At 62.6% G+C, this 55,348-nt stretch carries 57 protein-coding genes and 1 tRNA gene (1 of these 58 cut by a window edge); 21 read left to right on the top strand and 37 right to left on the bottom strand.

Annotation, left to right across the window (positions count from 1 at the left end; all coding sequences use genetic code 11):
• The 3 genes from prpC to QQJ96_RS06015 all read right to left on the bottom strand — a co-directional run.
• Positions 1 to 481, bottom strand: partial view of a bifunctional 2-methylcitrate synthase/citrate synthase gene (prpC, locus tag QQJ96_RS06025; RefSeq protein ID WP_284331063.1) — the 5' end (the start) only. It extends 671 nt beyond the left edge of the window; only the first 481 of its 1,152 coding nucleotides appear in the window; it begins with the start codon at positions 479 to 481; the stop codon falls past the left edge of the window.
• A 65-nt stretch (positions 482 to 546) separates the two neighbouring features.
• A complete protein-coding gene (prpB, locus tag QQJ96_RS06020; RefSeq protein WP_284331062.1) occupies positions 547 to 1,434 on the bottom strand; it encodes a methylisocitrate lyase in 888 nt (295 codons plus the stop codon).
• A complete protein-coding gene (locus tag QQJ96_RS06015) occupies positions 1,431 to 2,567 on the bottom strand; it encodes a DUF2332 domain-containing protein (protein ID WP_284331061.1) in 1,137 nt (378 codons plus the stop codon). The genes prpB and QQJ96_RS06015 overlap by 4 nt, the downstream gene beginning before the upstream one ends.
• A gap of 85 nt (positions 2,568 to 2,652) precedes the next feature.
• Between QQJ96_RS06015 and QQJ96_RS06010 the strand changes: the two genes are divergently transcribed.
• Positions 2,653 to 3,870 (top strand): citrate synthase, encoded by a 1,218-nt coding sequence (locus QQJ96_RS06010; protein WP_284331060.1) that lies wholly within the window; start codon positions 2,653 to 2,655, stop codon positions 3,868 to 3,870.
• Here the strand turns inward: QQJ96_RS06010 and QQJ96_RS06005 are convergent.
• On the bottom strand, positions 3,867 to 4,706 hold the full coding sequence (locus QQJ96_RS06005) for a class I SAM-dependent methyltransferase (RefSeq protein ID WP_345782690.1): 840 nt from the start codon (positions 4,704 to 4,706) through the stop codon (positions 3,867 to 3,869). The genes QQJ96_RS06010 and QQJ96_RS06005 overlap by 4 nt on opposite strands.
• Before the next feature lie 81 nt (positions 4,707 to 4,787).
• Here QQJ96_RS06005 and QQJ96_RS06000 point away from each other — a divergent pair, with 81 nt between their 5' ends.
• Positions 4,788 to 5,216: a helix-turn-helix domain-containing protein gene (locus QQJ96_RS06000; RefSeq protein WP_345782689.1), complete on the top strand. Its 429-nt coding sequence runs from the start codon at positions 4,788 to 4,790 to the stop codon at positions 5,214 to 5,216.
• 11 nt (positions 5,217 to 5,227) lie between these two features.
• Here the strand turns inward: QQJ96_RS06000 and QQJ96_RS05995 are convergent, their stop codons facing one another.
• From QQJ96_RS05995 to QQJ96_RS05960, 8 genes are all read right to left on the bottom strand, one after another.
• Positions 5,228 to 5,686, bottom strand: a complete 459-nt coding sequence (locus QQJ96_RS05995) for a GNAT family N-acetyltransferase (protein WP_284331058.1) — start codon at positions 5,684 to 5,686, stop codon at positions 5,228 to 5,230.
• Between the two features lie 327 nt (positions 5,687 to 6,013).
• A tRNA-Ser gene (locus QQJ96_RS05990) sits at positions 6,014 to 6,106 on the bottom strand.
• Positions 6,107 to 6,187: 81 nt separating this feature from the next.
• Positions 6,188 to 6,394, bottom strand: coding sequence for a carbon storage regulator CsrA (gene csrA, locus QQJ96_RS05985; protein WP_126686977.1), 207 nt, complete (start codon positions 6,392 to 6,394; stop codon positions 6,188 to 6,190).
• Between the two features lie 269 nt (positions 6,395 to 6,663).
• Entirely contained in the window at positions 6,664 to 9,300 is a 2,637-nt protein-coding gene (gene alaS / locus QQJ96_RS05980; RefSeq protein WP_284331057.1) for an alanine--tRNA ligase, read from the bottom strand.
• Positions 9,301 to 9,375: 75 nt separating this feature from the next.
• Positions 9,376 to 9,873, bottom strand: coding sequence for a regulatory protein RecX (locus QQJ96_RS05975; protein ID WP_284331056.1), 498 nt, complete (start codon positions 9,871 to 9,873; stop codon positions 9,376 to 9,378).
• A gap of 43 nt (positions 9,874 to 9,916) precedes the next feature.
• Positions 9,917 to 10,531, bottom strand: coding sequence for a short chain dehydrogenase (locus tag QQJ96_RS05970; RefSeq protein WP_345782693.1), 615 nt, complete (start codon positions 10,529 to 10,531; stop codon positions 9,917 to 9,919).
• Between the two features lie 17 nt (positions 10,532 to 10,548).
• Positions 10,549 to 11,583, bottom strand: coding sequence for a recombinase RecA (gene recA, locus QQJ96_RS05965; RefSeq protein WP_284331054.1), 1,035 nt, complete (start codon positions 11,581 to 11,583; stop codon positions 10,549 to 10,551).
• 127 nt (positions 11,584 to 11,710) lie between these two features.
• Positions 11,711 to 12,217, bottom strand: a complete 507-nt coding sequence (locus QQJ96_RS05960; RefSeq protein ID WP_455424384.1) for a CinA family protein — start codon at positions 12,215 to 12,217, stop codon at positions 11,711 to 11,713.
• 248 nt (positions 12,218 to 12,465) lie between these two features.
• Here QQJ96_RS05960 and mutS point away from each other — a divergent pair, with 248 nt between their 5' ends.
• Positions 12,466 to 15,063, top strand: a complete 2,598-nt coding sequence (gene mutS, locus QQJ96_RS05955; RefSeq protein ID WP_284331052.1) for a DNA mismatch repair protein MutS — start codon at positions 12,466 to 12,468, stop codon at positions 15,061 to 15,063.
• A gap of 90 nt (positions 15,064 to 15,153) precedes the next feature.
• Here the strand turns inward: mutS and QQJ96_RS05950 are convergent, their stop codons facing one another.
• Positions 15,154 to 15,792, bottom strand: a complete 639-nt coding sequence (locus QQJ96_RS05950; RefSeq protein WP_284331051.1) for a glutathione S-transferase family protein — start codon at positions 15,790 to 15,792, stop codon at positions 15,154 to 15,156.
• Between the two features lie 143 nt (positions 15,793 to 15,935).
• On the opposite strand from QQJ96_RS05950, the gene QQJ96_RS05945 reads away from it, so the two are divergent.
• Together QQJ96_RS05945 and katG are read left to right on the top strand one after the other, a co-directional pair.
• Positions 15,936 to 16,529 carry a TetR/AcrR family transcriptional regulator gene (locus QQJ96_RS05945; protein WP_284331050.1) on the top strand — a complete coding sequence of 198 codons (594 nt, stop codon included), beginning with the start codon at positions 15,936 to 15,938 and terminating at the stop codon, positions 16,527 to 16,529.
• Between the two features lie 175 nt (positions 16,530 to 16,704).
• Positions 16,705 to 18,930, top strand: a complete 2,226-nt coding sequence (gene katG, locus QQJ96_RS05940) for a catalase/peroxidase HPI (RefSeq protein WP_284331049.1) — start codon at positions 16,705 to 16,707, stop codon at positions 18,928 to 18,930.
• A gap of 82 nt (positions 18,931 to 19,012) precedes the next feature.
• On the opposite strand, the gene QQJ96_RS05935 is transcribed toward katG, so the two are convergent.
• On the bottom strand, positions 19,013 to 19,561 hold the full coding sequence (locus QQJ96_RS05935; protein WP_284331048.1) for a response regulator: 549 nt from the start codon (positions 19,559 to 19,561) through the stop codon (positions 19,013 to 19,015).
• A 101-nt stretch (positions 19,562 to 19,662) separates the two neighbouring features.
• Positions 19,663 to 20,067, bottom strand: coding sequence for an RNA-binding S4 domain-containing protein (locus QQJ96_RS05930; RefSeq protein ID WP_284331047.1), 405 nt, complete (start codon positions 20,065 to 20,067; stop codon positions 19,663 to 19,665).
• 107 nt (positions 20,068 to 20,174) lie between these two features.
• Between QQJ96_RS05930 and QQJ96_RS05925 the strand changes: the two genes are divergently transcribed.
• Positions 20,175 to 20,786, top strand: coding sequence for a trimeric intracellular cation channel family protein (locus QQJ96_RS05925; protein WP_284331046.1), 612 nt, complete (start codon positions 20,175 to 20,177; stop codon positions 20,784 to 20,786).
• A 67-nt stretch (positions 20,787 to 20,853) separates the two neighbouring features.
• Here the strand turns inward: QQJ96_RS05925 and htpG are convergent, their stop codons facing one another.
• Together htpG and htpX are read right to left on the bottom strand one after the other, a co-directional pair.
• Positions 20,854 to 22,722: a molecular chaperone HtpG gene (gene htpG / locus QQJ96_RS05920; RefSeq protein WP_284331045.1), complete on the bottom strand. Its 1,869-nt coding sequence runs from the start codon at positions 22,720 to 22,722 to the stop codon at positions 20,854 to 20,856.
• A 138-nt stretch (positions 22,723 to 22,860) separates the two neighbouring features.
• Positions 22,861 to 23,748, bottom strand: coding sequence for a protease HtpX (gene htpX, locus QQJ96_RS05915; RefSeq protein ID WP_284331044.1), 888 nt, complete (start codon positions 23,746 to 23,748; stop codon positions 22,861 to 22,863).
• Between the two features lie 139 nt (positions 23,749 to 23,887).
• On the opposite strand from htpX, the gene gluQRS reads away from it, so the two are divergent.
• Complete coding sequence (gene gluQRS, locus QQJ96_RS05910) at positions 23,888 to 24,754, top strand: tRNA glutamyl-Q(34) synthetase GluQRS (protein WP_284331043.1); 867 nt, start codon at positions 23,888 to 23,890, stop codon at positions 24,752 to 24,754.
• Between the two features lie 223 nt (positions 24,755 to 24,977).
• Positions 24,978 to 25,718 (top strand): acetoacetyl-CoA reductase, encoded by a 741-nt coding sequence (gene phbB, locus QQJ96_RS05905; protein ID WP_284331042.1) that lies wholly within the window; start codon positions 24,978 to 24,980, stop codon positions 25,716 to 25,718.
• Between the two features lie 78 nt (positions 25,719 to 25,796).
• On the opposite strand, the gene QQJ96_RS05900 is transcribed toward phbB, so the two are convergent.
• Positions 25,797 to 26,579 carry a tRNA threonylcarbamoyladenosine dehydratase gene (locus QQJ96_RS05900; RefSeq protein ID WP_284331041.1) on the bottom strand — a complete coding sequence of 261 codons (783 nt, stop codon included), beginning with the start codon at positions 26,577 to 26,579 and terminating at the stop codon, positions 25,797 to 25,799.
• 146 nt (positions 26,580 to 26,725) lie between these two features.
• Here QQJ96_RS05900 and QQJ96_RS05895 point away from each other — a divergent pair, with 146 nt between their 5' ends.
• A complete protein-coding gene (locus tag QQJ96_RS05895) occupies positions 26,726 to 27,115 on the top strand; it encodes a cytochrome C (RefSeq protein WP_284331040.1) in 390 nt (129 codons plus the stop codon).
• Between the two features lie 42 nt (positions 27,116 to 27,157).
• On the opposite strand, the gene QQJ96_RS05890 is transcribed toward QQJ96_RS05895, so the two are convergent.
• From QQJ96_RS05890 to QQJ96_RS05855, 8 genes are all read right to left on the bottom strand, one after another.
• The gene (locus QQJ96_RS05890; protein ID WP_284331039.1) at positions 27,158 to 28,738 is read right to left on the bottom strand and encodes a glycosyltransferase family 39 protein; all 1,581 of its coding nucleotides are present in this window, start codon (positions 28,736 to 28,738) and stop codon (positions 27,158 to 27,160) included.
• A gap of 193 nt (positions 28,739 to 28,931) precedes the next feature.
• Positions 28,932 to 29,234, bottom strand: coding sequence for an Mpo1-like protein (locus QQJ96_RS05885; protein ID WP_284331038.1), 303 nt, complete (start codon positions 29,232 to 29,234; stop codon positions 28,932 to 28,934).
• Positions 29,235 to 29,254: 20 nt separating this feature from the next.
• Entirely contained in the window at positions 29,255 to 30,130 is an 876-nt protein-coding gene (locus QQJ96_RS05880) for a pirin family protein (protein WP_284331037.1), read from the bottom strand.
• A gap of 11 nt (positions 30,131 to 30,141) precedes the next feature.
• On the bottom strand, positions 30,142 to 31,200 hold the full coding sequence (locus tag QQJ96_RS05875; RefSeq protein ID WP_284331036.1) for an NADH:flavin oxidoreductase/NADH oxidase: 1,059 nt from the start codon (positions 31,198 to 31,200) through the stop codon (positions 30,142 to 30,144).
• A 55-nt stretch (positions 31,201 to 31,255) separates the two neighbouring features.
• Positions 31,256 to 32,146 carry an alpha/beta hydrolase family protein gene (locus QQJ96_RS05870; RefSeq protein ID WP_284331035.1) on the bottom strand — a complete coding sequence of 297 codons (891 nt, stop codon included), beginning with the start codon at positions 32,144 to 32,146 and terminating at the stop codon, positions 31,256 to 31,258.
• Positions 32,147 to 32,218: 72 nt separating this feature from the next.
• The gene (locus QQJ96_RS05865; protein WP_284331034.1) at positions 32,219 to 32,428 is read right to left on the bottom strand and encodes a cold-shock protein; all 210 of its coding nucleotides are present in this window, start codon (positions 32,426 to 32,428) and stop codon (positions 32,219 to 32,221) included.
• A gap of 239 nt (positions 32,429 to 32,667) precedes the next feature.
• Positions 32,668 to 32,880 (bottom strand): cold-shock protein, encoded by a 213-nt coding sequence (locus QQJ96_RS05860; protein WP_126686951.1) that lies wholly within the window; start codon positions 32,878 to 32,880, stop codon positions 32,668 to 32,670.
• A 281-nt stretch (positions 32,881 to 33,161) separates the two neighbouring features.
• Positions 33,162 to 33,371: a cold-shock protein gene (locus QQJ96_RS05855; protein WP_126671911.1), complete on the bottom strand. Its 210-nt coding sequence runs from the start codon at positions 33,369 to 33,371 to the stop codon at positions 33,162 to 33,164.
• A 277-nt stretch (positions 33,372 to 33,648) separates the two neighbouring features.
• Here QQJ96_RS05855 and QQJ96_RS05850 point away from each other — a divergent pair, with 277 nt between their 5' ends.
• Positions 33,649 to 34,038: a hypothetical protein gene (locus QQJ96_RS05850; RefSeq protein ID WP_284331033.1), complete on the top strand. Its 390-nt coding sequence runs from the start codon at positions 33,649 to 33,651 to the stop codon at positions 34,036 to 34,038.
• Here QQJ96_RS05850 and QQJ96_RS05845 read toward each other — a convergent pair.
• Positions 34,030 to 35,301: a winged helix-turn-helix domain-containing protein gene (locus QQJ96_RS05845; protein ID WP_284331032.1), complete on the bottom strand. Its 1,272-nt coding sequence runs from the start codon at positions 35,299 to 35,301 to the stop codon at positions 34,030 to 34,032. The genes QQJ96_RS05850 and QQJ96_RS05845 overlap by 9 nt on opposite strands.
• A 150-nt stretch (positions 35,302 to 35,451) precedes the next feature.
• On the opposite strand from QQJ96_RS05845, the gene QQJ96_RS05840 reads away from it, so the two are divergent.
• Positions 35,452 to 35,865: a hypothetical protein gene (locus QQJ96_RS05840; protein ID WP_284331031.1), complete on the top strand. Its 414-nt coding sequence runs from the start codon at positions 35,452 to 35,454 to the stop codon at positions 35,863 to 35,865.
• Positions 35,866 to 35,978: 113 nt separating this feature from the next.
• Positions 35,979 to 37,064 carry a phospholipase A gene (locus QQJ96_RS05835; protein ID WP_284331030.1) on the top strand — a complete coding sequence of 362 codons (1,086 nt, stop codon included), beginning with the start codon at positions 35,979 to 35,981 and terminating at the stop codon, positions 37,062 to 37,064.
• Positions 37,065 to 37,117: 53 nt separating this feature from the next.
• Here QQJ96_RS05835 and QQJ96_RS05830 read toward each other — a convergent pair whose 3' ends face one another.
• Positions 37,118 to 38,302 (bottom strand): FAD-dependent oxidoreductase, encoded by a 1,185-nt coding sequence (locus QQJ96_RS05830; protein ID WP_284331029.1) that lies wholly within the window; start codon positions 38,300 to 38,302, stop codon positions 37,118 to 37,120.
• 47 nt (positions 38,303 to 38,349) lie between these two features.
• Positions 38,350 to 38,832: an FKBP-type peptidyl-prolyl cis-trans isomerase gene (locus tag QQJ96_RS05825; protein WP_284331028.1), complete on the bottom strand. Its 483-nt coding sequence runs from the start codon at positions 38,830 to 38,832 to the stop codon at positions 38,350 to 38,352.
• Positions 38,833 to 38,959: 127 nt separating this feature from the next.
• Here QQJ96_RS05825 and QQJ96_RS05820 point away from each other — a divergent pair, with 127 nt between their 5' ends.
• Both QQJ96_RS05820 and dacB read left to right on the top strand, forming a co-directional pair.
• Positions 38,960 to 40,297: an MATE family efflux transporter gene (locus QQJ96_RS05820; RefSeq protein WP_284331027.1), complete on the top strand. Its 1,338-nt coding sequence runs from the start codon at positions 38,960 to 38,962 to the stop codon at positions 40,295 to 40,297.
• Positions 40,298 to 40,336: 39 nt separating this feature from the next.
• Entirely contained in the window at positions 40,337 to 41,884 is a 1,548-nt protein-coding gene (gene dacB, locus QQJ96_RS05815; RefSeq protein ID WP_284331026.1) for a D-alanyl-D-alanine carboxypeptidase/D-alanyl-D-alanine endopeptidase, read from the top strand.
• Between the two features lie 48 nt (positions 41,885 to 41,932).
• Here the strand turns inward: dacB and QQJ96_RS05810 are convergent, their stop codons facing one another.
• Positions 41,933 to 42,409, bottom strand: a complete 477-nt coding sequence (locus tag QQJ96_RS05810; RefSeq protein WP_284331025.1) for a glutathione peroxidase — start codon at positions 42,407 to 42,409, stop codon at positions 41,933 to 41,935.
• A gap of 96 nt (positions 42,410 to 42,505) precedes the next feature.
• On the opposite strand from QQJ96_RS05810, the gene QQJ96_RS05805 reads away from it, so the two are divergent.
• The 3 genes from QQJ96_RS05805 (at position 42,506) to QQJ96_RS05795 (ending at position 45,065) form a co-directional block, all read left to right on the top strand.
• Positions 42,506 to 43,516: a methionine ABC transporter ATP-binding protein gene (locus tag QQJ96_RS05805; protein WP_284331024.1), complete on the top strand. Its 1,011-nt coding sequence runs from the start codon at positions 42,506 to 42,508 to the stop codon at positions 43,514 to 43,516.
• Entirely contained in the window at positions 43,513 to 44,205 is a 693-nt protein-coding gene (locus tag QQJ96_RS05800; RefSeq protein ID WP_284331023.1) for a methionine ABC transporter permease, read from the top strand. The genes QQJ96_RS05805 and QQJ96_RS05800 overlap by 4 nt, the downstream gene beginning before the upstream one ends.
• Positions 44,206 to 44,270: 65 nt before the next feature.
• Positions 44,271 to 45,065 (top strand): MetQ/NlpA family ABC transporter substrate-binding protein, encoded by a 795-nt coding sequence (locus QQJ96_RS05795; RefSeq protein WP_284331022.1) that lies wholly within the window; start codon positions 44,271 to 44,273, stop codon positions 45,063 to 45,065.
• Positions 45,066 to 45,176: 111 nt separating this feature from the next.
• On the opposite strand, the gene pncB is transcribed toward QQJ96_RS05795, so the two are convergent.
• Complete coding sequence (gene pncB / locus QQJ96_RS05790; protein WP_284331021.1) at positions 45,177 to 46,364, bottom strand: nicotinate phosphoribosyltransferase; 1,188 nt, start codon at positions 46,362 to 46,364, stop codon at positions 45,177 to 45,179.
• A 388-nt stretch (positions 46,365 to 46,752) separates the two neighbouring features.
• Here pncB and QQJ96_RS05785 point away from each other — a divergent pair, with 388 nt between their 5' ends.
• A complete protein-coding gene (locus tag QQJ96_RS05785; RefSeq protein ID WP_284331020.1) occupies positions 46,753 to 47,571 on the top strand; it encodes a cytochrome c in 819 nt (272 codons plus the stop codon).
• Between the two features lie 19 nt (positions 47,572 to 47,590).
• A complete protein-coding gene (locus tag QQJ96_RS05780; RefSeq protein ID WP_284331019.1) occupies positions 47,591 to 48,412 on the top strand; it encodes a DUF72 domain-containing protein in 822 nt (273 codons plus the stop codon).
• A gap of 70 nt (positions 48,413 to 48,482) precedes the next feature.
• Here the strand turns inward: QQJ96_RS05780 and QQJ96_RS05775 are convergent, their stop codons facing one another.
• The 4 genes from QQJ96_RS05775 to QQJ96_RS05760 form a co-directional block, all read right to left on the bottom strand.
• Positions 48,483 to 49,550, bottom strand: a complete 1,068-nt coding sequence (locus QQJ96_RS05775; protein WP_284331018.1) for an aminopeptidase — start codon at positions 49,548 to 49,550, stop codon at positions 48,483 to 48,485.
• 27 nt (positions 49,551 to 49,577) lie between these two features.
• Positions 49,578 to 49,937, bottom strand: coding sequence for a hypothetical protein (locus tag QQJ96_RS05770; protein WP_284331017.1), 360 nt, complete (start codon positions 49,935 to 49,937; stop codon positions 49,578 to 49,580).
• A gap of 163 nt (positions 49,938 to 50,100) precedes the next feature.
• Positions 50,101 to 50,676: a hypothetical protein gene (locus QQJ96_RS05765; RefSeq protein WP_284331016.1), complete on the bottom strand. Its 576-nt coding sequence runs from the start codon at positions 50,674 to 50,676 to the stop codon at positions 50,101 to 50,103.
• Positions 50,677 to 50,754: 78 nt separating this feature from the next.
• Entirely contained in the window at positions 50,755 to 51,366 is a 612-nt protein-coding gene (locus QQJ96_RS05760; protein ID WP_284331100.1) for a rhomboid family intramembrane serine protease, read from the bottom strand.
• Between the two features lie 108 nt (positions 51,367 to 51,474).
• Here QQJ96_RS05760 and QQJ96_RS05755 point away from each other — a divergent pair, with 108 nt between their 5' ends.
• Positions 51,475 to 52,359: a PhzF family phenazine biosynthesis protein gene (locus tag QQJ96_RS05755; RefSeq protein ID WP_284331015.1), complete on the top strand. Its 885-nt coding sequence runs from the start codon at positions 51,475 to 51,477 to the stop codon at positions 52,357 to 52,359.
• Between the two features lie 18 nt (positions 52,360 to 52,377).
• Here QQJ96_RS05755 and QQJ96_RS05750 read toward each other — a convergent pair whose 3' ends face one another.
• Both QQJ96_RS05750 and QQJ96_RS05745 read right to left on the bottom strand, forming a co-directional pair.
• Complete coding sequence (locus QQJ96_RS05750) at positions 52,378 to 53,262, bottom strand: NAD(P)-dependent oxidoreductase (protein ID WP_284331014.1); 885 nt, start codon at positions 53,260 to 53,262, stop codon at positions 52,378 to 52,380.
• A gap of 203 nt (positions 53,263 to 53,465) precedes the next feature.
• The gene (locus QQJ96_RS05745) at positions 53,466 to 54,644 is read right to left on the bottom strand and encodes a BaiN/RdsA family NAD(P)/FAD-dependent oxidoreductase (RefSeq protein ID WP_284331013.1); all 1,179 of its coding nucleotides are present in this window, start codon (positions 54,642 to 54,644) and stop codon (positions 53,466 to 53,468) included.
• A gap of 84 nt (positions 54,645 to 54,728) precedes the next feature.
• Between QQJ96_RS05745 and QQJ96_RS05740 the strand changes: the two genes are divergently transcribed.
• Positions 54,729 to 55,211, top strand: a complete 483-nt coding sequence (locus QQJ96_RS05740; RefSeq protein ID WP_126686929.1) for a YajQ family cyclic di-GMP-binding protein — start codon at positions 54,729 to 54,731, stop codon at positions 55,209 to 55,211.
• The last annotated feature ends 137 nt before the right edge of the window (positions 55,212 to 55,348 follow it).

Below are 55,348 nucleotides of genomic sequence, written 5' to 3'. Positions count from 1 at the left end.
CCTCGGTTTCCGTTTCGATGCGCTTACCGTTGTGGCTGAAGTGGTACCAGTACAGCAGCATGGAACCGAAGCTCGCCATCAGGCGGTCGGCGATGTCGCATGCACCGGTGAGGTTGTGGTCTTCTTTTTCCGGCAACACGGTGCCCAGCACCGAGCAGCCGGTGCGCATCACGTCCATCGGATGCGTCGCCGCGGGCAGCAGTTCCAGCGCGCTCTTCACCGGCGCCGGCAAGCCGCGCAGGCGCTTCAGCTTGGCCTTGTAGGCATTCAACTCGGCCCAGTTCGGCAATACGCCGTGCACCAGCAGGTAGGCCACTTCTTCGAAGCAGCCCTTGGCCGCCAGGTCGTGGATGTCATAGCCGCGGTAGTGCAGGTCGTTGCCGCTACGGCCGACCGTGCACAGTGCGGTGTTGCCCGCCGCCACGCCCGACAGGGCAACGGATTTCTTCGGCTTGGGGGCGGTTGCGGATGGCTCGCTCATTGATAGTGCTCCAGGCTGCAAAACATCGATCGCAGCCGTGGGGAAACGGCCGCGGGGAACGTGAGTTATTTCTTGCCGGTAAACAGCGCATCGAGCTTGCGCTCGAAATCGTGATAGCCGATGCGGTCGTAGAGCTCTTCGCGCGTTTGCATCATGTCGATGACGTTGCGCTGATGACCGTCATGGCGAATGGCCTGATAAACCGTTTCGGCCGCCTTGTTCATGGCGCGGAACGCCGACAGCGGATACAAAACGATGCCCACGCCTGCGCTGCGCAATTCCTCGACACTGAACAACGGCGTGCTGCCGAATTCGGTGATGTTGGCGAGCACCGGTACCTTCACCGCCTCGGCAAAACGGCGATAGGTGGGAAGATCATAGGCAGCTTCGGCGAAGATGCCGTCCGCACCGGCTTCGACGCAGGCCAGTGCGCGTCCGATGGCCGCATCCACGCCTTCCACCGCAATGGCGTCGGTGCGGGCGATCAGAAAGAATTGGGAATCGGTCTTGGCATCCGCCGCCGCTTTCACGCGATCGGCCATTTCGCCCGCCGACACGATTTCCTTGCCCGGACGATGACCGCAGCGCTTGGCGCCCACCTGGTCTTCGATGTGGCAGGCGGCCGCGCCGAACTTGATCAGGCTTTTCACCGTGCGCGCGATATTGAACGCACTGGGGCCAAAGCCCGTGTCGATATCCACCATCAGCGGAAGGTCGCAGACATCGGTAATGCGACGCACATCGGTAAGCACGTCATCAAGCGTATTGATGCCCAGATCCGGCATACCTAGCGACCCGGCCGCCACGCCGCCACCGGACAGATAGATCGCGCGATAGCCAGCCCGCTTGGCGAGCAAGGCATGGTTGGCGTTGATGGCGCCAATCACCTGCAGGGGCTTTTCGGCGGCGAGCGCGGCGCGGAAGCGGCTGCCGGCGGAATCGAGCTGGGTCATCTTGGTTCTCCGAAACGGTTAATTGTAAGTGATGTAGGGAGGCGGCCATGTCGCGGCGCAGTAAGCGACAGCATTTCCTGCGCGCTGGCGTGCCAGAAGATTTCGCTGCCATGCGCCTGGGCATCGGCCAGATTGAGATTCTGCGGTCCCGGCCACAAGCTGAGCAGCAAGCGCGGATGACGCTGAAAATCGTCGATTTCCAGGCGCAGCCAGGCCAGCGGCGCGGCGGCAGTCGCAGTCTCCCCCGCTGCCTGCAGCAACGACTCCACCCGCCGCTGCGCGGCAGGTGCGAGATAGGTCCAGAAGATGGTGTGATAGATGACCGTGGCGGCGCCCACCGGTAACGGGGTGGCGAGCATGCGCTCCAACCATGCCACCGCATCCGCCTGCTCCACCTGCAACGGATCGCGCGCAGCCACCTCCATCGCAAGCTCCAGTTGTCGCAGGCGAGCGACCTGGTCTGCCCAGACATAGGCGCGCAAGCGTTGGCGTTGATCGGGATCGGCAAGATCCACTGGCGCCTGGTCGCAGGCCATTCGCTCGACCACCTCGACCGTGGCAAGCGGCGGCGTGGCGCCATGCCAGACGGGAGCCAACTCCAGCGGGCTGGCGGCATCGCCCAGCCACTGTCCGCCAAGCCGATAACGGTAACGATCCCAGTGCGCGTTCAAACCGGCGCTGGCGCCGAGTTCGAACAGGCGCAGGGACAGACCGGTATGCGCGGCGATGCTGGTGAATCCGCCGCACAACACGGCTGAGCGCCCTACTTCATTGGTTTGCGGTGGCGAAGCAAGGTAATCGGCCAAAGTTCGCGGGTACGCCCGCAACGCAGCCACAGCTGCCTGCCGAAGTGCGTCGTCGCTGTGTTCGCCGTCGCCGCCCGGATAATAGCGGGCCAGTTCCGGCGCAGCTCCGTTCAAGACCAAGGCGTGCAACGCGCCGGCGACGCGCAAGGGCAAGGCATCGGCGACCGGGTCGCCCTGCCACGAGGCAACTGAGTGCAAGGCCGGTTCCACTTCCCGCATGGCATGCCCTACCCCGCGCAAGACTCGCGCGGTGAGCGGCGAACCATGTTCATCGCAGTAATGCGCCTGCCTGGCAAAGGCTTCGCATACCGTCTCGAAAGTGGCCATGAAAGCGCCAGGCAATCCGGGGACGCCACTGTGTCACGGCAAAACATATTGATCAATCTTGACTGGAAGGATCAATATATTATCCATGGACACCGACTACCTGCCCGCCTACGACGCCGCCGGTCGGCTTGGCGTAACCGTTGCCACGCTGTATGCCTATGTCAGTCGTGGCCACATCGACTCCCGCCTCGGTCCCGACGGCCGCACTCGCGAATACAGCGCCAGCGACATCCAGAAGATGATTGATCGCAAGCGGGCAGGACGTGGCGCCGCCCAGGGCGCCGCGCACAGCCTGGCCTGGGGGCTGCCGGTGATGGAAACGCGTATTTCGCTGATCCGTCCACGTGGGCATTACTATCGCGGCAAATCCGCGCTTGCCCTGGCAAGCAGTGGCGCAACCCTGGAGGAAACGGCACGCCTGCTGTGGGATTGCGGCCAGCACGATCCGTTTGCCGCCAATTCGCCGCGGCGGTGGCCGCAAGCCGTTACGCTGCTGCTGCGCCAGACCGAAATACCGCCACTGGAACGAACGATCTCCGTTTTGCCTTTGCTTGCGCTCGCGGCGACTCACGCACATAGCACCGATCCGCAACATCGACGCCAGGATGCTGCCCTGCTGCTGCGTGAAAGCGCGGCACTGCTATGCGCCACGCAACCGAGTGCCGATCCCATCCATCAGGTCATGGCCGCAAGTTGGCGCAAGCACGATACAGGCTTGCCCGAACTGGTTCGCTACGCGCTGGTGTTGTGCGCGGATCACGAACTGAATGCCTCCTCGTTCGCCACGCGCGTCGCCGCTTCCACCGGCGCCAGCCTGCACGCGGCCGCATGCGCAGGACTGGTAACCCTTTCGGGCCCTCACCATGGCGGAGCCGTCGCCCGGGCCCACGCCTTCATCCAGGACTTGCTGCGTGAGCGCGAGCCGGAAGAGCGCGTGCGCGAGCGTCTGCGCCGCGGCGAAACGCTGCCCGGCTTCGGACATCCGCTTTACAACGAGGGCGATCCGCGCGCCAGAGTTTTGCTGCAGGCATTGCTAGCCGCACGACCGCGTCCCGCCAAGCTGCCCGCGGTCGTGCGCTTGATCGAAACCGTGCAGTTGCAATGCGGTCGGCGTCCCAACCTGGATCTGGCGCTGGCGACCATTGCATCGGCCTATGAGCTGAGCGCCGACGTCGCCCTCGCCATGTTCGCAGCCGGACGCATGGCCGGCTGGCTAGCGCATGCGCTGGAGCAGCAGGAAGACGGCAGCCTGATCCGGCCTCGCGCCAGCTATGTGGGGCGCACGCCTCAACGTGAGAGCTAATACCGCTTAGCGTTGACCAGCCAGCAGGCTGCCGTGTAGCGGACTTCTGGCCCGTGTACGTAAGGATCGAAGGCGGCACGAACCGTCGCGATGACTTGGCCGCGCGTCACCTCATCCACCTCTTGCAGCACCGAGCCAACCGGACCCAGGCGCGTGAAATAACCAACCAGCGCGTGTTCCGGCAGCACGCATTCGACGTCAAGCGATTGGATATCGACATCCACCCAACCGCTTTGCTGCAGGATGTCGGAAATGCGCTGTCGGTCGGCGAAGGAAAACTGACCTGGCGCATCCTGCCGCCGTGGCGGAAGTTTAGGCAGCAAGGGAGCCGCGGCACGCTCGGCCGTGGTCATGAAAGGATTTTCCGCTGCACTACGCCAGGCGATGAAACGTAGCCGTGCTCCTTGGCGCGCCGCGCTGCGCAGGTTGGTGAAAGCGGTGGCCGGCTGGTCGAAAAACATCACGCCAAAGCGCGAGACGATCAGATCGAAGCTTGCCGGATCAAAGACGTGGCGTTGCGCATCAGCACATTGGAAACTTGCAAACGTGCCTTCCCGATTGGCACGCGCTCGCGCCACCTCGAGCATCGGCGCTGATATATCCACGCCCATGCAGTATCCCTTAGTGCCAAGCCGGCGTGCCAGCGCCAGCGTTGTGCTGCCGGTGCCACAGCCTACGTCGAGCACGCGTTGTCCCAATTCGGGCCGAACTGCCCTGACGAGCTGTTCCTCGAACGGCTGAAACATGCCATCCAACAAAGCCTGTGCCTCGATCCAGGCGCGTCCGCTGCGGCCATTCCAAAGCGTTGCCTGTTCGTTATCAAGGGACGAAGTCATGCTCATGGTCGTGTTTCCGGGTTGGCTGGTGCAAAACGGGAGCTAAACTTTGCCACTTCAAGTTCACTTGAGGTCAAGCGGATGCAATACCTGGACATTGCCGAAGTGGTGCAGCGCTCGGGCGTTCCCGCTTCCACGCTACGCTTCTATGAGGAGAAAGGCCTGATTAGCTCGGTAGGCCGACACGGCTTGCGCCGTTTGTTTGATGCCGGGGTGCTCGAACGCCTGGCGTTGATCGCATTGGGACGGGCCGCAGGCTTCTCGCTCGATGAGGTGGCCAAGGTATTCACCCCGCGAGGACGGCCGCGCATCGATCGACAAATGCTGGCGGACAAAGCTACTGAACTGGACAACACCATCCGTCGACTCGTCGCCATGCGCGACGGGCTACGCCATGCCGCCGCCTGCCCTGCGGCAAGCCATATGGAATGCCCTACTTTCCGGCGCCTGTTGGGCGCTGCGGCCAGCGGCGCGATCGGCAAGCGCGGCAAGAAGACTTTAGCGCGTTGATCCATCGACGCTTAATCGTCGGCAACGTCCATGGCCATCAAGCGATAGTCCGAATCCCTGAAGCCGGCTCGTTGATACGCGTGGATCGCAGGCATGTTCCCCTTGTGAACGTACAGCCTCAGCTCCAATGCATGCTGCTCGCTTGCGCATTGGCGCACGGCTAGCAGAAGATGCCTCATTAGCCCCCGACCACGATGGTCCGGTTCAAGATACATGCTCTGGATCCACCAGTAATAACCGGCGTGCCAATCGCTCCATTCGCGCACGATCGAGACATGGCCGATCACATCGCCACCGTGTTCAAGCACCCAATACATGGCGACGCTCTCATCGAGAAGCGCAGTACGAATGCCGGCGTCGACTTTTGCATGATCCTTCTGGGCGCCTTCCGCTTCACCGGCTTCGGCGAGCGTAAAAGCCACCAGTCGCTCCAGATCGGCAAGTTCGGCTCGGCGTGTGGTATGGCTCATGGCTGCCCTCGACAATTGGAAGTCTGACGCTACTGCCAACTCATTGGGCCGAATAGGTGGATCACAGCAGCGCGCCAGCCAACGGCGTTCAATTTGATGCTGAACCGATCTCTCCGCCACCCTTAAAAGTGCCCGCAAGGGCGTTTTTCGGTGCGCAGAGAGAGGGATTGTTCGGTCCATCCTTGGACCGAACCCGCCGCGCGCGGCGGGCCAGCCTGCGGCTGTCCAAATTTGTTCCTGACAAATTTGTCGAACCGTAAGGGTTCTCTTCAAGCCTCTCTCTCCGCCACCCATAAAAAAACGCCCGCAAGGGCGTTTTTTTATGGGTGGCGGAGAGAGAGGGATTCGAACCCTCGATAAGGCTTTTGACCCTATACTCCCTTAGCAGGGGAGCCCCTTCGGCCTCTCGGGCATCTCTCCATATTTTTTCCCCGTGAACTCACAAAGCACTCACGGGAGCCGGAAAGGATACCGGCCGATGCCCCTCAGGTAAAGAGGGAATCAACGTCCGCCCGACTCGCCCGTGGCGCCGCCGTCGTTTTCGTTTTCGCCCTTGATGCGCTGGTAGATCTCTTCACGGTGCACAGCCACGTTCTTGGGCGCATTGATGCCAATGCGAACCTGGTTGCCTTTTACGCCCAGAACGGTAACGGTCACCTCGTCGCCGATCATCAGGGTTTCACCGACCCTGCGGGTCAGAATCAACATAGCTGCTACTCCATTTAATGCTTGTGGTTACAGGCCATCTGCATGTTGCTGCCTCACCCCTGAGCACATCACCACACAGTTCTGACGTTAGCGTCCGTCAAAGGCCTTACCGCCTTCCCCGGCTCCAAACACCGAATTGCTTAGAGAAGCAACCCGGCACTTACAGCGCCACCCCAATCAGCGACACCGATATCTGACCGATACTAGCCGAGCGTCCGCGTTGGGTGCAATCTATACAGATTCTTGACAGCGGGTCCATACGCAGCGCATCAACTGGCCAATTGCTTGCCGATCCAGGCCACTGTACCCGTCAAGATGTCAGGTAATTGTGGTTTGTCCATGCCGCCACCTTGCGCCATGTCCGGACGGCCACCGCCTTTTCCATCGATCTGATTGGCCACGTGCGCGACTACGTCGCCGGCCTTGACGCGGCCGGCCGCCTTGCCGTTCACGCCGGCAACCAGCGAAACACGCCCCTGGGCAGCACCTGCCAGCACCACTACGCAATCGGTGAGCTGCTGTTTCAATTGATCGACGCCATCGCGCAAGGCCTTCGCATCGAGCCCTTCCAGACGCGCCGCCACGACCTTGATGCCATCGATGTCATGCGCGGACTGGACGAGATTGCCGGTCATGCTGCCGGCGGCCTTGGCGCGCAGCGAATCCAGTTCGCGTTCCAGCTTCTTCTGGCGATCGAGCAGCTGGCGCAACTTCTCGGTGACATCATCGCCGGTGCTGGAAAGCAGCTGCGACAACTCGTTCAGGCGGCGCTCCTCTTCGGCGACATACGCCAGCGCACCATCGCCGGTGACTGCCTCGATGCGGCGCACGCCGGAGGCCACGCCTGCTTCGCTAACGATCTTGAACAGGCCGATATCGCCCGTGCGGCCCACGTGGGTGCCGCCGCACAGCTCGGTGGAGAAATCGCCCATCTTCAGCACGCGCACTTCGTCGCCGTATTTCTCGCCAAATAGCGCCATGGCGCCGAAGGTGATCGCATCGTCATAAGCCATGTGGCGCACTTCGGCTTCCACGTTGCGACGTACTTCGGTGTTCACCAGCGCCTCGATCCTGGCCAGTTCCTCGCGGGCGACCGGCTTGAAGTGGGAGAAGTCGAAGCGCAGCCGGTCGGGCGCCACCAGCGAGCCCTTCTGGCTGACGTGGGAGCCAAGCACCTTGCGCAATGCTGCATGCAGCAAGTGCGTGGCGGAGTGATTGAGCACCGTAGCCTGGCGGCGCGTGGGGTCGACGGCGGCATCCACCGTGTCGCCCGTACGCAGGGGTTGTTGGCCATGCCAGCGGCCGGCGTGGCCAAAAAACACGCCGCCCATCTTGATGGTGTCGCCAACCTCGAAGCGGCCCGCGCTGTTGGACAACGTGCCGGTGTCGCCGACCTGGCCGCCGGATTCGGCGTAAAACGGCGTTTGATCCAGGATCACCAGGCCCTCCTCGCCTTCGGCGAGCTGCCCGAGCTGCTTGCCGCCCTGCACGATGCCGACCACCTTGCCGGCACGGCCGGAAAGCGCCTCGTAGCCCAGGAAGGCGGTAGGTGCGAGCTGGCTGGCGAGTTCGGCGGGCATCTGGCCCTTGGCGGTGAAACGGCTGCCTTCGCGGCTGAGTTCCTGCTGCGCCTTCATGGCCTGTTCGAAGCCTGCCAGGTCTACCGACAGGCCACGCTCGCGCGCAATATCGGCAGTCAGGTCCAAGGGGAAGCCATAGGTGTCATACAGGCGGAAGGCGTCTTCGCCCGGAATGGTTTTTTCCGACTTGGCGGCCACCTCGTTGAACACACGCATGCCGTGTTCCAGCGTTTCGCCGAAGCGCCGCTCTTCGGTGCGCAACGCGTCTTCCACGAAGGCTTGCTTGGCCGCAAGCTCCGGATACGCCTCACCCATTTCCTCGACCAGCGGCTGCACCATTTTCCAGAAGAAATCGCCACGCACACCGAGCATCCAGCCATGCCGCAAGGCACGGCGGATGATCCGGCGCAGCACGTAGCCGCGCCCTTCGTTGGAAGGCAGCACGCCGTCGACGATCAGGAACGAGCAGGCGCGAATGTGATCGGCGATCACACGCAGCGACTTGTTGGCCAGATCCGGCGTATGGGTGAGTTCCGCCGCCACCTTGATCAGGTGCTGGAACAGATCGATCTCATAGTTGGAATGCACGTGCTGCAGGACGGCGGCCAGGCGCTCCAGGCCCATGCCGGTATCCACGCACGGCGCCGGCAGCGGCGACAGCGTGCCGTCCGGCGCACGATCGAACTGCATGAACACCAGGTTCCAGATCTCGATGTAGCGGTCGCCGTCCTCATCGGGCGAACCTGGAGGGCCACCTGCCACCTCCGGGCCGTGGTCGTAGAAGATTTCCGAGCATGGACCGCAGGGACCGGTGTCGGCCATCTGCCAGAAGTTGTCGGAAGCGTACGGCGCGCCTTTGTTGTCGCCGATACGCACGATGCGCTCGGCCGGCACGCCGATTTCCTTGGACCAGATGCCGTAGGCTTCGTCGTCCGTGTGATAGACGGTCACCCACAGCTTATCCGGCGGCAGTTTCAACACACCGGTCAACAGTTCCCAGGCGTAGCTGATCGCGTCGCGCTTGAAGTAATCGCCGAACGACCAATTGCCCAGCATCTCGAAGAAGGTGTGGTGGCGCGCGGTGTAGCCGACCGAATCCAGGTCGTTGTGCTTGCCGCCGGCACGCAGGCAGCGCTGCACATCGGCCACGCGGGCGTAGGGCAGCTTCTCGCTGCCTAGAAACACATTCTTGAACTGCACCATGCCCGAGTTGGTGAACAACAAGGTCGGGTCGCTGGCCGGCACCAGCGAGCTGGAGGGCACGATGGTGTGGTCCTTGGCGCGAAAATAATCGAGAAAAGCGGAGCGGATGTCGGCGGTTTTCATGGAGTTCGGGACAAAGCAGCGAAAAAGGGCGCGACACGAAGACGCCACCGGCCCCTCGCCCGGCCCGTGGGGGCCTCAGGGGTTTTCGTCGGCGGCATCGTCCACATCGGCGTGAGTGACATCCCGTACTGTGGCGGCGGGAAAGCCGCGACGCAAGAGGAACTGCGCACGGCGAGCCCGTTCGGCGGGGTCCGCGCTGCCTTGGGCGCCATAGCGGCGACGCAGTTGGGCGGCGGCAGATTCGGCCCAATCGATCTCAGCGGCATCGAGCAGGCTGCGAATGCGCGCGTCCGACAAACCGTGGCTTTTCAGCTCCGCCCGCAGGCGCATGGGGCCATAACCCTGGGCTGAGCGATTGCGGATCAGGGTCTCGGCAAAGCGCTCATCGTCCTGATAATGCTGCTCGCCCAGACGGTCGAGCGCGTCACTGGCTTCGTCGCGGGCGTAACCGCCACGGTTCAGTTTCTGCTGCAGCTCTTTGCGCGAGTGTTCGCGGCGCGCAAGCAAGCCCAGCGCCTTGCCGTAGGCGCTGGGCTTGGATTTGGCATCGGGATCGTCACTGCGCTTCTTCATGGCGATGCGAGCGATCAACCCCTCCCGAGGGAGGGGAAATCCATCAGTACACCTTGTACACCTGCCCGGTCTGCGCCCCTTCCACGCTGCGGCTGAAGGCCATGGCCGCACGTGCAGCGCTGACCGGCTCGAAGCCACGGAAGAACGGCGCATACCCCGGCATCGACTCGGTGAGCACGTTGGGACTCACCACGTTGATGCGCAGGCCGCGAGGCAGTTCGATCGCCGCGGCACGCGCAAAGGCCTCCACCGCGCCATTGACTAGGCTTGCGGAACTGCCCGCCACGATCGGCTGCTCGGAAAGGATGCCGGTAGTGAGGGTGATCGAGCCGCCGTCACGCAAATGATCGCGCGCGGCCAGGGCCAGGTTCACCTGCCCCATCAACTTGTCGGCGAGGCCCTGCGTGTGCAGCGATTCGCCATAGGGCGCGGGCTTGAAGTCCGCCAGCGGCGCGAACGTGACATTGCCTGCCGCACTGATCACTGCATCCAGCTCGCCCGCCTGTTGCAGGGCGTTCTGGATGCTGGCGACGTCGGTGAGGTCGATACGAAGGCCGCCGGAACTGCGTCCGGCAGCGATCACTTCGTGGCGAGGCTTGAGTTCCGCCTCCACCGCGCGTCCCAAGGTGCCCGAGGCACCGACCAGCAAAATTCTCAAGCGCCGCTCCGCCATGCTCAAGCTTCCTCCACCGCTTCCTCGGAAGTGGCGGTGGCGCCACCACCTCCCACCAGCAGGCGCGCGCGCAATTCGCGGTCGACCTCGTTGGCGATGGCCGGGTTGTCGCGCAGGAACTGGCGCACGTTCTCCTTGCCCTGGCCGATGCGGTCGCCCTTGTAGCTGTACCAGGCGCCGGATTTTTCGATCAGGTTCTGCGCCACGCCCAGCTCGATGATCTCGCCTTCGCGCGAGCTGCCCTCGCCATAGAGTATTTCGAACTCCGCCTGGCGGAACGGTGGCGCCACCTTGTTTTTCACCACCTTCACGCGCGTTTCGGAGCCGATCACTTCCTCGCCCTTTTTCACCGCGCCGATACGGCGAATGTCCAGGCGCACGGAGGCGTAGAACTTCAATGCGTTGCCGCCGGTGGTGGTTTCGGGGTTGCCGAACATCACGCCGATCTTCATGCGGATCTGGTTGATGAAGATCACCAGGCAATTGGATTTCTTGATGTTGGCGGTGAGCTTGCGCAGCGCCTGGCTCATCAGGCGGGCATGCAGGCCGACGTGGGAGTCGCCCATTTCGCCTTCGATTTCCGCCTTGGGCGTAAGCGCGGCGACGGAGTCGACCACCACCACCTCCACGGCGCCGGAACGCACCAGCATGTCGGCGATTTCCAGCGCCTGCTCGCCGGTATCGGGCTGCGAAACCAGCAGGTCATCGATGTTTACGCCCAGCTTCTGCGCGTAGATGGGATCGAGCGCATGCTCGGCGTCGACGAAGGCCGCCGTGCCACCGTTCTTCTGGCAATTGGCGATCACCTGCAGGGTGAGCGTGGTTTTACCGGAGGATTCCGGGCCGTAGATCTCGATCACGCGGCCGCGCGGCAAGCCGCCGACACCCAGGGCGATATCCAGGCCCAGCGAACCGGTGGAGATGGTCTCGATGCTGTCGTCGGTACGATCGCCCAGGCGCATCACCGCGCCCTTGCCGAATTGCTTCTCGATCTGGCCGAGGGCCGAAGCGAGCGCTTTGCGCTTGTTGTCATCCATCGTCTTGATTCCGCTGTTCGAAAGTGGTCGTGGGGAGCATGATGCCGCGTGTTTGTCTCACGGGCTGGGATGCAGGCCTTGGAGTATCCCACATCGGTCCAGTGCCGGAAGGCTGGTCAATAGCTACTCAGACCGTCAGCATCTGCAGCACGCCTTCGAGGGCTGCCGCCACCGTCTGCCGTCGCACGGCTTCGCGGTCGCCAGTGAAATGGAACAGCTGGGCGCGCGCTTCGCTACCTCGGCGCCGCCAAGCAATCCATACCGTGCCGACCGGCTTTTCCGGCGTACCGCCGGCAGGCCCGGCAATGCCCGTGACTGCCACTGCCACCCCGGCATGCAGGCGCTCCAGTGCACCGGAAACCATTTCGAGGGCGGTCGCCTCACTGACTGCACCGGCACGCTCCAAGGTTTCCCGCCGCACGCCCAGCAGCGACATCTTGGCCTCATTGCTATAGCTGACCACGCCGGCTTCGAACCAGGCGGAACTGCCGGACAGGTCGGTGAGCGCCTTGGCGATCCAGCCGCCGGTGCAGGATTCGGCGCTAGCCAGCATCAACCCGTGCTGCTGCGCCACGGTGGCGACGCGGGTGGCCAGCGCGGCCAGCGCGGCATCAGTGAGTAGGGACGAGAGCATCATGGCGTCAATGGCTTTACCAGGGCGGGGAAGCCGCATTGTTTCCAAGATGATGGCCCGGTTCCAAGTCCCCGCGGGACTGCGGCAGCCACGTCGAATGCTCAGCCCGCTCGATACAGCCCGCTTCGGGCAGCGCGGGCGAACTGGCCGCCAGCGCGTCCTGCGCTCAACATCCCCGGGGGAACCCGCTAAAGTTATGCGCTTTTCCCCGGCGTCGAAACACCTGCCGCCCGCTATCGACCCTGGACATGCGCACCGATCAATCCCCGAAGATGGCCGACAACAGCTCCGACCACACCCCTTTCATGCGCCAGTACCTGGCTGCCAAGGCCGCGCATCCGGATGTGCTGCTGTTCTTCCGCATGGGCGATTTCTACGAATTGTTCTATGAAGACGCGCGCAAGGCAGCGCGACTGCTGGACATCACGCTCACGCAGCGCGGCCAATCCGCGGGGCAGCCGATTCCGATGGCGGGTGTGCCGTATCACGCGGCGGAGAATTACCTGGCCAAGCTGGTGCGGCTGGGCGAATCAGTGGCGATCTGCGAGCAGATCGGTGATCCGGCGCTGTCCAAAGGGCCAGTGGAACGCAAGGTGGTGCGCATCGTCACGCCGGGCACGGTGACGGATGCCGCGCTGCTGGAAGAGCGTCGCGACAACCTGCTGCTGGCGATCGCCGCCGGCGCGCATGGCAGTTATGGCCTGGCCTGGGTGGATCTTTCCAGCGGCCGCTTCCTGCTCAGCGAAGTACCGGGCGCGGAAGCGCTGGCGGCGGAACTGGCGCGCCTACAGCCGGCCGAAACGCTGGTCGGCGAAGACGTGGCGTGGCCGAAACTGGTCAGCGCCCTGCCCGGCCTGCGCAAACGCCCGCCGTGGCATTTCGACAGCGACGCCGCACGGCGCGAACTGAATCGCTTCTTCCGCACGCGTGACCTGGGCGGTTTCGGCGTCGACCACATGCCGCTGGCCATCGCCGCCGCCGGCTGCCTGCTCGGCTATGTGGAAGAAACGCAGAAGAGCGCCCTGCCGCATCTTTCCGGCATGGCGGTGGAAAGCGCGAGTGAAACGATTGCACTGGATGCCGCCACGCGCCGCAATCTAGAACTGGATACCCACCCCAGCGGAAGAGTCGAACACACCTTGCTTGGCGTGCTCGATGAAACCGTCACGCCGATGGGCGCACGCCTGATGCGCCGCTGGCTCAATCGTCCGCTGCGTTCGCGCGATACGCTGCGACGCCGGCATCAAGCCATCGCCGCGTTGATCGAAACTCGCCGGCATGAAACCCTGCGCGAACAATTGCGCGGCATCGGCGACCTGGAACGCATTCTTGCCCGCGTAGCGTTGCGCTCGGCACGTCCGCGCGATCTTTCCACCCTACGCGATGGCTTGTCCGCTGCGCCGGTATTGCGCGAAACGATCGCCAGCCTGGACAGCCCGCTATTGCACGCCCTGGTGGAAGGTATTGGCGACCACGCCGCCATCGCAGAATTGCTCAAGCGCGCCGTTGTCGAACAACCGCCCGTGTTGCTGCGCGACGGCGGCGTCATCGCCGATGGCTATGACGCGGAGCTGGACGAGCTGCGCCGGCTTGCCACGCATGCAGATCAGTACCTGGTCGAACTGGAAGAGCGCGAAAAAGCCGCCAGCGGCATCCCGACGCTGAAGGTCGGCTACAACCGCGTACACGGCTACTACATCGAAATCACCAAGGCGCAAGCGGACAAGGCGCCCACGCATTACACGCGCCGGCAAACCACCAAGAACGCCGAACGCTACATCACCGAAGAACTGAAAACCTTCGAAGACAAGGTGCTGTCCGCCAAGGAACGCTCGCTGATGCGCGAGCGCGCGCTCTACGAGGCGCTGCTGGACACGCTCACCGCACAGCTGGAGCCACTCAAGCATGCCGCCGCCTCCATGGCCGAACTGGACGTGCTGTGCACGCTGGCCGAACGCGCGCAGGCGCTGGACTGGAGCGCCCCCGAACTCACCGATGAGCCGGGTCTGAAGATCGAGCGCGGCCGCCATCCGGTGGTGGAGAAAGTACGTCAGGAGCCGTTCGAGCCAAACGACCTGGTGCTGAATGAGCAGCGCCGCATGCTGGTGATCACCGGCCCGAACATGGGCGGTAAATCCACCTACATGCGCCAGAACGCGCTGATCGTGCTACTCGCGCATATCGGCAGCTATGTGCCGGCTTCGCGTGCGCTGATCGGTCCGATCGATCGCATCTTCACCCGCATTGGCGCCGGGGATGATCTGTCGCGCGGGCAATCCACCTTCATGGTGGAAATGAGCGAAACCGCCAATATCCTGCATAACGCCACGCCGCATAGCCTAGTGCTGATGGACGAGGTGGGCCGCGGCACCAGCACCTATGATGGCCTGGCCCTGGCCCGTGCCGCAGCGGTGCACCTGGCTGCAAACAGCAAGGCTTACACGCTGTTCGCCACGCACTATTTCGAGCTGACGGAGCTGGCGTCCGAAATCCCGAGCATCGCCAATGTGCATCTGGATGCCGTCGAATACGGCGACCAGCTGGTCTTCATGCACGCCGTGAAGGAAGGGCCTGCCAATCGCAGCTTCGGCCTGCAGGTAGCCGCCCTGGCTGGCTTGCCCAAGGCGGTGATTGCCGATGCACGCAAAACGCTGGCGGAACTCGAAAACGGCATGCACGCACAGGCCGCCAAGCCCTCGCCATTACCCGACGCATCACCACAATTGGGTCTGTTCGCACCGCCCGAACCTTCCGCCGCGGAGCGCGCGCTCAAGGAAGTCGATCCCGACGCACTGACGCCACGCGAAGCGCTGGACGTGCTGTACCGGCTAAAAGCCCTGCTATAAACGTAGGCTGGGATGACAATCCCAGCATCACGATGCGGCATGCAGGGCAATGCGGGGATTGCCTGCCATCCCCGCCTACGCGGAGTGCTTTCAGGCTGCAGCAGGCAGCGGCTCAGGGAAGGGATCACGCCATGCCGGCAACGCCATCAGCCGCTCGTGCCAGCGTGCGATGTTGGCGAAGCCTTCAATCGGCAAACGCGCCTCATTAGCCCAGGGCAGCAGCCCCCCGACGCCGAAGTCGGCAATGCTCAGCTTCTCGCCTGCCAGATACGTATGCTGGGCCAGATGGTTGTCGAGCACGGTGGCAAAGCGCTTGTAGAAGCCGTTGGCTTCCTCCACGGCAGCCTGAGTAGGCTCGTCCCGGCCGAATATCAACGGCTTGATGTGATGTTCGAAATAAAGCGTGCCGCCGTGACGCGCGAAATGACTGAGATCCCACGACAGCCAACGCAGTACTTCGACCTGGCGAACGGCCTCGGCAGGCCACAGTTCAGAGCCCGCCTTTACCGCCAAGTGGGCCATGATCGCGGTGCTCTCCCATAGGTGCAAATCACCGTCCACCAGTAGCGGCACCTTGCCGTTGGGATTGAGCGCCAGAAATTCCGGCGTCCGTTGCTCGCCTTGGGCCAGGTCCACCCGGATGTAGTCCACCGGCGAGCCGAGGTATTTCGCCACCGCACATGTCTTGCGCGGATTCATGGTGTGTGCGTAATACAGCTTCATGGTCATGATCGATGCCTCCTTGGGTGTGGGGAAAACCAACCGAACACCGCGGAGTTTGGCAGCGACCTATATATGTTCAAGAACATATTTTGCTTTCCGAGTAGGCTTTCTCCTGCCCTTTCCCGCAGCGGCCCCGCTCGCCCGCCACCATGCCCTTTACCGCCGAACACAAACAGAAAACCCGCCAACGCATCGTCGAGTGCGCCCGCGAACTGTTCAATCGCCGCGGTTTCAACGACGTCTCCATCGACGAGATCATGCAGCGCGCCGGCCTCACCCGCGGTGGCTTCTACAACCACTTCAAGGCCAAGGAAGAGCTGTATGCCGAAGCGGTTTCCCTCTACATGCATTTCGACCCCTCCCAGCACTGGGAAGGGGTAAGGTTCGATCCCACTTGCAGCGAAACGATCGGACGCCAGATGGTGGAAGCCTACCTTTCGGCCGCTCACTTGCAGGACGTCGAAGGTCATTGCCCGCTGATTGCGTTGCCGGCCGATGCGGCGCGTGCGGGACCGGGCGTCCAAAGAGCTTATCGATGCCTGGTGGAGAACATGGCTCAGCTGCTGGCCAGCGGCATGGATGATGAAGAAGGCTGCAAAGCGCGCGATCGCGGCCTGGCGGTTACCGCTCTTTGCGTGGGCGGCATGGTGCTGGCACGCACCGTCGACGATCCTGCCTTTGCCGAAGAATTGCGGTGCGCGGCACGCGCTTTGGCGTTGGAACTGATCGGCGCAGCCGGCTGATTGTCATCAGGGTGACGCTGCGCAACCGCAACCATCTGCGCGCGATGGCGCCTTATCCATAGTCCACACCTATGAAATACATCAGAAGAATTAAATTCAACGAAGGAATGCCTCCGCGTAGATTGGACAGGTCAGCTGACGCCAGACCACCCTTCCCATCGAAAGGATCTCCGCCATGAGCCAAGACCTCGACATCGCGACGCCTCTCCCCGAGGCAACCGAGTCCAACGCATCGAAGTGCCCGTTCAAGCATTCCTCCAGTGGCCCCGCCAACCGCGACTGGTGGCCAAACCAGCTGAACCTGAAGATCCTGCACCAGCATTCAACCCGCTCCAATCCTATGGGCGGGGGTTTCAACTACGCCGAAGCGTTCAAGAGCCTCGACCTCAACGCCTTGAAGAAAGATCTGCATGCGTTGATGACCGACTCCCAGGACTGGTGGCCGGCGGACTTCGGGCACTACGGTCCCTTGTTCATCCGTATGGCCTGGCATAGCGCCGGCACGTATCGCATCGGGGATGGCCGCGGCGGCGCCGGCGCCGGCCAACAGCGCTTCGCGCCGCTCAACAGCTGGCCCGACAACGTCAACCTGGACAAGGCGCGCCGGCTGCTGTGGCCGATCAAGCAGAAGTATGGGCGAAACATTTCCTGGGCCGACCTGATGATCCTGGCCGGCAACGTCGCGCTGGAATCGATGGGCTTCAAGGTCTTCGGCTTCGGAGGCGGCCGTGAGGATGTGTGGGAGCCGGAAGAAGATGTCTATTGGGGCGCCGAGACCAGTTGGCTGGGCGGCGACCGGCGCTACAGCGGTGAACGGGATCTGGAAAACCCGCTCGCTGCCGTGCAGATGGGCCTGATCTACGTCAACCCCGAAGGTCCGGAAGGCCATCCCGATCCGCTGGCGGCTGCCAAGGATATCCGCGAGACCTTCGGCCGCATGGCGATGAACGACGAAGAAACCGTCGCCTTGATCGCCGGTGGCCATACCTTTGGCAAAACCCATGGCGCCGGCCCGGCGACCCATGTAGGTGCCGAACCGGAAGCAGCCGGCCTCGAGGAACAAGGCCTGGGCTGGAAGAGCAGCTTTGGCAGCGGCATGGGCGGCGATGCCATCGGCAGCGGCCTGGAAGTCACCTGGACCAGCTCGCCGACGAAGTGGAGCAACAACTTCTTCTGGAACCTGTTCGGCTACGAGTGGGAGCTGACCAAGAGCCCGGCCGGTGCGCATCAATGGACGCCCAAGGGCGGCGCCGGTGCCGGCACGGTGCCGGATGCGCATGACAGCTCGAAGCGTCATGCACCCTCCATGCTGACCACCGATCTCGCTCTGCGCTTCGATCCGGCGTACGAAAAAATTTCGCGCCACTTCCTTGAGCATCCGGATGAATTCGCCGACGCCTTCGCCCGTGCGTGGTTCAAGCTTACCCATCGCGACATGGGGCCGCGCGCACGCTATCTAGGACCGGAAGTTCCGGCCGAAGAGCTGCTCTGGCAAGACCCCGTGCCTGCCATCGACCATCCTCTGATCGACGAACAGGATGTGGTGACGCTAAAAGCCTCGCTGCTCGCTTCGGGCCTTTCCATCGCCGAACTGGTTTCGACCGCGTGGGCGTCAGCTTCCACTTTCCGCGGTTCCGACAAGCGCGGTGGCGCCAACGGCGCACGCATTCGCCTCGCTCCGCAGAAGGATTGGGCGGTCAACCAGCCGGAGCAACTGGCGAAAGTTCTCAAGACACTCGAAGGTGCCCAGCAGGCGTTCAACAACGTGCAATCCGGCGGCAAGAAGGTGTCTCTCGCCGACCTGATCGTGCTCGGCGGTTGTGCGGCTGTCGAGCAGGCCGCAAAGAACGCTGGTGTCGAGGTAACGGTTCCCTTCACCCCGGGGCGGACGGATGCCTCGCAAGCGCAGACCGATGTGGTGTCCTTCGCCGTCCTCGAACCGGTTGCGGATGGTTTCCGCAACTATCTCAAGGGCCGCTACGCCATTGCGGCCGAAGCACTCTTGGTCGACAAGGCGCAATTGCTGACGCTGAGCGCGCCGGAGATGACCACGCTGATTGGCGGCATGCGCGTACTAGGTACCAACGTGGGGCACACCAAGCATGGTGTCTTCACCCAGCGACCGGGTGTGTTGAGCAACGATTTCTTCGTGAATCTGCTCGACATGGGCACCACATGGAAGGCCGTCTCCGAAGCCCAGGACATCTTTGAAGGACGCGACCGCAAGACCGGCGCAGTCAAATGGACCGGCACGCGTGTCGATCTTGTGTTCGGCTCGAACTCCCAGTTGCGTGCACTGGCGGAGGTCTATGCAAGCGCGGATGCGCAGGGGAAGTTCGTGCGCGACTTCGTGGCGGCCTGGAACAAGGTGATGAACCTGGATCGCTACGATCTGGCGTAAGCGCAAGCATCGTCGGCTGGGATTCTCCCAGCCGACAAAAAAAGCGCCGCAGCGCCTTACGCTGCGGCGTTTCCGTCTGAAGTCAGGCCGCCATGCCCGAGAGCGGGCTACCCAGCTCTTCGTAAGGCGTGACCGTGGCGGCGGTAAAGGCGGGTGTCGGTGCCCGTGCAGGCAAGCGCCCGGCACGTACCAGTTGATCGATGGATTGCTGTACGTCGCGCTGTCCGAACGGCTTCCTGATGAAATCGTCGGCTCCGAAGCGTTGCACGTAGAACTGCTCGGTAGCTTGCTGGTTGCCGCTGATCATCACGATCGGGATGTGCCGGGTGAGTGGATCGTGGCGCAAGGCACGCAGCACGGCGAAGCCGTTGATGCCCGGCAATACGATATCCAGAAAGATCAGTTCCGGCTGCTCGGCCTTGGCCAGCTCAAGGGCGCTTTCGCCGTCGACGGCCTTTTGCACCGCGTAGCCTTCCTGGCCGAGCATCTTGCCGAGCACGGCGCGAATGGTCGGCGAGTCATCCACCACCAGCGTACGCATGCCAGGCGCTGCCTGCACGAGATGCCTTGACTGCGTACTTTCCGGCCCCTGGCTACCCAGCAGGCGCTTGAAGAAATCGATACCGCTCATTGGAGCCCCCTGTATCACCTTGCGCGGCAACCTCTCCTGGGTTGCCTGCATTTACGACAAGATCATTACGCAGATGGGCGCGGATTTCTGAGATGTGCTGCTCAGGGAAAATCCTTAAGCCGTCGCAATTCTCGACGTTGCTGCTTGTTGGGACGGGTGGCAGGACGACTTAAACCCGCTCCGCTCAGGCGCCGCGACTCGCGGGCCTGCTCGCGGGCAAGGCGGCTGGCCTCGGTTTCGCGATAAAGCGTTTGCGCCACGCTCGCCGGTCCACGCTGCTCGCCAAGCGCCAGGATTTCCAGCTCCAGCCGTTCTTCGCCACGCGTCAGGCGCAGCCTGTCGCCCACGTGCAAGGCCTTGGAAGGTTTGCAACCGGCACCGTTCACGTCGACCTTGCCACCCTCCATCGCCTGCTTGGCCAGGCTGCGTGTCTTGTACATGCGCGCGGCCCATAGCCAGACATCGGCGCGGACTTCGCTAAGTATTTCATCAGGTGCGTGTTTCATTGGGCATGTAAGCGCGTAGGCTGGGATGGCAATCCCGGCATCGGGATGCGCGATGGAAAGCTGGGATTATCATCCCAGCCTACGCGCAATCTGCTTAGGGAATCCAGATGCTGCTTTATCTGTTGGATCTGATCGGAGTGGCCGTGTTTGCGGTCAGCGGAGTGCTCGTAGCTGCACACTCCGGCCTGGATCTGCTCGGCGGCTTGGCATTGGCGGCATTAACTGCCATCGGCGGCGGCACCCTGCGCGACCTGCTGCTCGATCGCCATCCGATCTTCTGGGTGCGGGATACGCGCTATCTCTTGGTGATTGTGCTCGCCGCTGCGCTGTCCATGCTCTACCTCAGCTTCCTTCCGCCGCCTGGCCACGGCTTTCTGATTGCCGATGCATTGGGATTGGCGCTGTTTGCCATCAGCGGCGCACAGATCGCCGAAGCACAGGGATTGTCGCCGTTGATCGCGGTATTGATGGGCACCATGACCGGCACGGCCGGAGGCATGCTGCGTGACGTGATGAGTGCGCGCGTGCCGTTGATCTTTCAGCAAGATCTTTACGCCACGGCCGCGATCGCGGGCATCGTGGCATACCTGACTTTGCAGAAGCTGGGCCTGCCGCGCGGCATTGCCGTAAGTGCGGGCGTGGCAGTGATCCTTTTGATGCGTTTGCTGGCCGTGGTATGGGGCGCGCACTTGCCTCGCCTACACCTCATCGCAACGTAATCCCAATGGCCGTCATTCCCGCGAACGCGGGAATGACGGCCATGTGGGCTATCGGATGAGGATGTCGTTAACCCAGCAACACGCGATTCAAGCGCTGTACGAAAGCCGCAGGATCGGGCAACGGCGCTCCCGCAGCGATCTCCGCCTGTTCCAACAGCAGGTTGGCCAGATCCTTCGCCTTGCCTGCATCACTCTCCGCTTCCACCCGCTTGAGCAGGGCATGTTGCGGATTGATCTCCAGCGTAGGTTTGCTGCTGGGCATGTCATGCCCAGCCTCGCGCAGCAGGCGCGCCAGATGCGGGGCCATCTCGTAATCGGACAAAGCCAGGCATGACGGTGAATCGGTCAGGCGCGCCGAAACCTTCACGTCGCCGACGCGATCGCCCAGCAACTCCTTCAGCTTGTTGAGCAGCGGCTCGGCGGCCTTGCTCGCTTCTTCCTGCTGCTTCTTCGCTTCCTCATCCAGCGGCAGTTCGCCCTTGGCGACATTGCGCAGCTTCTTGCCGGCATATTCGTTGAGGCTGCCCAGCATCCATTCGTCGATGCGGTCGGACATCAGCAGCACTTCGATGTCCTTGGCCTTGAACGCTTCCAGCTGCGGGCTGCCAGCGGCGGCGGCGTGGCTGTCGGCCGTGATGTACCAGATGGTGTCCTGGCTCACCGGCATGCGGCCGATGTAATCGTCCAACGCTACGTTGCGCGCGCTGCCCTCGCCCTTGGTGGAAGCGAAGCGCAGCAGCTTGGCGATGCGCTCGCGGTTGGCCTGATCTTCCGCGATGCCTTCCTTGAGCGTGTTGCCGAAGGCCTGGTAGAAGGTGTGGAACTTCTCCGGCTCGTCCTTGGCCAGCTTTTCGATCAGGTCCAGCACGCGCTTCACGCAGGCGGCTTTGATCCGTTCGAGCTGGCGATTGTGCTGCAGGATCTCGCGGCTCACGTTGAGCGGCAGATCGTCGGCGTCCACCACGCCACGCACGAAGCGCAGGTAGTTGGGCAGCAAGGCTTCGGCCGCATCCATGATGAAGACGCGCTTGATGTAGAGCTTCAGGCCCTTGCGCTCATCCCGGCCGCCCATCATCAGCTCGAAGGGCGGCTGCGAAGGCAGGTAAAGCAGGGTGATATAGCTCTGGTTGCCTTCGACGCGGTTGTGCGTCCAGGCCAGCGCGTCGTTGAAATCGTGGCCCAGCGACTTGTAGAAACTCTGGTATTCCTCGTCGCTGAGTTCGCTTTTGGACTTGGTCCATAGCGCAGAAGCCGCATTGACGGTTTCCCATGTTTCGCTGGGCTTGCCGTCCTTCTCCTCCGGCATGCGAATCGGAAAGGCGACATGATCGGAGTAGCGCGTGATCAGCGAACGCAGTTCCCAGCGCTTGAGGAACGTGTCCTCATCGGCTTTCAGATGCAGCACGATCGCGGTGCCGCGTTCGGGCAGCTCGACCTGCTCCAGCGAGTACTCGCCCTTGCCGTCACTTTCCCATTTCACGCCCTCACCGGCTGGCACGCCGGCACGGCGGCTGAGCACGGTAACTTTGTCGGCCACCACGAAGGCCGAGTAAAAACCCACGCCAAACTGGCCGATCAGGCGCGCGTCGCCTTTCTGCTCGGCACTCATTGCTTCCAGGAAACGACGCGTGCCGGAGCTGGCGATGGTGCCCAGGTTGGCGACGATTTCCTCGCGGCTCATGCCGACGCCGTTGTCGCGCACGGTGACCGTGCGTTGGTCGGCATCCCAGCTTACGTCGATATGCAGCTCGGCGTCGCCGGCGAGCAGCTCGGGCTTGCCGATGGACTCGAAACGCAGCTTGTCGCAAGCGTCCGATGCGTTGGAGATCAGCTCGCGCAGGAAGATTTCCTTGTGCGAGTACAGCGAGTGGGTCACCAGGTGCAGCACCTGGGCGACTTCGGCTTCGAATTTGCGGGTTTCGGCTATGGCGGTCATAGGTGTCGTCGAAGGTTTGTCAGGCAACAAAGAATGAACGGCGCCCGGTCGTTCCGGAGAGAAAACAGGTTTATCTGCTCCTCCCCAAAAGGGAGCGGAAAAACGAGCGCCCTCCCTGCAACAGGGGGGCGCAAGACATCACATCTGCTTCTGCAACGCCGCGATGCGTTCTTCCAGCGGCGGGTGGCTCATGAACAGGCGCTGCAGGCCCTGCGCCAGCGGACCGGATATGCCGAAGGCGGCCATCGCCTTGGGCAAGCTGCTTTCGCCATGGTTGAGCTGCAGGCGCTGCAGCGCGGAGACCATCGCGCCGCGACCGGCCAGTTTGGCGCCGGCGGCATCGGCCCGGAATTCGCGCCAGCGCGAGAACGCCATCACGATCATCGAGGCGAACAAGCCGAACACCAGCTGCAGCACGATCACCGACACGAAATAACCGATGCCGGTGCCTTCACGCTCGCGGCCACCGGAAAGCCAGCTGTCTACCAGACGGCCGACGATGCGCGCGGCCACGATCACCAGCGTGTTGAGCACGCCCTGGATCAAGGTAAGGGTGACCATGTCGCCATTGGCCACGTGGCCGATCTCATGTCCGAGCACGGCGGCCACCTGCTGGCGGTCCATCTGCTGCAACAGGCCGGTGCTGACTGCCACCAGTGCATGATTCCTGCTCATGCCGGTGGCGAAGGCGTTCATTTCCGGCGCATCGTAGACCGCCACTTCGGGCATACCGATGCCGGCGCTCTGCGCGTGATGGCGCACTGTGTCGACCAGCCAGCGTTCGGCCTCGTTCTGCGGCTGCTCGATCACGCGCGCGCCGGTGGTCATCTTCGCCATCCACTTGGACATGGCCAGCGAGATGAAGGCGCCGCCCATGCCGAAGACCGCCGCATAGGCGAGCAGGCCGCCCATGCCGCCGTAGCCGCGCGCGGCCGCCCACTGATCGATGCCGAACACGTGGCAGACGATGCTCAGCAGCAGCAGGACAGCAATGTTGGTGAGTAGGAAAAGTGCGATGCGGCGCATGGTCATCCCTAAATGTCACTCCGAAGGGGCAATGGTAATCCGACCACCGAGGTTCGGTCCAAGTGCCGGTTTTTCAAGGGCTAAGCAAAGACCGCTGGCGCGGCGCGGAGTTTCCACCCTGCTTACGTAGAATGGCGCGATGAGTTATCGCGGACGTTTCGCCCCCTCCCCTACCGGCCTTCTGCACGCGGGATCCCTGGTCGCCGCCGTGGGCAGTTGGCTATGCGCACGCCATGCGGGCGGGCAATGGCTGGTACGCATGGAGGACATTGATCCGCCCCGCGAGGTAGCCGGCTCCGCGGCTGCCATCCTCGGCGCCCTGCCTGCGTTCGGCCTGCTAGCGGACGAGCCGGTCATCTATCAGTCATCCAGGGTTGCCGCCTATGCAGCCGCCTTCGAGCAGCTGCGGAAGGCCGATCTCGTGTTTCCCTGCTGGTGCAGCCGCAGCGATCTGGCCGCGACGGGCGGCATCCATCGCGACGGTCGCTGCGTTGCGCGACCTGATTCCCAGCGCACGCCGGCCTGGCGCGTCCGGGTGGCGGATGAAGCCATCTCCTTCATCGACGACCTGCAAGGTCCGCAGCAGCAGCGCTTGCGCGACAACGTGGGCGACTTCGTGATCCGCCGCGTGGAGGGCTACTACTCCTACCAGCTGGCGTGCGTGGTGGACGATGCCTGGCAAGGCATCACCCAGGTGGTGCGCGGCAGCGATCTCAAGGATTCCACGCCCAGGCAGATCTGGCTGCAGCGTTGCCTGGGCTTGCCTACGCCACGTTACCTGCATCTGCCGCTGGTACTGGATGCCGAAGGCCGCAAATTGTCCAAGTCCGATCGGGCGCGCGAAGTGGACTCTTCCAGCCCTCTGCCGGCTCTGCACCGTGCGCTCAGGTTTCTTGGCATCACGCCAGCGGAAACGGCCGTCCATCCATCCGCCTTGCTGGAAGCGGCGCTCGCGGATTTCGAACCGCGTCGTATGACGCAATGCAGCGATCATCGCCCGGCTTAAGGATGCTCTGATCCATGCCGCGTGAAACACCTGCAGGCCTTCTGGACGTTATGCCGGGCACGCGGCATGGATCAGAGCATCCTTAACCCTGTATAACGAACCGATGCGCAGCTGTGGCGTGCTGTCCAGAACCGCTATGCCTTTGTGATGTCTGCGTATAACCTCAAAGGGTTCGCGCGCCTTGCGCGGTACTCATTACGTAGACATTCCAAGGAGAACAGGCATGACTCAGCGTACGGCTCTGGTTACAGGCGGCACCGGTGGGATTGGTACGGCGATCGTGCGCTACCTGGCCAAACAGGGACATAAAGTTGTCACAAACTATCGTGACGAGGCGAAGGCCGAAGCCTGGCGCAAGGTCATGGCGCAAGATGGCATCGAAGTCACCACCGTACTTGGCGACGTATCCGATCCAGGCTCCTGCCAAAGCATGATCGACGCGATCCACCACAAGCTGGGTCCGGTGGATATCCTGGTCAACAACGCCGGCATCACCCGCGATACCACGTTCCACAAAATGACCTACCAGCAGTGGATGGACGTGGTGAACACCAATCTCAACGCCTGCTTCAACGTCACCCGTCCGGTGATCGAAGACATGCGCACGCGCAAGTGGGGCCGCATCGTGCAGATCAGCTCGATCAACGGCCAGAAGGGCCAGTACGGCCAAGCCAACTACGCGGCTGCGAAAGCCGGCATGCACGGCTTCACCATTTCGCTGGCCCAGGAAAATGCGCGCTTCGGCATCACCGTGAACACCGTCTCGCCCGGCTACGTCGCCACCGACATGGTGATGGCCGTACCGGAGGAAGTGCGCGAGAAGATCGTCGCACAGATTCCCGTCGGCCGGCTTGGCAAGCCGGAGGAAATCGCCCATGCGGTGGCCTTCTTCACCACCCAGGAAGCCAGCTGGATCACCGGTGCAAACCTGGCGATCAATGGCGGCCACTACATGGGTTGGTAATGCCGTACCGCATAACCCTCCCCCAACGGGAGAGGGTTATGCGAAGGGATGGACATACGTCCCGGCCAAGAACAGCTATCAGCGCTCCAGCAGTTTCTCCATCACCTTCCCTACCGCCGCAAACGCGAACGCACCGGTAACATGCGTGGCGGCGCCCAGGCCGCCTCCGCAGGCGAGGTTCAACGAGTCACCTCCGGGTGGGCGGGTGCCACACACCGTTCCATCCGGTTGCGGGTACTGCACGTTTTGCAGTGAATACACCGCCGACACGCCGAAGTAGCGATCGGGATTACGCGGGAAGCCGAAATCCTGGCGAAGCTTCTTTCGGATCAGGCTGAACATCGCATCATGCTCGGTACGCGAAAGATCGCGCACGCGAATCTGCGTGGGATCGGTGCGGCCACCGGCCGAGCCGACCGTAACCATCGGCAGCTTGCGGCGGCGGCACCAGGCGATGGCTTCCAGCTTGACGCGGAACGCATCGCAGGCATCCAGCACGACGTCATAGCCACGGCCCAGCAATTCATCCAGCGTGGCGGGCGTGAGAAAACGCTCGATGGCTTCCAGGCGGATCGCCGGGTTGATCGCATGCGCGCGAGCCGCGATCACGCCCACCTTGGGCTTGCCATACTCGCCATCCAGCGCATGCAACTGACGGTTGGTGTTGGAGACGCAAACTTCATCCGCATCGATCAGCGTCAGCCTGCCCACTCCGGTACGCGCCAAAGCCTCGGCCGCCCAGGAGCCAACGCCGCCGATGCCAATCACGCAGACATGTTTATGCGCCAGCTTTGCCACGCTGCCGGCACCGTACAGCCGCTCGACACCATCGAAGCGCTCAGAGGGATACTCATGGCTCATGAGCGGCCACCGGCCGCCATCGCTGGAACGCAAGGATTCACGTTGGTACCTGGCTTAAGAAGACCTGCCTATTTTACCCGGCCCAAGGGATCGCTAAGAATCTTGCGCTAAGCTCGGCCTCTAGTGTCCTTCGGAGAGGTAAGGCAATGCGTGCAGCGCTCCTGATCGTGCTGGGTCTGGCCATCGGCATTCTCGGTACCGTGTTCACCATGCGAGCGCTGAGCGAGCGCAACCCGTTCCCGGAGGCACTGATGGTGACCATGGGTTTTCACCGGCATCAATTGCAGCAGGCGGTGAAGGGGCAACATTGCGACGCCACCGCCAATCTCGACCAACTGCAGCACATGCAGATGATCGCTGCGGACATCCCGGCCGCCTTTCCGGATGCGCCGCAGCCCTTCAAGGATCTGTCCGGCAAATTGCATTCCGCCCTGCAGACGGCCGCTCAGTCGGCTCCCGCAGATTGCCCGGCACTCGCCGCGGCGCTCAAGCCGGTGGACCAGACTTGCCACGAATGCCACCAGCAATACCGCTGAAAGCTAGGCTGGGATGCCAATCCCAGCCTATGCTTGCCCTAACTAGTTCGGTTCTGCTTCTTCGTCAGGCGCGGGGAACATCAGGATGGTGATTTCCTTGCCCTCGGGGATCTCCACCGCAGGCGTACCCAGCGCTGCGATGCGATTTTTGAAATCCGTCAGGTCTTCGCGCTGACCCAGCGCCGAGCGTCCGTTCACCGCCCACACGCGGCTGCCTTGCCGCCAGCGTGCCAAGGCTTCATCGAGCTGTGAGGTCACCAGCGCGGTGGCGTCCAGCGGCAGCTCGCCTTTCGGTTTCAGCATCGAGAGCATGGTCGGCGCGTTCGGATCGGCGGTGAACACGGTATCGCCCGGGCGTACGTTGGCCGCCAGCGTCGCCGCTGCCATGTCCCAACGCGGCTTGGTTTCTATCCGATAGACCGGCCCCAGGTTCACCGCACCCAACAGGAACAACAGTGTGGCGGCCATCGCCAGCGCACGGCGCGGCAGCAGGTCCGCACCCAAGCCAGCCAGCACGAAGAATGGCGCCGCGCTCCACAGCACGTAGCGTGGCAACAGCATGGACTTGAACAGCGAAACACCCAGGATCAGCAACGGTAGTACCAATACGCTCAGCAACAGCACGCGTCCTTCGAGCCTTCGATGCGTACGGATCACGCCGGCGCATCCGGCCAGCGCCACCATCAGGCCCAGCAAGGGCACGGCGGTATGCATCAGGTCGAACTTGACCACCGCCAGCATGCGCATCAGATAGACACTGCCTGCCACCACCCACATGTGCTGCCAGCTCAGCTCGGGAATCCAGTCGAACTTCTGCAACATATGGCCATCGCTCGCCGCGAAAATCGCTACGTAGAACGGCAGCGTGCACACCCCGATCATCACGGTGCTCCAAAGCCAGTTGCGGCCGAACGCGTTACGCGTTTGTGATGAAGGAGCAAGGCTGCGCCAGATCAGCCACAAGGAAAGGTTCGCTGCGATCAGCCACGGCACTGCATCGCCCAGCACGTCCAGCGCGGCGATGGTGCCACCTACGTACGCGCCCCACCCCATCCGTTCGGCGTCGGCGCCACGTACATCAACCGCTGCGCGCAGCGGATGTCGTGCAAGGCGCAACAAGCCCCACAGGGCCACCATGATCAAGAAGATGACCAAGGTGTATGAGCGCGCCTCCTGACCGTACTGGACTTGCAACGGCGACAGCGCCATCAACAATCCAGCGATGATGCCCGCGTTACGGCTACCGATACGTGAGGCCGTTACGTACACCATACCTGCCGACATCGCACCGAACAGCGCGGACGGAATGCGTAGCCACGCATCGCCCGCACCAAAGAAAAAGGACAACAGCCGCAACAGCAGGAAATAGGTCGGCATGTGCCGGTTGGTGAAGCTGTCGGCAACCAGCCCGGACAGGTCCAGGTGAATGCGCTGCAGCGTCAAGGCTTCGTCAAGCCACAGCGACTGGTGGTCGATGCGAAACAGCCGCGCCGCCAGGCCAAGCATCACGATGGCCAGCAACCAGATCCGGCTTGCATGCGCCGCCGATGCCGCACGGCCATCCCATGCATGACGGCGGTACAGTGCATCCGTGTGCATCGCAGGAGTAGTGGTGTCGTTCATGCACTGACAATCCGCGGCCGAGCCTGGCTGAGGGCAAGCAATGTAACGCGCGTACCATTGACCGGTTGTATGGCGTATATGACAGGTTAGTGCACATTCAGCCGAAAAAGCTTGCGAACGTGACTTGCGGCATGGATGACCTGTGATGGGTACCGTATGTGGCCGCTTTCATTATCGGGCCATCAACGCCCCATCAAATCTTCACCCTGCCGCGCCAGACTTCCCAATACATCACCCAGTCGCCCATCAGGCTGTAAAGGGGATGGCGAAAGGTAGCCGGCCGGTTTTTCTCGAAGGCGAAATGGCCGACCCAGGCAAACCCGTAGCCGACTACCGGCACCGACCACAGCCATGCCAGCCGGCCGGACACCAGCGCGTACCCGAGTATCAGCAAGACCAGCGAACTGCCGATGAAATGCAGGCGGCGGCAACGCCGATCCCGGTGCTCGCTGAGGTAGTAGGGATAGAAATCACGAAAGCTGGCGAAAGCGGACATGAGCGTTCTCCACGGCGTTGTTACTCCGGCAATGGGATGAATTCTTCCTCGTCCCCCACCACCTTGGCGAAAGCTTGGGCGGCCCAGTCCGCCTTGGCCTGCTCGATGCGCTCGCGCGAGCTGGATACGAAGTTCCACCACAGATGCCGTTCGCCATCCAGCGGCGCTCCGCCAAACAGCATCAAGCGGCTGGCCTGGTTCGCCCGCAGCTTGGGGGCCGTTGCACCGGCCTGCACGGCCATCTGCCCGGAGCCAAGGGCAAGCTCGCCCCAGCTGACTTCACCCTCGATCACATGCACGCCACGCTCGGCATGTTCGTCCGGCAGCGCCAGTTCCGCCCCGGCCTCCAGCTGGGCCTGGATAAAGAACATCGGCGCGAACACTTTCACCGGCGAAGTATTGCCATAAGCGGTACCTGCAATCAGTACCAGCTCCACCCCAGGCTGACGAACGCGCGGCAGGCTTTCCGCGTCGTGATGATGAAATTCCGGTTCCACTTCTTCATAGGCACGCGGCAATGCCACCCACACCTGGATACCGTGCATGCGCTGGCCGCTGCGGCGCGCTTCCGGCGGCGTACGCTCCGAATGGGTGATACCACGGCCGGCGGTCATCCAGTTCACCGCGCCGGGCATGATGTCGGCCAGGCTGCCAAGGCTGTCGCGGTGACGAATGCTGCCCTCGAACAGCCAGGTGACCGTGGCCAGGCCGATATGCGGATGCGGGCGCACGTCGATGCCTTTGCCGGGCATGAAATCCGCCGGCCCCATGTGGTCGTAGAACACGAAAGGACCAAGATGGCGCGTGCTGAGCACCGGCAGCATGCGGCGGACGACAAAGCCGTCGCCCAGGTCGTGCAGGCGGCTTTTGTCGATCAGGGTCGGCAGGGGCGACACATCGGACTCCTTTACCAGGCGCGCTGATATTGCGCCGGCGGCGTGATCGTTGCACCCAGTTCCTGCGCGGCACGACGCGGAAAATAGGGATCGCGCAAGCTGGCGCGGGCGATCAGCACCAGGTCGGCGGCACCGCCGGCGATGATGCCATCGGCCTGCCCGGGCTCGGTAATCAGGCCTACCGCGCCGGTGGCGATGGACGCTTCCTGCCGGATCCGCGCCGCAAACGGCACCTGGTATCCCGGACCGAGCGGAATCTTTACATGCGGCACCAGGCCGCCGCTGGAGACGTCGACCAGATCTACGCCAAGTTCGGACAGCTGGCTTGCCAGGCGTACGCTGTCGTCGATGTTCCAGCCATGATCGGCCCAGTCGGTAGCCGAAACGCGCAGCCACAGCGGCAGGCTGTCCGGCCATACTTCGCGTACGGCGGCAATGACCTCACGCAGCAGGCGCGTGCGGTTCTCGAAGCTGCCGCCATATTCATCCGTGCGGTGATTGCTGAGCGGCGACATGAACTGATGCAGCAGATAGCCGTGTGCGCCGTGCAGTTCGATCAGCTTGAAACCAGCCTCTTTTGCACGCACCGCCGCGGCTCGGAAATCGGCAACCAGCTTGCGGATGCCTTCGATGTCCAGCGCCTGCGGCACCTGCCAATCCGCGTCGAACGCAATCGCCGAGGGCGCCACCGTTGGCCATGCGCAATGGTCCGCGGGTAAGGAGCCACCGCCTTCCCACGGACGCCAGGCGCTCGCCTTGCGACCGGCGTGCGCCAGCTGCACGCCGGGAACCGCACCGTGTTCGGCCAGGAACGCGGCAATCGGACGCCAGGCTTCGAGTTGCGCCTCGTTCCAGATGCCGGTGTCATGGCCGGAAATACGCCCTTCCGGCGAGATCGCGGTGGCTTCGGCGATGACCGCTCCGGCGCCACCAACGGCACGGCTGCCCAGGTGCACCATATGCCACGCATCGGGTACGCCATCCTGCGCGGAGTACTGGCACATCGGCGATACCACAATGCGATTGCGCAAAGTCTGGCTACGTTGAATATACGGCTCGAACAGCTTCATCGCGGCAGCGCCTTGCTAGAACGAAGCTGCGAACATGGCGGCGATCGCAGCACGATCAAGTATGGCCATCGCCATTCATCCACGTTGCCCACTTGGCAACGACACTTGCCGGCATTTTCATCCAGCTGAAATGGTCCGCGGGCAGCCCTGCGAGCTGGTCGGGCCCGATGATGGCGGTGCGTTTCGCCGCTTGAGGCATCTTGTCCAGCAGCCACGCCAGCGAACGTGATGGTGCAAGCCAGTCGTCGCGCATTTGCAATGCCAACACCGGCATCTGCAGTGCTGCCAGCTGCTGTTCGAAATCCACTCCCATGCTGCTCGCGGCGTAACGCCCGCTGCGGCCGCTGCGCGACCAATCCGCAATCACTCCACGTGCTTCGTTACCGCCAAAACCGATCCGACGTCCTGGCAGATAGCCGAGCAGCTGCGACAGCGGTCCCGCGGCAACAAGGGCTGCAAAAATCAGCGGCGCATACGCAAAGTTGCGCCAATAAGGAGAACCGCTCGCCGCCAACAAGATGCCCGCGAAGTCATGCGGATGCAGGCTGGCGTAGAGGCAGGCCAGCTGTCCGCCGAGGCTGTGGCCACCGATCCATGGTTTCGCCTGCGGCCAGCGCATTCGCGCTTCGTGCACGCCCGCTGCCAAATCCATCTCCAGTATTTGGCGATAGCCCCAGTCACTGCCGCGGCTTGCGCGGCGATCGCTGGAACCAAGGCCTCGCCACTCATGCAAGGCGACGGCAACGCCACGCGCGGCAAATGCTTCAGCCAAAGGCAGGTAGTGCTTCGCCGCCACGCCCAGAGCGGGTAGCCAATAGATCCACTGCTGCACATGCTCGACGGGCTGTACGCAGATCAGTTCACTATGCGCGCCGTCGGTTGAGGTAACCGCTACGACAAAGGTGGCGACGGAGTGGATGGGAGCGGCTTCAAGAGAGGCTGACATCGCCACAGCTTACCCGGCACAAAAGCAAAAAGGCCGGCACCTGGGCCGGCCTTCAGTCAAGGTGTCAAGGACTCATGCCCTGCATACTTTGTCTGCCTGCAATCCCTTTTGCCCCTGCACCACGTCGAAGACGACTTTTTCGCCTTCCTTCAAACTCCTGAAGCCATCCCCCTGGATCGCACGGAAATGCACGAACACATCCGGGCCGTTGGTGCGGCTGATGAAGCCAAAACCCTTGGCGTCATTGAACCATTTCACGGTGCCACTCTCACGTTCCGACATAAATCACTCCATTGGCGAGCAACGACTTAGTTCTTCAGACCAGCCGACCCACCCGAGCCGGCGGCTTACTGGAATGCTTTAGATCGAGTGCAAGCACGCGGATCAAGCACCGCAGTGAATACAGCTTAAGCACTTCCGTGAATTAAAATGTGATGGAAAATTCACGCAAAAATCGCGAATAAAACGAAAAAGCCAGGCAATAAGCCTGGCTTTTTCACCTCTCGTTAATCCTTAGGACTTTAGACCGCTTCGACTTCTTCCGCCTGCAGGCCCTTGGGTCCCTGTTTCACCTGGAACTTGACCTTCTGGCCTTCCTTGAGCGAACGAAAACCGTTGCCCTTGATGGACTTGAAGTGCACAAACAGGTCACCGCCCTTATCGCTGCTGATAAACCCATATCCCTTGGCGTCGTTAAACCACTTGACTGTGCCAGTTGCTTCCTGATCCGACATGACTTACCCCATCCGTTCTAGCGCTCACTTTGGAAAACCGCCGCCCACCCGAGCTGCGGCTACTGGGCATGCCGAAGACCCATCGTGCGCCCGGTGCAAAACCATTTGCGAGCACGCATTAGCCGGCCAGCCAGCAGGCACAGCATAGTGATTTCCGTGAATCAAAATGTGATGGAAAATTCACGCGCTCAATCACATTTGATAATCGCTACTTTATTTTCGGCAATAAAAAAAGCCGGGCATTCCGCCCGGCTTTTTTTTGCATCGATCTATATCGATGATTAGGCCGGAACCACTTCATCGGCCTGCAGACCCTTCTGGCCCTGCACTACCTTGAAGCTGACCTTCTGGCCTTCCTGCAGGCTCTTGAAGCCGTTGCCCTGGATCGCGCGGAAATGCACGAAAACATCCGGGCCATTGTCGCGGCTGATGAAGCCGAAACCCTTGGCATCGTTGAACCATTTGACGGTACCGATCTGACGATCAGACATGTTGCTCACTCCAAAACTCAAGTTTTCAAACAAAGAGACTCGACCACCGCGCGCGGCAGTCTGCTTACTGGTGTGCTAAGGAAAACCCAAGGGGTGAGCGATGAGGCAGATCGTGATCGGCTGCATCGGGTCACATGACTCTGGTGACCTAAGGCAAACTCAGTGAGGGCATTATACCTGTAATAGCCGCTCCTGGCGAATACTCGTTCAGCAAGCATGCGCCCAGGCGGTATGCTTAGGCTCACCCGGACCTGTGATGACTTTGTGATGATGCACCATGAAACAGCGTAATACGGTGATTTTCCGCGGTTTTACCGACCTCGGCCTGGCCGCGGTCGCTGCGCTCGGATTGCTGCTGGCCGGCTGCAGCCAGGGGGTGAAAAAGCCGCAAACAGCCAATCTCGGGGCCAATGCCGAGGCCGTTACCGGCATCCCGGCCTGCGACAGCTACCTTAGCAGCTACCTCGCCTGCCATCGCGCCGCCGGCACCTATCCCGCGGATGCCCTGCAAACGCACTACCAGGCGATACGCGATACCTTGCTGCAGCAAGCCAACGACCCCAGCGTGCGTCCTTATCTAGCCAACCGCTGCATGGGACTTGCCCAGCAGATGCACGATGCGTTGCAAGGCCGCACCTGTACATCGCAGAACGCCGCATCACGCTGACGCCTTATGTCGCCAATGGGCGCGTAGCGCAGCTGCCAACGCCGCAGGCCGGCATCGCCCGAGTCGAATATCGGGTGTGCCGTGCCAGGCCGCGATGGAAACAATCGCCTCCGCCACTTCCTTCAGCGTACGCTCGCTGGATTCGACGCCCTCTTCGAAAAACAGCGCCTTGATCTCGAATAAGCCTTCGGCCCGGTGCGCCTTGGCATCGAGGCGGCCGATCAATCGCCCGCGATGTAGGATCGGTAGCACGTAATAGCCGTAGCGCCGCTTGGCGGCCGGTACATAGCACTCGATGGTGTAGTCGAAATCGAACATCGCGCGCACGCGCGCCCGATCCCATACCAGCGGATCGAATGGCGAGAGCAGCGCCGTATGCGTCGCCCGCAGGCGCCCCGCGCAAGCGCTATCTAGCCACGCAGCATGATCGCGATGCACATAGGCGGCGCTGTCCCAGCCGGCCACCTGCACTCTCAGCAGTTCCCCGGAAGCCAACAGGGGGGCAAGTTCCCGCTCGTCCACGGCCGGTTTGAGCCGGAAGTAATCGGCAATCCAGCGCGCCTGCGTAATACCCAGCGCGCGCACGCTGTCGAGGATGAAATGCCGCCGCAACTCGATAGTGCTCCGTGTCAGCAACGCGCTGTCGAACGGCGGGTCGAGCTTGGCAAGCACGCGCTCGGCCAGATCGTAAACGCGCTGAAAGCGCTCGCGTCGCGTCACCATCAACTCGCCAGAGGCGAACCACGCTTCGAGCCAGCGCTTTTCCGGCTTCCATTCCCACCAGCCCGAAGCAGCGCGCTCGGCGCGCTCGAAATCCGAAGCGCGTACCGCCCCGGATACACGTACGCGTTCGAGCAAGGCATGCATCTCCTTGAGATTGGCATCGCGTGCGCGCGCCGCGTGCTTGTCCGCCCAATGATTGCTTTGCGCCTGGGCGCGCCACGCACGGTGCAAGCCGAGTTCGGCGGCGCTGACGAAACACGCTTCGTGCGCCCAACATTCAGCGATGCGGCCCGCTTCCAGCGCTTCTTCCAGCCAAGCCTGCGGATAGTTTCCAAGCCGCGCATACAGCACCAGGTAAGGGCTGCGCGCGACGACATGAATGCTGTCGATTTGCAGCAGACGCATGCGCTGGATCGCAGCGACCACATCGTCACGACTGGCGCGACGCTTGGGTGCCTGCAGCAATCCTTGCGCGGCCAACTGCAAAGCACGAGCTTGTGAGAGTGCTATGACCCTCTCAGGCAAAGAAAGTTCGCTCAATGACGCCCGCCTTCACGCAATGGATACGGCCCTATTCTGCTGCTATTTACGGCCATATTGTTAATGTGGATACCAAGCTGGGCGGGCCGTATGCACCACGCTTCGTGGTTACCGACAACGGCTCGCGCAAGCGTTGCATGGAGCTACCCGATGAAAAAACGTATCCCCACTCTCCGCACTTCCATTTTCGCTACAGGTCTGCTTATCGCAGGTGTCGCATCGGCACAAACGCAAAGCCAGCCGATGCAGCAGGCCACGCCACCCACCCAGGGCACGACGGCAACCTCGCCGACCCAAAGCACCGTCCATGCCGGTAGCACCGGCGCCAACAGCGCCACCTACAGCACGGCGCAGGGTCAGGTGCAGGTCAACTCCACCATGGGTTCGACACCGTCCGCCGCTTCGCCGCCCGCGTTCGAACAACTGGCCAACGGCAAGAAATACATCAGCAAGCAAGACGCCGACGCGTACCCGCCGCTGGCCAACGATTTTCTCTACGCCTCCCACAACGGGGACCGCATCACCAAGGCTCAATACGAGCGCTGGGTGAAAAATCTCAACTGAGCGAAACGCTCGCTTTCTGTTCGATCTAAGCCGGCCGTCCTGTGACGGCCGGCCTTTTTTGCTGCACGTGCTGACGGCTAGACTCGCCAGGAGTAGCGCCTCGGGGAGCAAGCATGAAAACTTGGCCCGGCTTCTTGCTGGTCAGCGTGAGCGCCGGCCTTGCGGTATTACCTTTACGCGCGCAAAACGTCGATCCCGCCGACTTCAAGGCATGTTCCGGCATCAGGAGCGACGCACAACGACTTGCCTGCTATGACCGCGCGGCGGGAAGCAACCGGGTAGCGGTACCAGCTGCGCAAACGTACACAGGGCCGTCCACGTTGCCCGAGTCCGCCGGGTTGCACCACGAACATGAAACGGCTGTATCCGAAAGCGCGTCCGCGCAGCTTTCGCTGCTGGACAGCCGTTGGGAACTTTCCCCCGAAAGCAAGCTGGGCACCTTCAACTTGCGCGGCTACCAGCCGATCTACGTGCTGCCGGTGTTTGCCACCACGCATCAGAACAATCTTCCCTATAGCCCGAATCCCAACAATGCAGTGCATACGCCGCTGGGCATGCAGAATATCGAGGGCAAGTTCCAGCTGAGCGTGAAAACCAAGATCTGGCAGGGCGTGTTCGGCGCCGCCGGAGACCTTTGGTTCGGTTACACGCAGGATTCCTACTGGCAGGTTTACAACACCAAGCACTCCAGTCCGTTCCGCGAGACCGACTACGAGCCCGAGGCGATGCTGGTGTTCAACACCGACTACCACCTGTTCGGCTGGCATGGCCGGCTGCTTGGCATCGGCCTCATTCACCAGTCCAACGGACAATCCGACCCGCAGTCACGCAGTTGGAATCGGGTGATGGCACAGGTCGGTTTCGAGCGCCCGAACTGGTCGATCGTGATCCGCCCTTGGTGGCGCATTCCCGAACAGGCCAAGGATAACGACAACCCGGATATCAGCAATTACATGGGCCGCGCCGACATGATGATCATCCACGAGTGGCATGGCCAGGAATTCACCCTGATGCTGCGCGACTCGCTGCGCGGCGGCAGCCTGCAACACGGCGCCGGGCGCTTTACCTGGAGTTTTCCGCTGGCCGGCGGCCTGCGCGGCTACATGGAGCTGTTCAAGGGTTATGGCGAGAACATTCTGGACTACAACCACAACGCCACCTACCTGGGCGCGGGGGTTTCGGTGCTGGACTGGTACTAGAAGGCCGGCTTCCTACGCAGCATCTCGACGCTGGGATTGCCATCCCAGCCGCCTCAGCGCCACCACCCAGCCTTGGTCCCGGTAAGAATCTTCAGCATCTGGCCACGCGCCAACGGCAAACGGCTCAACGGACCGAATCCGAGGTCACGCAAGACGGCCAGCGCCTTGCGCTCGGATTGAAACAAGGGCGTCAACCACCGGCTCAGCCGTTGATAGACCGCCAAATGCGCACGCCGGTTGCGCGCATAGGTTTGCAACGCTTCGTCCACGCTGGAACTCGCGGCAAGTGCCTGCGCCAGTGCCTCGGCATCCAGCAATGCCATGTTCACGCCCTGTCCGAGTTGCGGACTCATCGCGTGCGCGGCATCGCCCAGCAATACCATGCGGCCATGCACCGGCACGCGCATCACGACGTCGCGATAGCGGGCCCGATTGAGCTGCCCTGGCGAGTCGACTCCCTGCAAGCATTGCGCCGCCTCGGGCCAAATGGCCGCGACGCGCTTGCGCATGCGATCGAAGCCATGCTCGTCGAACGCATCCACCTGGTCGCCCGGCAAGCTGAAGTAGAAGGTGAGCCAGCGACCTGGATGATCCACACGCCGGCCCACCGGCAGCATCCCGATCATCTCGCGCGTGCCGGCATAGCGTTGCCGCAGTTCACGGGAATGTGGCCAATCGTCTCCGCGCAGCAGGCACCACAGCGCGCCCCATGGATACATGCTTTCACGTTGTGCAAGGCGCGGCACGCAACGGCGCAGGCGCGAATGGGCACCATCGGCCGAAACGATCAGGTCGAACGGGCCATGACGCTCGCCTTTATCGTCAAGCAGACAGCGCCCGTCGTCGGCGAGCTGCTCGATACAGACACCGGCCAGGACGCGATCCGCTTGCGGATACGCATCGCGCAATAGAGTGAACAGGCCGCCTCGCGTCATGCCTACGCCGAAACAGCCCGCGGCGTGCTCGCCATAACGCATGTCCATCACCATGCGGCCGCGATGGTTGCAGCCATGCAGGCGCTCGATGACTTGTCCCTGTTCGAGCGCAGCTTCGTGCAAGCCCAGACCGACGAGAACGCCAAAGCCGGTGGGCTGCAACAGGAAGCCGGCGCCGATTGGCCGCAGCGCCGGAGCCTGCTCGAAGACGGTCAGCTCGTGGCCCTGCGCATGCAGCATGAGCGCAGCTGCCTGACCGGCCGTACCGTAACCGACAATGGCGATACGCAAGCGTCCCTGCATGTGGCTTCCCTCGCCGCCGGCCAAGGCCGGCGGCCAACAGGTAACGCTTAGTGGTGATGGCCGCCCGGACCGTGCACGTGCCCGTGCGCGAGTTCTTCCTCGCTGGCGGCACGCACGTCGGTCACCTGGATGTCGAAATGCAGGGTTTGGCCGGCAAGCGGATGGTTGCCGTCGATGTGCACGGTCTCGCCATCAACGCGGGTAACGGTGACGTGCACCACGCCCTGCGGACCATGCGCCTGAAACTGCATACCGGGCTGGATCTCCTCCACCCCCTGGAACGCCTCGCGCGGCACTTCCTGCACCAGTTCCGCATGATGCACGCCATAGCCTTCGGCGGGCGCCACATCGATCTTGAACTGGTCGCCGGCCACGCGGCCGGCCATCGCCTTTTCCAGGCCCGGCACGATCTGGCCGCTGCCATGCAGATAGGTGAGCGGCTCGCGGCCCTCGGAGCTGTCGATGACCTGGCCCTGGTCGTCGGTAAGGGTGTAATGGAAGGAGGCTACGGAGTTTTCGGCAATCTGCATGATGGTCTCGCGTGAATGGATGAGCGCCGACCCTTGCCGACGATCGAAAGGAGCAAGGGTAGCACCTCGCACTGGCTGGACGCCCGAAACGGCGCCAGAATGCTGCTCTCCCGCCCGCGAACACCCCATGACGACGCTGATGGAAGCCTGGCGCCATCGCCCGACGCACCGGCAGGTGTGGGCGCTGGCTACGCCGATGATCCTGTCCAACCTCACCGTGCCCCTGGTGGCGCTGGTGGATAGCACCGTGGCCGGCCACCTGCCGCATACGCAGGACCTCGGTGCGGTCACCGTGGGCAGTGCCGTATATGCCCTGCCGGTGTGGAGCTTTGGCTTTCTGCGCATGGGCACTACCGGCTTTGCCGCGCAGGCCAAGGGTGCGAACGACGCCTCGGCATTGCGCACCGTACAGGCACAGGCGTTGTTGCTTGCCACGGTACTGGGTGTGTTGACGGCGCTGCTGATGGTTCCGTTGCTGCCATGGCTGGTGGCGCAAATGCATTCCACCCCGCTGATGGCCGGGCGCGCGCTGGATTATCTGCATCTGCGTCTATTGGGCTTGCCCGCAGCGCTACTCAACTACTCGCTGGCCGGCTGGTTCATCGGCGCGCAGCGCGCGCGCACCACACTCGCCCTGCTGCTGGTGACGAACCTCGTCAACATCGCGCTCAACCTGCTGTTCGTGCCGATGTTCGGCTGGGGCGTACCAGGCATTGCGCTGGCGTCGGTGGTGGGCGAATGGTGTGGCGCCTTTTATGGCTTGTGGCAAGTGCAACGGGTGCTGCGCGAGCTAGGCGGCCAAGTGGATCGGCAGGCCATGTGCGAGTGGCGTCAGTGGCTGCCACTGCTGCGGGTCAACCGCGACATCTTCCTGCGCACCTTGGCGCTGGAGGGCGTGTTCTTCAGTCTGTCCCTGCTTGGCGCGCGCCTGGGCGATGCCACCGTCGCGGCCAATGCGCTGCTGCTCAACGGTTTGATGCTGACCGCCTTCGGCCTGGATGGTCTGGCCAATGCGGTGGAGGCGCTATGCGGCCATGCCATCGGCGCCCGCGACCGTCATGCGCTACGCCGTGCGCTGGTCGTGGCAGGTGGCTGGTCCTTGCTCGGCAGCATCGGCTATGCGCTGTTCTTCGGCAGCGCCGGCCACCTGTTCGTGAACCTGCAAACCAACCTGCCCGAGGTGCGCCAAGCCGCGTACGGCTGCTTGCCGTGGCTGACGGTGCTGCCGGTCGTGGCGGTGTGGAGCTATCTGCTTGATGGGCTGTTCATCGGCGCCACGCGCGCACGGGAGATGCGTGACGGCATGCTGGTCTCCGTCTTGTTTTTCGCCTTGCTCGCCTGGCTGACGCGCAGTTTCGGCAACAACGGCTTGTGGCTGACGTTTCTCGCCTTCATGGCGATCCGCGGTGTAAGCCTGGGATGGTTGGGATTGCGCCTACGCCGACAAAGCGCATGGATCAGCTGAGCTATTGCGACCAGCATCGCTTCGGCAATACTTGGCGGCATGAAACCTGGATCACGATACCTGTTGCGGATCGGTGCGGCATGCATGCTGCTAGGCGGCCTCGCCGGAACTCCTGCCTACGCTGATGCCCCCGCCCTTGCCCCGGCGACTCGCGAGCAACTCGCCTCTGCCATCGACGATGAGATCGAGCAAGCACGCTTTGACGCGGCAAGCTGGGGTATCGACGTGGTATCCCTCGACACCGGCCGCACGCTGTACGCGCATAATGCCGATCGCCTGCTGGAACCGGCATCCACCGCCAAGCTCTACACGGCGGCGCTGGTGCTGGACACTATCGGCACCGACTACCGCATTCCCACCCAATTACTCGCCACGCGCCAACTGCTGCAGGGCCGGCTGGAAGGGCCGCTGATCCTGCGCGGCATGGGCGATCCGACGCTTGGCACGCCCGACACCAACCCGGACTGGGCCGATCAGCTGGCCGCCCAGCTCGCCGCCAGTGGCGTGCACGACGTACAAGGCGACCTGGTTGCCGACGACAGCTATTTCCAGGGACCGCAGGACGGTTCCGGCTGGGAAGCGCGTGACCTGCAAAGCTGGTTCGCCACACCGTCTTCGGCACTCAGCGTCGAGGACAACATGGTTCAGGTCAGCGTGACGCCGGCAAACGCCGCCGGCCATCCCGCAGCCGTGATGCTGAACCCGGCGGGCGCGATCCCGCACCTAGTGAACTCCATCACCACAAGCGCGCAAAACACGCGCAACGACATCAATCTTTATCGCGCACCCGGCAATAGCACTTTGTACGCCTTCGGTCATATCGCGGCGCATGGCGAGCCGCAGACATTCCGGCTCGCCATGGCCGATCCGGCCTGGTACGCCGGCACGCAGATGCGCGAAGCGCTTGAGCGCCACGGAGTGCACCTCCACGGCAGCTTGCGTGTGCGGCATTGGCCGGAGCAGGACAACACGGATCTGGGCAAGGCCGTGGTGCTGGCCCAGGTACTGTCGCCGCCAGTGATGGAGATCCTCGATCGCGGCCTGAAGCGCTCGCAGAACCTCTATTTGCAGAACCTGCTGCAGATCGCCGGCGTGAAGGCGCAGGCTCATGCCGAGCAATCCGGCGACCCGCCGGTTGGCTTCCTGAGCACCGAAGCCTGGGGCATTCGCGCGCTGAAGGACCTGCTGGAGCATATCGGCATTGCGCCAGGCATGGCCCAGATCGAGGAAGGTGCGGGACTGTCACGCAAAAATCTGTCCACGCCCGTCGCGTTCGTGCAACTGCTGACCTACCTCGCCAGCCAACCCTATGCCGGACAGCTGCGCGATGCGCTGCCGGCTGCGGGCGTGGATGGCACGCTCCAATGGCGTATGCGCAATACCGCTGCGGCGGACAACGTCCAGGCCAAGTCCGGCAGCATGAGCAATGTGCGCTGCCTGGTCGGCTATGTAACGACGGCTTCCGGCGAACGATTGGCGTTCGCGATCATGCTCAACAACTTCGCGCGCGGGGAGGATGAGCCCAGTCCCAGCCGGAATCTGGATGCGATCGTGGAGCTGCTGGCGCAGTTCAGCGGCAAGAGCTGATTCACGCCGCGAGGCGGAACGCAGGTTGGGCCCCCAACCTGCGTCTATTCAGCGCTTCGCCAGATCCTTCTCGAGCTTTTCCGGGGCATCGTTGGGCGCGTAGCGCTTCACCACGTTGCCCTGCTCATCCACCAGGAACTTGGTGAAATTCCACTTGATCGACTCGCTACCCAGCAATCCCTTCGCCTGCTGCTTCAGCCATCGATAAAGCGGATGGGTGTGCTCGCCATTGACTTCGATCTTGGCGAACATCGGGAAGGTCACATCGTAGGTGGTGGAGCAGAATTGCTTGATCTCGGCCTCGTCGCCAGGCTCCTGGTGGCCGAACTGGTCGCAGGGAAAGCCGAGTACCGCCAGGCCCTGGTCGCCGTGCTTGCGCCACAGCCCCTCCAGTCCCTTGTATTGCGGGGTAAAACCGCACTTGGAAGCCACGTTGACGATCAGCAGCCGCTTGCCGCGCCATTCGGCCAGGGAGCGCTCATTGCCGTCTATATCCCGCGCACTGAAGTCGTATACGGTGGTCATGGCATCGCTCCGGTCATATCAATATGCAAGTCTAATGCAGTTTCCGCTTCCCCAGCTGGCATAAAATGGCGGTTTCACCCCTCGGCTGAGCCCAACGTGATCCGTTTCATCGATGTCCACAAATCCTACCGCGTCGACGGCAAGGACATTCCGGCCCTGGAACCTTTCAGCCTGGACATCGAGGACGGCGAAGTGTTCGGCATCATCGGCCATTCCGGTGCCGGCAAGTCCACGCTGATCCGCCTGATCAACCTGCTGGAGCGGCCGAGCGGCGGAAAGATCCTGATCGGCGACACCGAGATCACCGGCTTGTCCGATGAAGCCTTGCGCGTAGCCAGGCAGCGCTTCGGCATGATCTTCCAGCATTTCAACCTGCTGTCTTCGCAAACGGTGGCGGAGAACATCGCCTTTCCGATGCGCCTGGCCGGCAACAAAGATGCGAAGACGATACGCGCGCGCGTGGATGAGCTATTGCAACGCGTCGGCCTGACCGCGCATGCGAACAAATACCCCTCGCAGCTGTCCGGCGGACAGAAGCAGCGCGTTGGCATTGCGCGCGCCCTGGCCAACCATCCATCGATTCTGTTGTGCGACGAGGCCACCAGCGCCCTCGACCCGCAGACCACTGCATCGGTGCTCGACCTGCTGGCTGAAATCAATCGGGAACTCAAGCTCACCATCGTGCTGATCACCCACGAAATGGACGTGGTACGCCGCGTCTGCGATCGCGTTGCCGTACTCGATAGCGGCCGCATCGTTGAACACGGTGCCGTGGCCGACGTATTCCTGCACCCGCGGCACGCCACCACGCGCCGCTTCGTCAGCGAGGCATTGCCGGAGGAAACGGCTGGCGGGCACACGATCTATGCACAGGTGCCCGGACGCATCCTGCGCCTTTCGTTCCGGGGCGAAGCAACCTGGTCGCCCACGCTGGGGCGAGTCACGCGCGAGACCGGCGTGGACTTCAACATCCTGGCCGGGCGCATCGATCGCATCAAGGATCTGCCCTACGGCCAATTGACCCTGGCCATGCAGGGCGAAAACGTGGATACGGCCTTGCACGCCTTGCGCGAAGCGGGCATCGAAGTAGAGGAGCTTGCCCGATGATCGCCACACACCTGCCCCTGCTGCACAGCCTGTTCCCCAATATCGACGACTGGGGCGAGATGGGCCAGGCCTGCATCGATACGCTGCTGATGCTTGGCGGCTCGCTGCTGCTGACGGTGCTCATCGGCCTGCCCTTGGGCGTGCTGCTGTTCCTGACCGGCAAAGGGCAGTTGCATGCCATGCCCAAATTGTACGGCGCGTTGTCGCTGGTGGTGAATGTGCTGCGCTCGATTCCTTTCATCATCCTGATGATCGTGCTGATGCCTCTCACCTATGTGCTGGTCGGCACCAAGCTCGGCATCCGCGGCGCGATCCCGCCGCTGGTGATCGGCGCAGCCCCGTTCTTCGCACGCCTGGTGGAAACAGCATTGCGCGAAGTCGAGCACGGCGTGATCGAAGCCTCGCAGGCGATGGGCGCCACCACCTGGCAGATCGTTCGCCATGTGTTGCTACCCGAAGCACGCCCCAGCTTGTGGGCCGGTGTAACAGTGACGGCGATCGCACTGGTCGGCTATACCGCTATGGGCGGCGCGATCGGCGCCGGGGGGCTGGGCGACCTGGCCTATCGATATGGCTATCTCAGCTACAAGTCCGATTACATGGTCGTGACGGTGCTGCTGCTGATCGTCCTGGTTCAACTGTTGCAGATGCTGGGCGATCGCATCGTGGCGCATTACAGCCGGCGCTAAGCCAAGACTTTTGCAGCCAGACGTATGGAAGGCTATTCTGACGCTTCGTACAAGGATAGCCCTACATGAAGAAACTCCTTTCCCTGGCCGCCACCCTGCTCCTGGCCGGCTGTTCCTCTTCCGGCCCCGGCGGTTCGAACAGCCAGACGCTGACGGTGGCTGCCACGGCCGTGCCGCATGCGGAAATCCTCAAGGAAGTGAAGCCCATCCTGGCCAAGCAAGGCGTGGACCTGGACATCAAGGTGTTCGCCGACTACGTGCAGCCCAACACCCAGGTGGTGGAAAAAAGCATCGATCTGAACTACTTCCAGACCAAGCCGTACCTGGATACGTTCAACCGCGAGCACAACACCCAGCTGGTGATCATCACCGGCGTGCACATCGAGCCGTTCGGTGCCTACTCGCACAAATACAAGTCGATCGAGCAGCTGCCCAGCGGCGCCACCGTTACCTTGCCGAACGATCCAAGCAATGAGGGTCGCGCCCTGCTACTGCTCGCCCGCAACGGGCTGATCACGCTGAAGGATCCGAACAACGAATTGGCCACCCCCAAGGACGTAGTCACCAACCCGAAAAACCTGGTGTTCAAGCCGCTGGAGGCGGCGATGCTGCCGCGCACCCTGGATGAAGTGGATCTGGCGCTGATCAACACCAATTATGCGCTGGCGGCCGGATTGAATCCGGGCAAGGATGCGCTGCTGATCGAGAACAAGGATTCACCCTACGTGAATTACCTGGTGGGACGCCCCGACAACAAGGATGACCCGCGCGTACAGAAGCTGGCGCAGGCACTGACCAGCCCGCAGGTCAAGGCGTTCATCGAGCAGAAGTATCACGGCGCGGTGTTGCCGGCGTTCTGATGCCCCCGCAAGGAGCCGTCATTCCCGCGAAAGCGGGAACCCATTTTCAAGGCATACATCAGATCAAGATGGGTTCCCGCTTTCGCGGGAATGACGGTCCCCTACCGGTTCCTACGCTTCCACCAGTGCCGGTATTTCGAAAACCTGCCGCAAGTAGGCGAGATACGCCTCGTCCTCGCACATGTTCTTGCCCGGCGAATCGCTGAGCTTCGCCACCGGCTGCCCATTGCAGCGAACCATCTTGATCACGATGTTGAGCGGCGTGGGCCCAACGTCGTTGGTGAGATTGGTGCCCACCCCGAACGCGAGCTGGCAGCGTCCGTGGAAATGCTGGAACAGCCGCATCACCTTGGGAATGTCCAGGCTGTCGCTGAACACCAGGATCTTGCTGCGCGGATCGACGCGGTTGGCCTGGTAATGCGCCAGCACACGCTCGCCCCAGGCGAAGGGGTCACCCGAATCGTGACGGGTGCCGTCGAACAGCTTGCAGAAGTACATGTCGAAATCGCGCAGGAAAGCGCTGAGGCCGTACACGTCCGATAGCGCAATGCCGAGGTCGCCACGGTACTCCTTGGCCCAGGCTTCCAGCGCGGCCACCTGCGAATCGCGCAAGCGTGGCCCCAGCGCCTGATGCGCTTGCAGATATTCGTGCGCCAACGTGCCAAGCGGCCGCAGGCCAAGCTGCCGGGCCAACCACACATTGCTGGTGCCCGCCAGTTGGCCAGCCAGGCCTTCGTGCAGCGTGCTGACCACTTCCTGATGCCACTCCCGCGAGAAACGTCTGCGCGTGCCGTAGTCGGCGATGCGGCAATCGTGGTATCCGGGCGTGTCGCGCAGCAACGCGATCTTGTCCTTCAGGCGGCGGCGACCTTCGGTCAAGTCCAGGCTGGGCTGCGTGTTGCGGAAGTACACCTCATTGACGATCGCAAGCAGCGGCACTTCGTAAAGAATCGTGTGCAGCCAGGGGCCGCGAATGCGGATCTCGATCTCGCCGTTGTCCAACGCGGACGGCGTGATCTCAACATACTTCGCGTTGAGCTGGAACAAGCCGAGAAAGTCGACGAAATCGCTTTTGATGAAGCGCCAGTCGCGCAGGTAGTCAAGCTCCGAGGGAGTGAAGCGCAGGCTGCACAGGGCATGCAGCTCCGCGCGAATCTCCTCGATGTAGGGCACCAGGTTGACGCCCGGATTGCGGCACTTGAAGCGATATTCCACCTGCGCGGCCGGGTACTGATGCAGCACCACTTGCATCATGGAAAACTTGTAGAGATCGGTGTCGAGCAGAGAACTGACAATCATGGAGCAGCCATGCCGGGGGAAGAGATGCGCTGCGCGCCTGGCGCGGCACTCGACAATTATCCGGCTGAAACCCTAGCCGTGAACAGTCGCTACCACGGCAGAAAAGATAAAACCCCGGCAGCCAGGGGAATAACTGCCGGGGTTTGTTAGGTCGCGTTCCGGGGGGAGGGTAAACTTGGGAACCGACCCCTGGGTGCCACGATGACTTGTGGCACCCGCTTGTCGCCTCACGGCGATTCGAGAACTTAGTGTGGCCGATACGGATGAAGTTCAAGGCCTGCTTGAATCGGTTCAGCTTTCCGATAAGTAATCGGCCAAGCAGCCGGCAGCGCTCGCGATGGTTTCATCTGTATCGTTTTCCAAATCCTTGTCAGCAAAAGGTTTGAGCATGAGCATCTTGCGTCGTTGTCTTGCCCTGTTGGCGCTATGCGGCGTCCTGCCGCTGCACGCGGCCGATCTGCGCATCGATGTAGGCCCCCAAGCCCATGTCTGGACTACGCAACAATTATTGAATTTTCCCGATGCAAGAAGCGTGACGATTCCCGACGATGTCGCCTTCCATCGCACGATGAACTATCGCGCCGTACCATTGCGCGCGCTGCTACCCGAGCTGACGCGTGGCGATCGTTTGAAATTCGTTGCGAACGACGGTTTCTCGGTCGACATGGCAGCGGACCTCATCCTCAACCAGGCAGGCGCGCAGGCGTGGCTTGCGATTGAGGATCCGCAGCAGCCGTGGCCTAAGCTGCCCGGCAACAAGGGCGATGCCGGCCCTTACTATGTCGTCTGGACCAACCCGGATGCCGCCGGCATCAGCAGCGAGCAGTGGCCGTATCAGTTGGCGCGCATCGAGCGTGTCCAAGACGTGGCTACGCGCTTTCCCGCCACCGCACCGGCCGCGTCTGTGCCGGCCGGCAGCCCGGTGCGTCGCGGCTATGCGGTGTTCCAGCGCACCTGCTTCGCTTGCCACACCCTCAATGGCGAAGGCGATGCGCAAATGGGACCGGATCTCAACCTCCCGCACAGCCCTACCGAATACCTCAGCGCGGACATGCTGCGCGCCTTCATCCGCAATCCCCAATCGTTGCGGCGCTGGCCGGAAGGCCGCATGAGCGGCTTTCCGACGCAGGCGTCACTGTCAGATGCGGACCTGGATGCGGTACTCGCGTACTTGAAGTACATGGCGCAACATAAAGCGCAGAAGTGATCGGCGGAGTATCTGAAGCATGGCCTTGTTCGACGAGCCTCCCTGCCCGGTAAACGGCATTCGCGTCGGCGTCGGCGGCTGGACCTTCGTGCCCTGGCGCAACAACTTCTACCCCAAAGGCCTGGTGCAGCGACGCGAACTGGAGTACGCCAGCCGCAAGCTCACCGCTATCGAAATAAATGGCACCTACTACGGCACGCAGAAGCCCGCCACGTATGCAAAGTGGGCGGCGGAAACGCCGCCCGGCTTCATGTTCTCGGCCAAGGCGCCGATGCGCATCATGCAGGCGCGCAGTCTGGAGAAAACCGGGCCTCAGATCGAGGACTTCCTCGGCGGCATTGCCTCGCTGGGCGATCGGCTCGGCCCGATCGTCTGGCAGTTCGATGCCAACCAGCGTTTGCAACGCGAAAGTTTCGGCCAATTCCTCGACTTGTTACCGAAGCAGATCGAGGGATGCGCGCTGCGTCACGTGCTGGACGTACGCGATCGGGATTTCGTCAACACTGATTACCTCGCCCTGGTGCGCAAGCACGGCATGGCGACGGTGTTCACCGATTCGCCCGACTATCCCTCCTTCGCCGATGTCACCGCGAATTTTGTCTACGCTCGGCTTATGCGTTCACGCAGCAATGTGGCAACCGGCTACAGCGGGGAGGAACTCGATGGCTGGGCGAAACGCGCGCATGCGTGGGCGGATGGGGAACAACCGGCGGAACTTCCTTACCTCGATACGGGACGCGCACCGCAGCTTAAGCGCGACGTCTTCGTTTTCTTCATCAGTGCCGCGAAGGAGTACAACCCGGCTGCCGCGATGGCATTGATCGAGCGCCTCCGCGGCTGAGCGTTGGCTGGGGTGCAAACCCCGGCATTGCCATACATACCTATCGCGATGCTGGGATTTTCATCCCAGCCTACTTGCTATCGAGCAAACTGCGCAGGGAATCCTCGCGCGCTGCTTTGGATTCCTTTGCCAGCGTACGCACACGGTCATAAAACGCTGGCCATTGCCCGCGGACCTGCTTGAACAGCGCAGCGAACGCCGGCGTCCATTGATCGTACAGGCCGAACGGCAGCAGGGTGGCGTTATTGATCGGCTGCGCCACCCATTTGTCATAGCGGTGATCGTTCGGCCAGTTCTTATCGCACCATGCGGCATAGCGCACGCGAAAGTCCTCGATCTCGCGCTGCTTGCCTTTCGCCATGGCCTCTTGATCCACGCCGCTGGCGTAAAGTTTCTTCAGGCGCTCGCGCAGCTCCAGCACCAGCCTGGTGAAGCCGTCATCCATGGCCTGCGCGTGACCATCGTCAACGGCCTCGCCGCGTGCATGATGCCACTCGCGCAGTCCTTCCTGCTCCACGAACATCGCGTAGCTTTCGTTGAAGGCCGTATCGCCTTTGGCGTAGATCTTCTGGTGCGCCAACTCGTGGAAGATCGTGCCGATCAACTCATCGTCGTCCCAGCGCAGCATGCTGCTCAAGATGGGATCGGAAAACCAGCCCAGGGTCGAATAGGCCGACACACCGCCGACATAGACATCATTGCCCTGTGCCTGCAATTGCTTGGCGCCGGCCCTCGCCTTGCGCTCCTCGAACCAGCCCCGGTAGGCCACGCAGCCGGCGATGGGGAAACATTGCGGCACCGCCTCCACCGAAAACCGCGGAGTCGCATAAACGTTCCACACCACATACGGGCGATTGAGTTGCACGTAGTAGGTATAGCTGCGGTTGTCCGGCAGATCGAGCCGTTCGGAAGCAAACCCTCGCGCCTGCTGGGACAGTTGCAGCCGCGACGCCAGCTTGGCGTCGGTGGATGGGTCGGCAATCACCTTGCTCACCGAGCGCCGCTGCAGCAACAAGCTGCTTTCGCCATGTGTCACATGAGCGTAGTAGCGAAGATTTGCGCAGGCACCGAGCACCACGACCACCATGACGCCAAGGATCATCCGACTGGCGGACAGAAAAATGCGGGGACGAATCATCCCCGCATTCTGACAAAAGATGCCGGCTCAGTGCTGGTGACCGCTCCAGCCGCCGTGACTGCCGGACCAGTGGCCGCCGCTGCTGCGACCGTGCCAGCCACCGCCGCCGTGATGCCAATCGTGATCGTGATCGCCACGCCAATGACCTCGGCCATACCAGCCGCCATAACAGCAACCGTAGTAACCCCACGCGCCGCCGTAATAGCCGTAGGGATAGCCATATGGATAGTCGTAGACGACCGCCGGGCCGCTTCCGTAGTAGACATCCCCGGCGTAGCCGCTGCTTCGCACGTAGCTGTAATCCGGCGCCACGTAGCAGCCGGAGAGTAGACTGATCAGGCCAGCCAGCGTCACGCCGGCAAGCGCGTGTTTGATGGAGATGTTCATGGCGGGGACTCCATGCGACCTACATCTGCAGCCTAATCCTGATGCGGTAAATGCCTCCTGAGCGGATGCATACCAAGCATTACGAAATCGATAACAAACTTAACCAACACATGCCACCCCAGCGCAGGCCGGGGTGGCGATACGTCCAGACGGATGCACCCGCTCAGGTCTTGTTGCCTCGGCCCTGATCGCCGCGAGCATGCGCGAGATGGTGCTGCGGGCCATGGTTTTCGTTGCCACCCTGCTGCGCGTAGCCTTCGGCGGCGTTAGGGTTGCCCTTGGCGCCGGGCCACCCCGGCCCGCGCTTTACGCGCTCCTGCTTGGCCTGCAGCAGCGCCTGGATATGCGCAACCGCCTCTTCCGGGCTGATATGGGCAGGTTCAGCCGAAGCGGGCGCTGCGCTGGGCGCGGGCTTTTCCAAGCGGGACTTGCCGGACGTAGTTGGGCGGCGCGCGGCGACTGGCCGCGTTTGGCCGGGCGTCCCGGCCTTCGCCGCCGACTTCTTCGCCGCTGCCGGCTTTTTTCCGACCGACGCCTTGCCTTGCTTTACAGTCTTGCGGGTAGCCGTTTTCTTGACCGCTTTCTTAGCCACCGTCTTCTTCACAGCAGCGGCCTTTTTCGCTGCCTTTTTGCTGCTGGCGGCGGATTTCCCGGCCGCTTGCTTCCGGGCCGGACGGTCTCCTTGGGATGCCTTGCGGGCCGCGGACTTCTTCGCGGCCGACTTGCGCGTCGTTGCCATGCGTACGTACTCCAGCGGTGGTCGGTAGGGACATCATCGCGAAGTGCGTACGCTCGGCAAGTGCCAGGTGTCCCGGGCCTAGATGTGGGGCCTCGACATCGCATCCAGGAAATTGGACAACACCGACGGATTGGCCACCGCCGTGAACGCCACACCATAAGCCGCGCCCCAAAGATGAGCGCTATGGTTCACGTTGTCCTGGCCGTGCCGGTCCATGTACATGGAATAGACGACGTACAGCAGGGCGTAGATGATCGCCGGTATCCCCACGGCGAAGAACACATAGATCTTGGCCCAGGGCTGATACAGGATGAAGCCGAACAGCACTGCGGACACCGCTCCGGACGCCCCCAGGCTGTGGTAGTTCGCGTTGCGACGATTGTTGAAGTAGGTCGGCAGGATCGAGACGATCAGCCCGCCCAGGTAGAACAGCGCGAAGCCAAACGTACCCAAGGTGCTGTTGTAGATGTATTCCATCTGCCGCCCGAAAAAATACAGCGTCAACATGTTGAACAGCAGGTGCATGGGGTTGGCATGCAGCAGGCCGTAGGTGACCAGGCGGTAGTACTCACGCTTGCGCTCGATCGCCGGCGGCCACAGGATCAGGTCGTCCATCAAGCGCCGGTTGTTGAAGGCCATGAAGGAAACGATTGAGGTGCCAACGAGGATGATGAGCAGCGTAATCGGCATATGACGAATCGGACAGTGTTGCGGAATCCGCCCATCTTGACGTTCACGCGCGAAGTTGTCGACGGCTAGAATGCGCATTCGCTCCCGCTTCGTACCCGTCCTAGCCGTATGAAACCCCTCCGTTACTTGCACCTGGATGTCTTCGCCGCCAGTCCTGGCGGCGGCAATCACCTGGGGGTGGTCACTGACGCCCGCGGCTGGAGCGATGCCGACATGCAGCGCTACGCCCGCTGGACCGACCTGGTCGAAACCACCTTCCTGCTGCCGCCCGACGATCCCAAGGCCAGCTATCGCGTACGCATCTTTACGCCGGAAAAGGAGATCGCGTTTGCCGGACACCCCAGCGTAGGTAGTGCGCATGCCGTGCTCGAATGCGGCCTGGCCGAGCCGCGGGACGGGGTGCTGTGGCAGGAATGCGGCGCAGGCGTGCTGCCGATCCGGGTGGAAGGCAGTGGGCCGCAGCGCGTACTGATGCTGCAATCGCCCGAAGCCCGCGTGGTCAAAACCGGTCTGCAAGCGCATCCGCTGCTGGCCGCCACGCTCGACAGCATCGGCTTGGGCAAGCTCTCGCCCGCCCTGGTCGACGGCGGCCGCCGCTGGTGGCTGGCCGAATGCGTGGACGAAGCCAGCCTGCGTGCGTGGACGCCCGACCACAGCGCCATCGGCGCACTCGCCGTCGCCAGCGGCAGCATGGGCTTATGCGCGTTCGCGCGCAGCAGCCATCCCGATTGCCAGCTGGTGGTGCGTGCTTTTCCCTCCGGCGTGGGCATCGTCGAGGACCCCGCTTCGGGCGCGGCCAATGGGTTGATTGCCGCCTATATCGCGCACGCCGAGCCCGATGGGCCGCTGGCACGCGGCTATGCGGTCAGCCAGGGACGCGAAATGGGCCATGACGCGCTGCTGATTGCACATATCGTGGATGGCACGATCTGGATCGGCGGACGTACCAATACCGTGATCGACGGAACGCTGCATTGGAACGGACGCGAGTGAGCCCAACGGCTCCCGGCGTCAGGCGCGCCGATCCAGATTCGCCCTGCGCGCGGATACTTGTGCCAGGGCGGCCAGATCCATCCCTTGCGCGCCATCGGCCAACGCTTCGAGCAAGCTATCGCGCAGCACACCCGCCAGCGGCATCGGCACCTGTTCCGCCCGTGCGGCATCCTGCGCCAGCAGCACGTCCTTCAAGCCCAGGGAAAGTTCGAAGCCCGGCGGGGTGAAGCGCTGTTCCGCTATCGCCTTGCCATAGATCTGATACACCGGCGCGGCGAACAGCGTGCTGCTCATCATCTCGATGAAATCGGCCGCTTCCACGCCATGGGCGCGCGCAAGCACGGAGGCTTCGGCCAGGGTCTCGATCGCGGACACGATCATGAAATTGCCGGCCAACTTCACCACATTGGCGCGCTCCGGGCTCACGCCCATGGGCCACAGCCTCGCCGCCATGGCTTCGAGCAAAGGCCGCGCTTTTTCGATGAGGCTCGGCAGGCCGGCCACCAGCATATGCAGCTTGCCCGCCGCCGCCGCATCCGGCCGGCCGAACACCGGCGCAGCCACATAACCCAAGCCGCGCTTGGCGTGCTCTTCGGCAAGCTCCCTGGCAAGCGCCACGGAGATGGTGGCGTGGTTGATGTGAGTGGTGCCCGGATCCATCGCATCGAGCAGGCCGCCTTCGAGCAACACCTCGCGCACCGCCTGATCATTCGCCAGCATGCTGAGCAGAAAATCGCCCTGTGCGGCCCGGTCGGGCGTGCGTGCCGCCTTGGCGCCCAATGACTCCAATTTCTGGACCGCCGCTTCCGAGCGATTCCACACCGTCACGTGGTGACCTGCCGCAACCAGGTTGCTGGCCATGGCGCTGCCCATCGCGCCGAGTCCGATAAAGCCGACTTTCATGAGGAATCTCCTGTCGCAGAGGTTGAGTGGAGCATGGTCGGCGTTAAGCGCGTAGGCAGGGCTGATAGTCCCAGCTTTCTACGCAGCATCCCGATGCCGGGATTGCCATCCCCGCCTACGCGCAGCCAGTGCGGTGACGGATACGTGGAATAGATCGGAGCATCCCTAGTGGAGCATGCTTGGTGTTCAGCGCAAGCGAAGCTTTAAACGACTTCGCCGGCCGCATGGCCGGAGGCCCATGCCCACTGAAAGTTGTAGCCTCCCAGCCAGCCGGTGACATCGATCACTTCACCGATGAAATACAGGCCAGGCACGCGCTTGGATTGCAGGGTGGTAGAGGAAAGCTCATCGGTGTCCACGCCGCCCAGTGTAACTTCCGCCGTGCGGTAACCTTCCGTGCCGCTGGCAACAATCGGCCAATCGTGCAAGCGCGCGCCTGTATCGTGCAATTCCGCATCGCGATACTGGCGCATTGGCTTGCTGCCCAGCCATAGCTCGCACAAGCGCTGCGCCAGCCGGCGCGGCAGCAGGTCACCCAATACGTTGCGCAATTCAGCCCCTGGCCGTGCTGCGCGCTGGGCGATCAGCCAATCGCCAATGTCCTGCTCCGGCGACAGGTCGATGCGCAAATCATCGCCCGGCTGCCAATACGACGAAATCTGCAGGATGGCAGGCCCGCTGATGCCACGATGCGTGAACAGCAAGCCTGCGCGAAACGGCCGCCCGTTTGTGCGCGTTTCCGCTACCGGCAAAGCCACGCCGGCCAGGTCCTGGTAATGCTCCTGATGCTTGCCGCTCAAGGTCAGGGGCACCAGGCCCGCACGCGTCGGCAGCACGTTGTGCCCGAATTGCCGCGCCAGCTCGTAGCCGAATCCGCTTGCGCCCATGCTGGGAATCGACAGGCCGCCGCTGGCGATCACCAGCGAGTCGGCATGCACTTCACCGTTTGCCGTGAGTACGGCAAAGCCCTCCTCGGTTTTTCGCACCTTCTCCACGGCGCAACTGGTTTCGATCCGGACGCTCGCGGCTGTGCACTCATCCAGCAACATGCGCACGATCAGCTTGGAGGATTCATCGCAGAACAGCTGACCCAGCTCTTTTTCGTGATAGGCGATGCGGTGCTTTTCCACCAGCGCGATGAAATCCCACTGGGTATAGCGCGCCAGCGCGGACTTGCAGAAATGTGGATTGGCCGAAAGGTATTGCGCCGGCGTCACGCCCAGGTTGGTGAAATTGCAGCGCCCGCCGCCCGACATCAGGATTTTCTTGCCCGGCTTGTTGGCATGATCGAGCACCAGCACGCGCCGCCCGCGCTGCCCGGCCGTGATCGCGCACATCAGCCCCGCCGCACCGGCGCCGATCACCAGGACATCCACTTTCACAAGATCACCGCCATGCGCGCCGCCATCTGATACATCCGCCCATTATCCAATAAACTTGCCGCCTGCCCTGACCAGGACCCCACCATGCCCTCCTTTGATGTGATCTCCGAAGTCGACAAGCACGAACTGACCAATGCAGTCGACCAGGCCAACCGCGAGCTGTCCAACCGCTTCGACTTCAAGGGCTCCGACGCGAAGTTCGAGCTGGACAAGTCCGTGATCACGCAAAGCGCGCCCAGCGAATTCCAGCTGCAGCAGATGCTGGACATCCTGCGCGGACGCCTGGCGGCGCGGAAAATCGACCTGCGCGCGCTCGACATCGCCGATCCGGAAGTCAACCTCGGCGGTGCGCGGCAGAAGATCACCGTGAAACAAGGCATCGAGCAGCCGATCGCCAAGAAACTGATCGCCACGCTGAAGGAATCGAAGTTGAAAGTGGAGGCGCAGATCAATGGCGAGAAACTGCGCGTGACCGGCAAGAAGCGCGATGACCTGCAACTGGCGATGGCGGTATTGAGGAAGGCGGAAGTGGAATTGCCGTTGCAATTCGATAATTTCCGCGATTGAGAAATGGGGGATGGGGGCAAGCCCCCAAATGCCCCCTTTTGCGTCGCACTGTTGTTGCATGTCGCAGCCGTGCTGCATTGCCTGCGGCGCTTTCGGTCGCAAGCGACCGAGTCACTTTTCTTTGCTGGCCTGTATGG

The sequence above is a fragment of the Dyella flagellata genome, from assembly GCF_030160275.1.
GTDB lineage: Bacteria > Pseudomonadota > Gammaproteobacteria > Xanthomonadales > Rhodanobacteraceae > Dyella_B > Dyella_B flagellata.
This window is presented reverse-complemented; position numbering and strand designations above follow the sequence as displayed.

Bases quoted from the DNA above. Each gene is read 5' to 3' on its own strand.
- prpB (WP_284331062.1), bottom strand. From the start codon at position 1,434: ATGACCCAGCTCGATTCCGCCGGCAGCCGCTTCCGCGCCGCGCTCGCC.
- QQJ96_RS06015 (WP_284331061.1), bottom strand. From the start codon at position 2,567: ATGGCCACTTTCGAGACGGTATGCGAAGCCTTTGCCAGGCAGGCGCAT.
- QQJ96_RS06010 (WP_284331060.1), top strand. From the start codon at position 2,653: ATGGACACCGACTACCTGCCCGCCTACGACGCCGCCGGTCGGCTTGGC.
- QQJ96_RS06005 (WP_345782690.1), bottom strand. From the start codon at position 4,706: ATGACTTCGTCCCTTGATAACGAACAGGCAACGCTTTGGAATGGCCGC.
- QQJ96_RS06000 (WP_345782689.1), top strand. From the start codon at position 4,788: ATGCAATACCTGGACATTGCCGAAGTGGTGCAGCGCTCGGGCGTTCCC.
- QQJ96_RS05995 (WP_284331058.1), bottom strand. From the start codon at position 5,686: ATGAGCCATACCACACGCCGAGCCGAACTTGCCGATCTGGAGCGACTG.
- csrA (WP_126686977.1), bottom strand. From the start codon at position 6,394: ATGTTGATTCTGACCCGCAGGGTCGGTGAAACCCTGATGATCGGCGAC.
- alaS (WP_284331057.1), bottom strand. From the start codon at position 9,300: ATGAAAACCGCCGACATCCGCTCCGCTTTTCTCGATTATTTTCGCGCC.
- QQJ96_RS05975 (WP_284331056.1), bottom strand. From the start codon at position 9,873: ATGAAGAAGCGCAGTGACGATCCCGATGCCAAATCCAAGCCCAGCGCC.
- recA (WP_284331054.1), bottom strand. From the start codon at position 11,583: ATGGATGACAACAAGCGCAAAGCGCTCGCTTCGGCCCTCGGCCAGATC.
- QQJ96_RS05960 (WP_455424384.1), bottom strand. From the start codon at position 12,217: ATGCTCTCGTCCCTACTCACTGATGCCGCGCTGGCCGCGCTGGCCACC.
- mutS (WP_284331052.1), top strand. From the start codon at position 12,466: ATGCGCACCGATCAATCCCCGAAGATGGCCGACAACAGCTCCGACCAC.
- QQJ96_RS05950 (WP_284331051.1), bottom strand. From the start codon at position 15,792: ATGACCATGAAGCTGTATTACGCACACACCATGAATCCGCGCAAGACA.
- QQJ96_RS05945 (WP_284331050.1), top strand. From the start codon at position 15,936: ATGCCCTTTACCGCCGAACACAAACAGAAAACCCGCCAACGCATCGTC.
- katG (WP_284331049.1), top strand. From the start codon at position 16,705: ATGAGCCAAGACCTCGACATCGCGACGCCTCTCCCCGAGGCAACCGAG.
- QQJ96_RS05935 (WP_284331048.1), bottom strand. From the start codon at position 19,561: ATGAGCGGTATCGATTTCTTCAAGCGCCTGCTGGGTAGCCAGGGGCCG.
- QQJ96_RS05930 (WP_284331047.1), bottom strand. From the start codon at position 20,067: ATGAAACACGCACCTGATGAAATACTTAGCGAAGTCCGCGCCGATGTC.
- QQJ96_RS05925 (WP_284331046.1), top strand. From the start codon at position 20,175: ATGCTGCTTTATCTGTTGGATCTGATCGGAGTGGCCGTGTTTGCGGTC.
- htpG (WP_284331045.1), bottom strand. From the start codon at position 22,722: ATGACCGCCATAGCCGAAACCCGCAAATTCGAAGCCGAAGTCGCCCAG.
- htpX (WP_284331044.1), bottom strand. From the start codon at position 23,748: ATGCGCCGCATCGCACTTTTCCTACTCACCAACATTGCTGTCCTGCTG.
- gluQRS (WP_284331043.1), top strand. From the start codon at position 23,888: ATGAGTTATCGCGGACGTTTCGCCCCCTCCCCTACCGGCCTTCTGCAC.
- phbB (WP_284331042.1), top strand. From the start codon at position 24,978: ATGACTCAGCGTACGGCTCTGGTTACAGGCGGCACCGGTGGGATTGGT.
- QQJ96_RS05900 (WP_284331041.1), bottom strand. From the start codon at position 26,579: ATGAGCCATGAGTATCCCTCTGAGCGCTTCGATGGTGTCGAGCGGCTG.
- QQJ96_RS05895 (WP_284331040.1), top strand. From the start codon at position 26,726: ATGCGTGCAGCGCTCCTGATCGTGCTGGGTCTGGCCATCGGCATTCTC.
- QQJ96_RS05890 (WP_284331039.1), bottom strand. From the start codon at position 28,738: ATGAACGACACCACTACTCCTGCGATGCACACGGATGCACTGTACCGC.
- QQJ96_RS05885 (WP_284331038.1), bottom strand. From the start codon at position 29,234: ATGTCCGCTTTCGCCAGCTTTCGTGATTTCTATCCCTACTACCTCAGC.
- QQJ96_RS05875 (WP_284331036.1), bottom strand. From the start codon at position 31,200: ATGAAGCTGTTCGAGCCGTATATTCAACGTAGCCAGACTTTGCGCAAT.
- QQJ96_RS05870 (WP_284331035.1), bottom strand. From the start codon at position 32,146: ATGTCAGCCTCTCTTGAAGCCGCTCCCATCCACTCCGTCGCCACCTTT.
- QQJ96_RS05865 (WP_284331034.1), bottom strand. From the start codon at position 32,428: ATGTCGGAACGTGAGAGTGGCACCGTGAAATGGTTCAATGACGCCAAG.
- QQJ96_RS05860 (WP_126686951.1), bottom strand. From the start codon at position 32,880: ATGTCGGATCAGGAAGCAACTGGCACAGTCAAGTGGTTTAACGACGCC.
- QQJ96_RS05855 (WP_126671911.1), bottom strand. From the start codon at position 33,371: ATGTCTGATCGTCAGATCGGTACCGTCAAATGGTTCAACGATGCCAAG.
- QQJ96_RS05850 (WP_284331033.1), top strand. From the start codon at position 33,649: ATGAAACAGCGTAATACGGTGATTTTCCGCGGTTTTACCGACCTCGGC.
- QQJ96_RS05840 (WP_284331031.1), top strand. From the start codon at position 35,452: ATGAAAAAACGTATCCCCACTCTCCGCACTTCCATTTTCGCTACAGGT.
- QQJ96_RS05835 (WP_284331030.1), top strand. From the start codon at position 35,979: ATGAAAACTTGGCCCGGCTTCTTGCTGGTCAGCGTGAGCGCCGGCCTT.
- QQJ96_RS05830 (WP_284331029.1), bottom strand. From the start codon at position 38,302: ATGCAGGGACGCTTGCGTATCGCCATTGTCGGTTACGGTACGGCCGGT.
- QQJ96_RS05825 (WP_284331028.1), bottom strand. From the start codon at position 38,832: ATGCAGATTGCCGAAAACTCCGTAGCCTCCTTCCATTACACCCTTACC.
- QQJ96_RS05820 (WP_284331027.1), top strand. From the start codon at position 38,960: ATGACGACGCTGATGGAAGCCTGGCGCCATCGCCCGACGCACCGGCAG.
- dacB (WP_284331026.1), top strand. From the start codon at position 40,337: ATGAAACCTGGATCACGATACCTGTTGCGGATCGGTGCGGCATGCATG.
- QQJ96_RS05810 (WP_284331025.1), bottom strand. From the start codon at position 42,409: ATGACCACCGTATACGACTTCAGTGCGCGGGATATAGACGGCAATGAG.
- QQJ96_RS05800 (WP_284331023.1), top strand. From the start codon at position 43,513: ATGATCGCCACACACCTGCCCCTGCTGCACAGCCTGTTCCCCAATATC.
- QQJ96_RS05795 (WP_284331022.1), top strand. From the start codon at position 44,271: ATGAAGAAACTCCTTTCCCTGGCCGCCACCCTGCTCCTGGCCGGCTGT.
- pncB (WP_284331021.1), bottom strand. From the start codon at position 46,364: ATGATTGTCAGTTCTCTGCTCGACACCGATCTCTACAAGTTTTCCATG.
- QQJ96_RS05785 (WP_284331020.1), top strand. From the start codon at position 46,753: ATGAGCATCTTGCGTCGTTGTCTTGCCCTGTTGGCGCTATGCGGCGTC.
- QQJ96_RS05780 (WP_284331019.1), top strand. From the start codon at position 47,591: ATGGCCTTGTTCGACGAGCCTCCCTGCCCGGTAAACGGCATTCGCGTC.
- QQJ96_RS05775 (WP_284331018.1), bottom strand. From the start codon at position 49,550: ATGATTCGTCCCCGCATTTTTCTGTCCGCCAGTCGGATGATCCTTGGC.
- QQJ96_RS05770 (WP_284331017.1), bottom strand. From the start codon at position 49,937: ATGAACATCTCCATCAAACACGCGCTTGCCGGCGTGACGCTGGCTGGC.
- QQJ96_RS05765 (WP_284331016.1), bottom strand. From the start codon at position 50,676: ATGGCAACGACGCGCAAGTCGGCCGCGAAGAAGTCCGCGGCCCGCAAG.
- QQJ96_RS05760 (WP_284331100.1), bottom strand. From the start codon at position 51,366: ATGCCGATTACGCTGCTCATCATCCTCGTTGGCACCTCAATCGTTTCC.
- QQJ96_RS05755 (WP_284331015.1), top strand. From the start codon at position 51,475: ATGAAACCCCTCCGTTACTTGCACCTGGATGTCTTCGCCGCCAGTCCT.
- QQJ96_RS05750 (WP_284331014.1), bottom strand. From the start codon at position 53,262: ATGAAAGTCGGCTTTATCGGACTCGGCGCGATGGGCAGCGCCATGGCC.
- QQJ96_RS05740 (WP_126686929.1), top strand. From the start codon at position 54,729: ATGCCCTCCTTTGATGTGATCTCCGAAGTCGACAAGCACGAACTGACC.